43 protein-coding genes and 1 pseudogene (1 of these 44 only partly in view) are annotated in these 57,510 nt (G+C 75.8%); 13 read left to right on the top strand and 31 right to left on the bottom strand.

From position 1 onward, the window contains the following. Positions 1-2,014, top strand: partial view of a hypothetical protein gene (locus tag QC029_RS00220; RefSeq protein WP_279553182.1) — the 3' portion only. 593 nt of this gene lie to the left of the window's left edge; the window shows 2,014 of its 2,607 coding nt (coding positions 594-2,607); the start codon falls outside the window, past its left edge; the stop codon is at positions 2,012-2,014. 58 nt (positions 2,015-2,072) lie between these two features. Here QC029_RS00220 and QC029_RS00215 read toward each other — a convergent pair whose 3' ends face one another. Beyond that, the gene (locus QC029_RS00215) at positions 2,073-2,735 is read right to left on the bottom strand and encodes a response regulator transcription factor (RefSeq protein WP_279553181.1); all 663 of its coding nucleotides are present in this window, start codon (positions 2,733-2,735) and stop codon (positions 2,073-2,075) included. A gap of 223 nt (positions 2,736-2,958) precedes the next feature. Here QC029_RS00215 and QC029_RS00210 point away from each other — a divergent pair, with 223 nt between their 5' ends. Then, positions 2,959-5,859, top strand: a complete 2,901-nt coding sequence (locus tag QC029_RS00210; RefSeq protein ID WP_279553180.1) for a LuxR family transcriptional regulator — start codon at positions 2,959-2,961, stop codon at positions 5,857-5,859. Between the two features lie 593 nt (positions 5,860-6,452). Continuing rightward, positions 6,453-6,839, top strand: coding sequence for a hypothetical protein (locus QC029_RS00205; RefSeq protein WP_279553179.1), 387 nt, complete (start codon positions 6,453-6,455; stop codon positions 6,837-6,839). A gap of 43 nt (positions 6,840-6,882) precedes the next feature. On the opposite strand, the gene QC029_RS00200 is transcribed toward QC029_RS00205, so the two are convergent. Next, positions 6,883-7,353 (bottom strand): DUF6098 family protein, encoded by a 471-nt coding sequence (locus QC029_RS00200; protein ID WP_279553178.1) that lies wholly within the window; start codon positions 7,351-7,353, stop codon positions 6,883-6,885. 360 nt (positions 7,354-7,713) lie between these two features. Between QC029_RS00200 and QC029_RS00195 the strand changes: the two genes are divergently transcribed. Continuing rightward, positions 7,714-7,908, top strand: coding sequence for an antitoxin (locus QC029_RS00195; protein ID WP_279553177.1), 195 nt, complete (start codon positions 7,714-7,716; stop codon positions 7,906-7,908). A 165-nt stretch (positions 7,909-8,073) separates the two neighbouring features. Then, positions 8,074-8,895, top strand: coding sequence for an SDR family NAD(P)-dependent oxidoreductase (locus QC029_RS00190; RefSeq protein ID WP_279553176.1), 822 nt, complete (start codon positions 8,074-8,076; stop codon positions 8,893-8,895). Positions 8,896-8,972: 77 nt separating this feature from the next. Here QC029_RS00190 and QC029_RS00185 read toward each other — a convergent pair whose 3' ends face one another. The 7 genes and pseudogenes from QC029_RS00185 to QC029_RS00155 all read right to left on the bottom strand — a co-directional run bounded on the left by QC029_RS00185 (position 8,973) and on the right by QC029_RS00155 (position 17,332). Beyond that, positions 8,973-10,610 carry a hypothetical protein gene (locus QC029_RS00185; RefSeq protein ID WP_279553175.1) on the bottom strand — a complete coding sequence of 546 codons (1,638 nt, stop codon included), beginning with the start codon at positions 10,608-10,610 and terminating at the stop codon, positions 8,973-8,975. Between the two features lie 12 nt (positions 10,611-10,622). Then, complete coding sequence (locus QC029_RS00180) at positions 10,623-11,630, bottom strand: ABC transporter ATP-binding protein (protein WP_279553174.1); 1,008 nt, start codon at positions 11,628-11,630, stop codon at positions 10,623-10,625. A 35-nt stretch (positions 11,631-11,665) separates the two neighbouring features. Beyond that, a complete protein-coding gene (locus QC029_RS00175; protein ID WP_279553173.1) occupies positions 11,666-12,310 on the bottom strand; it encodes a hypothetical protein in 645 nt (214 codons plus the stop codon). Positions 12,311-12,411: 101 nt separating this feature from the next. Then, complete coding sequence (thrS, locus tag QC029_RS00170; RefSeq protein ID WP_279553172.1) at positions 12,412-13,647, bottom strand: threonine--tRNA ligase; 1,236 nt, start codon at positions 13,645-13,647, stop codon at positions 12,412-12,414. A gap of 250 nt (positions 13,648-13,897) precedes the next feature. Next, complete coding sequence (locus QC029_RS00165) at positions 13,898-14,881, bottom strand: aldo/keto reductase (RefSeq protein WP_279553171.1); 984 nt, start codon at positions 14,879-14,881, stop codon at positions 13,898-13,900. 173 nt (positions 14,882-15,054) lie between these two features. After that, positions 15,055-16,647, bottom strand: a pseudogene (locus QC029_RS00160) (MFS transporter). A gap of 211 nt (positions 16,648-16,858) precedes the next feature. Further along, complete coding sequence (locus QC029_RS00155; protein WP_279553170.1) at positions 16,859-17,332, bottom strand: MarR family winged helix-turn-helix transcriptional regulator; 474 nt, start codon at positions 17,330-17,332, stop codon at positions 16,859-16,861. 129 nt (positions 17,333-17,461) lie between these two features. Between QC029_RS00155 and QC029_RS00150 the strand changes: the two genes are divergently transcribed. After that, positions 17,462-18,448: a pyridoxal-phosphate dependent enzyme gene (locus QC029_RS00150; RefSeq protein WP_279553169.1), complete on the top strand. Its 987-nt coding sequence runs from the start codon at positions 17,462-17,464 to the stop codon at positions 18,446-18,448. A gap of 107 nt (positions 18,449-18,555) precedes the next feature. Next, a complete protein-coding gene (locus QC029_RS00145) occupies positions 18,556-19,377 on the top strand; it encodes an SAM-dependent methyltransferase (protein WP_279553168.1) in 822 nt (273 codons plus the stop codon). Between the two features lie 100 nt (positions 19,378-19,477). Here QC029_RS00145 and QC029_RS00140 read toward each other — a convergent pair whose 3' ends face one another. Then, positions 19,478-20,110 carry a TetR/AcrR family transcriptional regulator gene (locus QC029_RS00140; RefSeq protein ID WP_279553167.1) on the bottom strand — a complete coding sequence of 211 codons (633 nt, stop codon included), beginning with the start codon at positions 20,108-20,110 and terminating at the stop codon, positions 19,478-19,480. A 145-nt stretch (positions 20,111-20,255) separates the two neighbouring features. Between QC029_RS00140 and abc-f the strand changes: the two genes are divergently transcribed. Both abc-f and QC029_RS00130 read left to right on the top strand, forming a co-directional pair. Next, positions 20,256-21,890 (top strand): ribosomal protection-like ABC-F family protein, encoded by a 1,635-nt coding sequence (abc-f, locus tag QC029_RS00135; protein WP_279553166.1) that lies wholly within the window; start codon positions 20,256-20,258, stop codon positions 21,888-21,890. Between the two features lie 82 nt (positions 21,891-21,972). Further along, positions 21,973-22,872, top strand: a complete 900-nt coding sequence (locus QC029_RS00130) for a virginiamycin B lyase (RefSeq protein WP_279553165.1) — start codon at positions 21,973-21,975, stop codon at positions 22,870-22,872. Positions 22,873-22,990: 118 nt separating this feature from the next. Here the strand turns inward: QC029_RS00130 and QC029_RS00125 are convergent, their stop codons facing one another. From QC029_RS00125 to QC029_RS00075, 11 genes are all read right to left on the bottom strand, one after another. After that, on the bottom strand, positions 22,991-23,872 hold the full coding sequence (locus QC029_RS00125; RefSeq protein ID WP_279553164.1) for a peptidoglycan-binding protein: 882 nt from the start codon (positions 23,870-23,872) through the stop codon (positions 22,991-22,993). Between the two features lie 64 nt (positions 23,873-23,936). After that, the gene (locus QC029_RS00120) at positions 23,937-25,517 is read right to left on the bottom strand and encodes a DUF6519 domain-containing protein (protein ID WP_279553163.1); all 1,581 of its coding nucleotides are present in this window, start codon (positions 25,515-25,517) and stop codon (positions 23,937-23,939) included. Positions 25,518-25,591: 74 nt separating this feature from the next. Continuing rightward, positions 25,592-27,781 carry a hypothetical protein gene (locus QC029_RS00115; protein WP_279553162.1) on the bottom strand — a complete coding sequence of 730 codons (2,190 nt, stop codon included), beginning with the start codon at positions 27,779-27,781 and terminating at the stop codon, positions 25,592-25,594. Between the two features lie 55 nt (positions 27,782-27,836). After that, positions 27,837-31,637: a putative baseplate assembly protein gene (locus QC029_RS00110; RefSeq protein WP_279553161.1), complete on the bottom strand. Its 3,801-nt coding sequence runs from the start codon at positions 31,635-31,637 to the stop codon at positions 27,837-27,839. Then, entirely contained in the window at positions 31,634-34,906 is a 3,273-nt protein-coding gene (locus QC029_RS00105) for a putative baseplate assembly protein (protein ID WP_279553160.1), read from the bottom strand. Before QC029_RS00105 ends, QC029_RS00110 begins: the two co-directional genes overlap by 4 nt. Continuing rightward, complete coding sequence (locus tag QC029_RS00100) at positions 34,903-35,286, bottom strand: GPW/gp25 family protein (protein WP_279553343.1); 384 nt, start codon at positions 35,284-35,286, stop codon at positions 34,903-34,905. Before QC029_RS00100 ends, QC029_RS00105 begins: the two co-directional genes overlap by 4 nt. Then, on the bottom strand, positions 35,283-35,606 hold the full coding sequence (locus QC029_RS00095) for a hypothetical protein (RefSeq protein ID WP_279553159.1): 324 nt from the start codon (positions 35,604-35,606) through the stop codon (positions 35,283-35,285). The genes QC029_RS00100 and QC029_RS00095 overlap by 4 nt, the downstream gene beginning before the upstream one ends. A gap of 33 nt (positions 35,607-35,639) precedes the next feature. Then, the gene (locus tag QC029_RS00090; RefSeq protein ID WP_279553158.1) at positions 35,640-36,182 is read right to left on the bottom strand and encodes a phage baseplate assembly protein V; all 543 of its coding nucleotides are present in this window, start codon (positions 36,180-36,182) and stop codon (positions 35,640-35,642) included. Between the two features lie 40 nt (positions 36,183-36,222). Beyond that, positions 36,223-37,362, bottom strand: coding sequence for a hypothetical protein (locus tag QC029_RS00085; RefSeq protein WP_279553157.1), 1,140 nt, complete (start codon positions 37,360-37,362; stop codon positions 36,223-36,225). Then, positions 37,352-37,723, bottom strand: coding sequence for a LysM peptidoglycan-binding domain-containing protein (locus tag QC029_RS00080; protein ID WP_279553156.1), 372 nt, complete (start codon positions 37,721-37,723; stop codon positions 37,352-37,354). The genes QC029_RS00085 and QC029_RS00080 overlap by 11 nt, the downstream gene beginning before the upstream one ends. Further along, complete coding sequence (locus QC029_RS00075) at positions 37,720-38,415, bottom strand: hypothetical protein (RefSeq protein ID WP_279553155.1); 696 nt, start codon at positions 38,413-38,415, stop codon at positions 37,720-37,722. Before QC029_RS00075 ends, QC029_RS00080 begins: the two co-directional genes overlap by 4 nt. A 56-nt stretch (positions 38,416-38,471) precedes the next feature. Between QC029_RS00075 and QC029_RS00070 the strand changes: the two genes are divergently transcribed. Next, on the top strand, positions 38,472-39,065 hold the full coding sequence (locus QC029_RS00070) for an alpha-ketoglutarate-dependent dioxygenase AlkB (RefSeq protein WP_279553154.1): 594 nt from the start codon (positions 38,472-38,474) through the stop codon (positions 39,063-39,065). 1 nt (position 39,066) lies between these two features. On the opposite strand, the gene QC029_RS00065 is transcribed toward QC029_RS00070, so the two are convergent. The 9 genes from QC029_RS00065 to QC029_RS00025 form a co-directional block, all read right to left on the bottom strand. Continuing rightward, a complete protein-coding gene (locus QC029_RS00065; RefSeq protein WP_279553153.1) occupies positions 39,067-39,576 on the bottom strand; it encodes a hypothetical protein in 510 nt (169 codons plus the stop codon). Between the two features lie 26 nt (positions 39,577-39,602). Then, positions 39,603-45,881 (bottom strand): Rossmann-like fold-containing protein, encoded by a 6,279-nt coding sequence (locus QC029_RS00060; RefSeq protein ID WP_279553152.1) that lies wholly within the window; start codon positions 45,879-45,881, stop codon positions 39,603-39,605. 83 nt (positions 45,882-45,964) lie between these two features. Continuing rightward, positions 45,965-46,303: a hypothetical protein gene (locus tag QC029_RS00055; RefSeq protein WP_279553151.1), complete on the bottom strand. Its 339-nt coding sequence runs from the start codon at positions 46,301-46,303 to the stop codon at positions 45,965-45,967. Next, positions 46,300-48,264 (bottom strand): ATP-binding protein, encoded by a 1,965-nt coding sequence (locus QC029_RS00050; RefSeq protein WP_279553342.1) that lies wholly within the window; start codon positions 48,262-48,264, stop codon positions 46,300-46,302. The genes QC029_RS00055 and QC029_RS00050 overlap by 4 nt, the downstream gene beginning before the upstream one ends. 33 nt (positions 48,265-48,297) lie before the next feature. Further along, on the bottom strand, positions 48,298-49,284 hold the full coding sequence (locus QC029_RS00045; RefSeq protein WP_279553150.1) for a DUF4255 domain-containing protein: 987 nt from the start codon (positions 49,282-49,284) through the stop codon (positions 48,298-48,300). Positions 49,285-49,288: 4 nt separating this feature from the next. Beyond that, positions 49,289-49,438, bottom strand: coding sequence for a hypothetical protein (locus QC029_RS00040; protein ID WP_279553149.1), 150 nt, complete (start codon positions 49,436-49,438; stop codon positions 49,289-49,291). A 604-nt stretch (positions 49,439-50,042) separates the two neighbouring features. After that, on the bottom strand, positions 50,043-50,846 hold the full coding sequence (locus QC029_RS00035; protein WP_279553148.1) for a hypothetical protein: 804 nt from the start codon (positions 50,844-50,846) through the stop codon (positions 50,043-50,045). Between the two features lie 16 nt (positions 50,847-50,862). Then, positions 50,863-51,387: a phage tail protein gene (locus QC029_RS00030; protein ID WP_279553147.1), complete on the bottom strand. Its 525-nt coding sequence runs from the start codon at positions 51,385-51,387 to the stop codon at positions 50,863-50,865. A 7-nt stretch (positions 51,388-51,394) separates the two neighbouring features. Continuing rightward, a complete protein-coding gene (locus QC029_RS00025; RefSeq protein WP_279553146.1) occupies positions 51,395-53,242 on the bottom strand; it encodes a phage tail sheath C-terminal domain-containing protein in 1,848 nt (615 codons plus the stop codon). Between the two features lie 728 nt (positions 53,243-53,970). On the opposite strand from QC029_RS00025, the gene QC029_RS00020 reads away from it, so the two are divergent. Next, positions 53,971-54,582 (top strand): hypothetical protein, encoded by a 612-nt coding sequence (locus QC029_RS00020; protein WP_279553145.1) that lies wholly within the window; start codon positions 53,971-53,973, stop codon positions 54,580-54,582. Positions 54,583-55,130: 548 nt separating this feature from the next. On the opposite strand, the gene QC029_RS00015 is transcribed toward QC029_RS00020, so the two are convergent. Further along, complete coding sequence (locus QC029_RS00015) at positions 55,131-55,718, bottom strand: helix-turn-helix domain-containing protein (RefSeq protein ID WP_279553144.1); 588 nt, start codon at positions 55,716-55,718, stop codon at positions 55,131-55,133. 82 nt (positions 55,719-55,800) lie between these two features. On the opposite strand from QC029_RS00015, the gene QC029_RS00010 reads away from it, so the two are divergent. Both QC029_RS00010 and QC029_RS00005 read left to right on the top strand, forming a co-directional pair. Further along, a complete protein-coding gene (locus QC029_RS00010; RefSeq protein WP_279553143.1) occupies positions 55,801-56,820 on the top strand; it encodes an NAD(P)/FAD-dependent oxidoreductase in 1,020 nt (339 codons plus the stop codon). Beyond that, positions 56,817-57,467, top strand: a complete 651-nt coding sequence (locus QC029_RS00005; protein ID WP_279553142.1) for a bifunctional 2-polyprenyl-6-hydroxyphenol methylase/3-demethylubiquinol 3-O-methyltransferase UbiG — start codon at positions 56,817-56,819, stop codon at positions 57,465-57,467. The genes QC029_RS00010 and QC029_RS00005 overlap by 4 nt, the downstream gene beginning before the upstream one ends. Positions 57,468-57,510: the final 43 nt, after the last annotated feature.

Genomic DNA, 57,510 nt, shown 5'->3' with positions numbered 1-57,510 from the left:
GCGCACCTACGGCGCGGCGCTGCGCCTGTTCGACCAGGCGCGGCGGGCCGGCGGCGACGCGTGGGACGGGCTGCTCCTGGCCGCCCTGATGACCGACCTGTACGGGCAGGCCCGCCAGGGGCTGCTGCACCCGGGCCGGCGCCGCAGGCGCCCGCGCCACGCCCTGCTGCTCGACGGCAGCCGGAGCGGGCCGGACGCCGTCGCCGGTTTCGCCGCGCTGTACGGCGAGAGGCAGAGGACCGGCCCCAACCCGGTGGCCGTGGTGGTCGCCGCGCTGCCGAGGGAGCCGGGCGCCGTGCCCGCTCCGCGCGGTCTGGGCGACGCGGCGGAGCGGCTGGATCCGGCCAGGGGCGAGATCCCGGCGCCCTTCGAGGTCACGCTCCCGGCGCCGGAACCCGGGGCCCCGGCCCGGCAGGTCCCCCCGGTGTGGACGCCCTGGCTGCGCGTGCGTCCCCGCCCGGAGCTGGCGTTCGAGGCCACGGCCCTCGTCCTCGCCCTGTGGCTCACCGGGCTGCTCGCCCCCCTGCCGTGGATCGGCGAGGGACCGTTCCGCAGCGAGTACACCGCCTGCCTCAACGGCTCCGGGTACGTCCGGCAGGGCCGGCCCGACGACGGCGACCCCCGCAGGCAGCACCGGGAGGCGCTGGAGGCGATCGAGGAGCAGAACAGGGTCGCGGAGTCCGAGGGCGACCCCGAGCGGACCGTGACCATCGCGCTCATCCACTCCTCCCCGCCGGCCAACCGGGACGAACTGCGCTCCGGCGGGTCGATCCCCGAACTGCGCGGCCTGGTGCTGGCCCAGCGGGCGCTGCACCGGCTGGCGCCCGCGGACAACCACGCCGTCTGGGTCCGGATCAGGCCCTACGACGCCGGGGTGCAGTACGCGGACGCCGAACGGAGGGCCCGGGAGGTGGTCCGGGAGGCGGGGAGGAACTCCCGGCTCGTCGGCGTCACGGGGTTCACCGAGAGCCGCAGGGAGACGGTCGCCGCGGTGCGGCTGCTCAACGAGGCGAAGATCCCGATCGTGAGCTCCACCGCCACGGCGAAGAGGATGGGGGTCGGGCTCTACTACCACGGCGCCGCGCCGGGCAACCGGAGGGAGGCCCAGGTGGTCGGGGCGTTCCTCGCGCACGCGAACACGGTCCGGACCGGCGACGGCTCCTGCGTACCGGCCGGGAGCGTCGCGGTGGTGACCGATCCGGCGGACGTCTACAGCGACGACCTGGGCAAGGAAGTGGTCCGCGAGTTCGGGCGGACGGGGCAGACGGGGGCGCGGATCGGCTACACGCCCGGGGCGGAGAGCGGGCAGACCGTTCCGGACGAGACGGACCTGGACATGAAGTTCAGCATGTCCGAGGTGGCGGAGGCGGTCTGCAACCGGCTCCTGGACAACCCGCGGACCCTGGTCTACTGGGCCGCCCGGGTCCGGGAGTTCGAGACCTTCCTGAACACCTTCCAGGACGTCAGCAACTGCGCCAACAGGGACCTCACCGTGGTGGGCGGCAACGAACTCACCAACGCCGCGCTCGGCGGCGGCTTCAAGGACAAGGCGTGGCTGCACCTGTACCACACGGCCCACATGCTGCCCGCCGGGCACGCGGACCGCAGCGCGACGGCCCGGGCCTTCAACGACGCCTACGCCGAGGTGTTCGGCGAGGACGACCTGTGGCTGAACGACGGGCACGCGGCGCTCGCCCACGACTCGGTCCGGGTGCTCGCCGAGGCCGCGAGGAAGGCCATCGCCGCGGACGTGGGCCTGACGCGCCCGGACGTCCACCAGTTCATCCGCAACGGCACCTTCGACCTGGAGGGGGCCAGCGGACGCCTGCGGTTCGCCGCCGGTTCGCTGCAGCGGCCGCTCAACAAGCTGCTGACCGTGCTGCACCACGAGAGGGAGGGCTCCACCCTGGTGCTGGTGTGCGGGGACCCCGGGAAGAACATCGACGCGGGGAAGGAGTGGCGGCAGGGCGGCACCGCGTACGCCTGCCCCGACGACCGCTGGCCCGGCACCTGACCGGCGCGTCCGCGGGCAGGCCGCCTGCCCGCGAGGCCCCGTGCGCCTGCCCGGGCCGTCAGATGTAGCCTTCCCTGAGTGCGTACGCCACGGCATGTGCCCGGTTGCGAAGGCGGAGCCGGGTGGTGATCCCGTGGATCACGTTCTTGACGGTGCGTTCGGAGTACGACAGTTCGCCGGCGATCTCACCGGTGTCCATGCCCTCGGCGACCAGCCGCAGGACGTCCACCTCCCGGGTCGTCAGGCCGGACGGCCGTGCGCCGAGGCGGCCGGGGCCGCTGCGGTGCAGGCTTCCCACCTGCTTGATCAGACGCCCGACCAGGTCGGACGGCAGGTCGCCGTCCCCGCGGGAGGCCGCCACCACGGCCCGCAGCAGCCGGTGCCCGGTGGCCTCGTGGCGCCACACGACGGCCCCCACGCCGCTCTCGATGACGTCGAACAGCTCCGTCTCGCGGATCACGCTGGTGACCAGCACGGCACGCGCGCCGTCGCCGCGCACCAGCCGGCGCAGCCGCAGGAGCGTGGCCTCCTCCAGCTTCTCGGCGAGCAGCACGGACACCGTCCCGGGCCGGACGCCCGTCCCGTCCACGATCTCGACCACCGGATACTCCCGCAACTGGCTGACGGCTCCGGCCCGGGTGACCGGATCCGGCGCGTGGACCGCCACGGGTATCCGGTCACCGGGCCCCCTCGCCCCCGCCGCCCGGAAGGAACTGCGCAAGACCCCTCCCCGCTTTCCGCCCCCGTGGCCTCCCACGGTGCCCCCGGAGCCCCCCGGCGTGTTCGCCGGACGGGCAACGGACCAACCGTCCTCCGAACCGTTCGGCGCCCGCAATCGTGGCCGGCCACGAGACGCACCACGAGACCGGCACCACGAGGTCGGCACCACGAGACCGGCGCCACGAAACCGACACCACGAGACCCCACGAGAGGAAACGCCCGCGATGCCGACCGGACCGCTCCGCGAACGCCGTGAAGCGCTGGAACTGGTGGCCGCCGAGGCCGGACGCGCCCGGTCCGGGGCGGGCCGGCTGGTGCTGTTCAGAGGCGCCACCGGCACGGGCCGCACCACGCTGCTGGAAGCCGCCGTCGAGCAGGAGGCACGCCACCGGATGCGGGTGCTGCGGGTGCGCTGCTCGGCGGAGGAGCCGCCCGTCCCCCTGTCCGCCGTGCTGCACCTGCTCGATCCCGCCGCCGACGGGGACGTGCCCGGCGGCCCCGCGGACGCGGTGGACGCCGCCGGACTCCGGGAGCGGTCGGCGCGCTTATGGCGCTCGTTCCGTTCCCGCGCGGCCGAGGGGCCGCTGCTGGCCGCCGTGGACGACGTCCACCTGGCCGACCCCCACTCGCGGCGCTGGCTCACCGACGCGGCCCGCCGGCTGGACGGCCTGCCCGTCCTGCTGCTGGTGACCGAGCGCAACCAGTACGACGTCGACCCGCCCTCCCCCGGGGTCGCCCACTCCCTGCCCCCCGCCCTGGTGCGGGTCCACACCCTGAGGCCGCTGAGCCGTACGGCCGCCGAGGCCCTGGTGCGCGCCCACGGGGGCGCCGGCGCCCCGCGGGCCTGGGTGGAGGGCTGTCTGCGGGCCGGTGCGGGCAACCCGCTGCTGCTGCGGGCCCTCCTGGACGACCTGCGGGCGATGGGCGGCGACGGCGCTCCGGCGGAACTGCCCGGGAGCTGCGCCGAGCTGTATCCGGGCGGGTACGCGGCCGCGGTCGGCTGGTGGCTGGAGAACTGCGGACCGGAGACCGCGGCCGTGGCCCGCACCCTCGCCGTGCTGGAGGACTTCGACGGGGACGACGGCGGAGACGGCGGCGGGCCCGGCGGGGACGGCCGCGGGGACGGAGAGGGGTTCACCGAACTGCTGGCCGAGGCGGCCGGTGCCGACCCGGCCCGGGTGCGCGGCTGGACCACGGCGGCGGTCCGGCTGGGCCTGCTGGACCGTGACCCGGTACGCGGCCGGCCCCGCTTCGCCCATCCCCTGCTGCGGGAGGCCGTGGCGGGCGGCTGGTCCCGAACGCGCCGCCAGGAGGTCCACCGCACGGCGGCCGAGCTGCTGCACCGCCGGGGCGAACGCGCGGAGCGGGTGGCCCGCCACCTGCTGCGGTCACGGGCGTTCGGCACGGCCTGGGCCGCGGACGTCCTGCTGGACGCGGCGTCGGTCGCGGTCCGCGGCGACCGCCGCGGTGACGCGGTGCGCTATCTGCGCCGCGCGCTGGAGGAACCGATGCCGCGCGCCCGCCGGACCGCGGTGCTCACCGAACTCGGCTCCCTGGAGTTCGCCACCGCGCGGTCGTCGGCCGGGATACCCCGGCTGGCGGAGGCCCTGCGCAGGCCGGGCACGCCGCAGGACAAGGTGCGGGCCGCGGTGGCGCTGGGCACCGCGCTGGCCCGGCGGGGCGAGGCGCACACCGCGCTCGCGGTGCTGCGCGACCTCGACGTGCGCCCGTCGGACCACCCCGCCCTGGCCCGCGCGGTGCGCACCGCCTCCGCCCTGCTGTCCGACCACGACCGGCAGGTCCGGCAGGAGTTCTACGCCCGGCTGCGCGAGACCGCCGGGCGGTCGCCCGCACTGGTCGGCCCCGCCGAGTGCGCCCTGCTGGTCAGGTACGAGGCGACCGCGGGCCTGCTCTCGGCGGAGGAGGCCATGGAGCGGATCCGGGCGCTGCTGGAGGAGCCGGAGGAGCCGGAGGTGGAGCCGTACCTGCTGGGCACCGCGGCCACCGTCGCCCAGTGGGCCGACGAACTGGACGAGGCCGACCGGCTCGTCCGGCGCGGCCTGGCCGTGCAGCACCCGTCGCTGCTGCACCCCATGCGCCCGGCCCTGCTCAACGTACGGGCGGACGTCGCCGCCGCGCGCGGCCGGTACGGGGCCCTGCTGGCCGACCCCGCCGTACGGGCCGCTCCGGAGGACGGCGGCGTGCGCCCGGACCCGGGCAACGCGGAGGCCCACGCGGTCATCGCCCTGGTCGAGACGGGCCGGTTCGGCGAGGCCCGCCGGCTCGCCGGGAGCTTCAGCGTCCGCGACTCGCACGACTCCTGGGAGCTGAACCGCTTCCTGTACGCCCGGGGCGTGCTGCGCGCCGCCTGCGGCGATCCGGCGGGCGCGCTGGAGGACTTCCTGGAGTGCGGGCGGCGGCAGACGTCCCGCGACGTGGTCAGCCCGGTCGTCACGCCGTGGCGTTCGGCCGCCGCCGAGTGCCACCTGGCGCTGGGCAGGCCGCGCGAGGCCCTGCGGACGGCCGAGGAGGAGCACCGGCTCGCGACCGTGTGGGGCACGCCGCGCCTGACGGGCCGCGCCCTGCGGGTGATGGGCGCGGCGACAGGCGGCCGGCGCGGCCTGGAACTGGCCGAGCGGGCCGTGCGCGTCCTGCGGGACGCGACGGCGGAGGTGGACACCGAGCTGGTCCCGGCGCTGGTCTCGCAGGGCCGGTGCCTGGCCGCCGCCGGGCAGCGGGGGCGGGCCCGGGAGACGCTGCGGGAGGCGGCCTCGCTGGCGGAGCGGCTGGGCGCGGTGCGCATGCGGGCGCTCGCCGAGGACGCGCTGCGCGGGACCGGCGCCCGCCGCGCGCACGTCCGGCTGACCGGTTCCGCGGCGCTCACCGACGGGGAGCGCCGGGTGGCCCGGCTCGCCGCCGGGGGCCATACGAACGCCGAGATAGCGCGGCTGCTGCATCTGGCCCGGCGCACCGTGGAGACCCACCTGACCAGCGCCTACCGCAAGCTCGGCATCCGCCGCAGGGCGGAGCTGGCGACCGCGCTGGACGAGCGGGAACCCGGCGGCGGCACCGCCACCGGCCGGGCGTCCGGCCGGCCCGGAGGCGATGACGAGTGGCCGCTGTGAGCGCGCCGCGCCGAGGCCGCTCCCCCTCCTCCCGGCGCCCGGACCGGCCGGATCCGCACCCTGCCGCAGGACCGCGGGAGCGGGGGCGGGGGCGGCCCGGGAGGGGACCGGGCGGCGTCCCTGATCGCCGGGACGCCGAAGGGGGACCGGGCGGCGCCGTTGGACTCCCGGGTCGACGCACTCCGGGTCGATGCACTCCGGGTCGACGGCGACCGGCCGGGTGGTGCCCAGGACGGTGAGGTCTGGGGCCGCCGGTGATCCGGCGGCCGTCGCGGTCCTCCGAGCCGGTGTCGGCGCTCGCCGTCCTGGTGCCGAGCGAGGCGGTGGACTCCGGCGGGCCGGAGCCGCCGGAGCGCGGGGCGCCCTCGAGGCCGGTGACGGCGGCGTGGCGCGCGGTGAAGCCGAGGGGGGAGCGAGGGCTCGGCGGTGTACCGGGCGCGGTTCCGCGCCCGGCTCCCTTCACTCCGTTTTCAATCCGTCCTCACTCTGTCTTCACTCTGCCCTCACTCTGTCTTCACTCCGTCCGCGCCGGGGAGGAGACTGACGGCGCAGGCCGCCCCGCCCCACGGGCGGCTCCGGTACGGAACGCGGGGGTGACCATGCGCCTGCTGTACGACACCGCGTCCGGCCTGGACGACCTCGGCCGGCGGCACCGCGCCCGCCTGGCCGGGGCCGCCGTCTGGCCGGAGATCGGATCGCGGGGGAACCTGCTGCACTCCTCCACCGGCGGAGGACCGGCGGAGGACCTGGAGCAGATCTGGGTGGGCCGGGACGGCGACGAGGGGGGCTGGATGGTCCTGGAGTCCACCGAGGACCGCGAGCGCGCCTGCGCGACCGGCTCCGCCGAAGAGGCCGAGGCCGTCTACGAGCGGTGGGTGCGCGAGTACGTGGCGCGCACCGGCGTGCTGTTCGAGTCCAGCGAGGTGCCGGGCTGCGGGCGCGACCAGCAGTACGGCACGGGGCGCCGGCCGGCCGGCTGACCCGCTGCGGGAGGCTGCCCCAGCTCCCAGCCCCCGGGCGCGGTCAGCGGGAGGGGCCCGCGCCGTTGCCGGCGGTCCGGTCCAGCGGACCCCAGCTCCCCCGCTGCCGGGCCACCTCCTCCTCGGCCTCGGAGATCACCCGGCCGTCGACCCAGGCGATCGGTTCCACCTCCCTGACCAGCGGCTCGTTGTCGGGTCCGCGGCCGACCTCGCGTCCGCGCAGCACCCAGGGCCTCACCCCCGGGCCCTTGGAGCGGCGCAGGTGGCAGTAGTCGTACAGGCGCCGGGCGACCCACAGCCGGACCGGCCGGCTGGACCACCACGGCTCGACGTCCAGGGCGTTGACGGACAGGCCCGGCAGCGGGATGCCGGTCAGGTCGTCCGTGCTGGCCGTGTCCCCCAGGTCGGTCCGGGGACCGCGGGACCAGCGGACGTACAGGTGACCGCCGCTCTCGACCAGACGGGCCAGCTCGTCGAGGGAGGTGATGTGGGACAACTCGGACGGGACGGTCATACAGCGCTCGCTCCTTGGGTGTCGCCTGCCGTCCGGTCTCGGGCACGCCCACCGGGCCGGGACCCCCGAGCCCGGGACGCTCCCGAGAGGAGAGCCGCTGGGACGGCACACGACCGCATGCCCCTCCGGGGAGGAGGGAAACCCCTGGTCGGCCCCGGCAGCCCGCGCCACGGTCCCGGCCGCGCCGGCACCCCACCGGCGTCCCGGCGGACGTCTCCGGCGCCGCGCGAGGCCGCCGGAGCCGGCGGGCCCGGCTGCCCTCTCCGGGAAGGAGGTCCGGGAATCGAGATGTTTCACCCGTTTACCACCGGTTAGGCGATCTGGAGCAAGACGGTACGACACCACTGCGAGGAGACCGTTATGGGCAAGCTGGGTGACATGGCGAACAAGGCCAAGAAGATGGCCAAGGGCCACCCCGACCAGGCGGACAAGGGCGTCGACCGCGCCGAGCAGACGATCGACGAACGCACCGGCGACAAGTACGACACCCAGACGGACAAGGCCGCCGAGTCCGTTCGCCGTTCCTACGGCAACGACGAGGACCACCTGCGGTAGGCGACGGCCTTCCGCACGGAACGGTGGGGGCCGCCGGCGCACGGAGCGTCGGCGGCCCCCACGCCTGCCGCGGCGCCACCCGCGGGTCCGCCCGGACCGGCGCGGCCGTCCGGTCCCGCGGGCGACGGCGGGTGACGAACACCGGCGGCGGGATACCCGGACGGCATGAGCGAACACCACACCACCGAAACCCGGCCGCTGGCCCTGGTCACCGGAGCCTCCAGCGGCATCGGCCTCGAACTCGCCCGGCAGTTCGCCGAGCACGGCTTCGACCTGCTGGTCAACGCCGAGGACGACCGCCTGACGGCCGCCGCCGGGGAGCTGCGCGCCGCCGGCACCGAGGTCCGGGCCGTCCGGGCGGACCTGCGCCGCCGCGACGAGGTCGAGCGGCTCTGGGCGGCCGTCGCCGCGACGGGGCGGCCGGTCGACGCCGCCGCCCTCAACGCCGGCATCGGCCGGGGCGGCGCCTTCACCGAGACCGACCTCGCCGACGAACTCGCCCTCATCGACCTCAACGTCACCTCCACCGTGCACCTGGCCAAGCTCCTGCTGAGGGACATGGCCGCCCGCGACGAGGGCCGGGTGCTGATCACCTCCTCCCTCGCGTCCACCATGCCCGGGCCCTTCCAGGCGGTGTACAACGCCTCGAAGTCCTTCCTGCAGTCCTTCGCCGAGGCCCTCGCCGAGGAGCTGAGGGACACCGGGGTGACGGTCACCTCGCTGATGCCGGGCCCCACCGACACCGACTTCTTCCGCCGCGGCGACCTGGAGGACACCAAGCTCGCGGAGCAGGCCACCGACGATCCCGCGCTCGTCGCCCGGCAGGGCTTCGAGGCCCTCATGCGGGGCGAGGACAAGAAGCTCGCCGGCTCGGTGAAGTCGCGGGCCCAGGGCCGGGCCAACGCCGTGGTCCCCGACCGCCTCAAGGCGGCCGCCCACCGCAGGATGGCCGAGCCCGGATCCGCCGATCCCGGGAAGTCCTCCTGACCGGCGGGACGGCGGCGGTACGGCGGCGGGACCGGCCCGCGGGTCCGGCCCGCGGGTCCGGCCCCGCTCGCCCCTCCTCAGTCCCCGACGACGTCGCGGCGCTCGAAGGCGGCGACGCCCGCCGAGGCCGCCAGCACCCCCAGGCCGGCCATGACCGCCGCGGGAACGGGCGCGAACGGCTCGACGGGGACGGCGGCCAGATGGTGGAACGGTGACAGGTCCAGCACCCCGGCCGGCCAGTCCAGCGCCGTCCCGATGGTCTCCACGAGGTAGGCGGCGACCGCGACGCCCGCCGACAGGCCGACGGTGAGCCCGGGGCGGAGGCCGTAGACCAGGACGGCCAGACCGGTGAGGAGCACCACCACGGGCAGGGTGTTCAGCACCGATCCGAACGCGTCGGCCGCCTCCACGTCGGCCCCGCCGGCCACCGCGCCGGCCCACAGCGCCGACGCCGCGACGACGGCGAGCAGCAGGGAGGCGGCCAGGGCGAGCAGGAGGTGGCCGCCGAGCCAGCGGCGCCGGGAGACCGGCCGGGTGAGGGTGGACTCCAGCCGTCCCGCGGCCTCCTCGGCGCGCGCGGCGCCGATCCGCCAGCAGACGTGGAGGGAGAGCAGCAGGCCGAACAGCAGGCCCATGGTGCCGAGATACCCCTCGGTGACCCGCTGCAGATCCCACCCGAGCCTCTGGAGCATCTCGCGGTAGGAGGGCCGCTCGGCGACGAAGTCGGTGACCGCCCTGGCCAACGAGCCGGTCACCAGGGCGTAGGAGGCGATGCCCGTCAGCCAGCCGATCAGCATGCCCCGCGCCCCGCGCCAGGCGAACGCCACGGGGCCGCCGAGCAGCCCGAGCCGGGCGCGGCGGCTGTCGGAGTCGGCGATCAGGGCGCCGCCGGTGTCGCGCATGCCGCGGAGCCCGACGGCGACGGCGCCCAGGAGCACCGGCGCGGCCAGCAGCAGGAGCAGCGCGGCCCACCGGGGGTCGCGGTAGGCGTGGAGTTCGTCCAGCCAGCCGAACGGGGTCAGCCAGCGCAGCCGGCCGCGGGATTCGCTGCTGTTGGCGGCCATCCTGACCAGGAAGGACGCGCCGAGCACCGCGGTCGCGACGCCGGTCGCGCGGCGGCGCACCCCGAAGACCTGCGCGGTGACGGCGCAGACCCCGGCGAACGTGGCCGCGAAGCCCGCGACGCCCAGTCCGAAGAGCGCCGAGCCCCCCGCCGCGGCGCCCGAGAGGGCCAGCGCCGCCGCGATCGCGGCGCCGGTCACGGCGGTGGCGGCGCCGAGGACCAGCAGGTGCAGCAGCAGGACGCGGCCCGCCCGCACCGGGGCCGCCAGCACCGACTCGGCCCGTCCCGTCTCCTCCTCGCCGCGCAGCAGCCGCCCGGTGGTCAGCACCGCCCAGATCCCGGTGATCGCGGCCAGGACCCAGCCGGCGTCCCAGGCCGCGAAGCCGCCGGGGGTCTCGACGGCGTGCGGGACGCCCTGGAGCATCCGTACGGCCGGGCTGTCCTGGAGGGTGCCGATGGAGCGGCGCGAGGCGGCGTCGGGGTAGGCGGCGAGGTAGGCGAGGACCTCGACGGCCGCGTAGGCCGCGGTGGACAGGGCCAGTACGAGGGTGCCGCGGCGGATCAGCCGGGCCGCCAGCCGGGCGGTCGCCGCCTCCGTGCGGTGCCGCCGCGCCCGGTGGACGGCGGGAGGTGCGGGCGCTGCCTTGGCCATCGGTCCCGCCCCCTACCGCGTGTCCCGCGCGTCCGGCGTGCCCCGCCCGCGCCCGTCCCGCGCTCCCGGCCCGGCCCCGTCCGGCCCGCCCCCGTGCGCGGCGACGGCCCCGCGCTGCCCGGCGGCGGCCTCGCGGGACTCGTGGGGGGTGTAGTAGGTCAGGAAGATCTCCTCCAGGCTCGGCTCCCGGCTGCGGAGCCGGACCAGCCCGGCCGAGGCGAGCCGGGCCAGCACGGCCGACGGCGGCCCGGTGACGGACACCCGCAGGCCCCGGCCGGTGCGCTCCACGGCGGTCACGCCCGGCACCCCGTCGAGCCGGGGCGCGGGGCCGTCGAGGACCGCCTCGAACACCGTGGTGTTCAGCTTGCGCAGGTCCTCCAGCGCCGCGACCTCCACCAGCCGTCCCGCGCGCAGGATCGCCACGCGGTGGCAGAGGTCCTCCACCTGGTCCAGCAGGTGCGAGGAGAGGAACACCGTCTGGCCGCGGGCGGCGGCCTCCCGGGCCAGCGCCTGGAACTCCGCCTCCATCAGGGGGTCGAGTCCGCTCGTCGGCTCGTCCAGCAGCAGGACGTCGGGCCGGGTCATGAAGGCGGCGGTCAGCGCGATCTTCTGCCGGTTCCCCTTGGAGTAGGAGCGCGCCCGGACGCTCGGGTCGACCCTCAGCCGCTCGACGAGCTCGTCCCGGAAGGCGGTGTCGACGTCACCGGACAGGTTGCCCAGATGGGTGAGGATCTCCATGCCGGTCAGCTGCGGCCACAGGGAGACGTCGCCCGAGACGTAGGAGACGTGCCGGTGGGCGCGCTCGACGTCCTCCACCGGTACGCCCGCGATCCACGCCGCTCCGGCGGTGGGGCGCGCGAGGTGGAGCAGCAGGCGGATCGTGGTGGTCTTCCCCGCCCCGTTGGGGCCCAGGAAGCCGAAGATCTCACCCTGCTCCACCCGGAGGTCCAGGCCCTCCAGGGCGATCACCGGGCCGAAGTGCTTCGTCAGCCCCTCGGTGCGTACGGCCGGAACGTGCATGCTGCACCTCCGAGGTTCGGAAGACGTCTCCCACGCTACCGACCGGGCCGGCCGGCGGCGGAGGCCGAAGGCCCCCGCGGCGTCCCCACCGTGGTGACCACCCGCACCAGGGCGGGTGTGCGGGGGGCGGAGCCGAACCCGAACCGCACCGGAGGCTCGACCGGTGCGAGCGCGCCCAGGTCCCGGCCCTCGAAGGAGGCCTCGACCGCGGTGACCGGCAGCAGGTCCCGCGCCCCGTACCACTCCCGGTACCCGCCGCCCGCGCTGCCCCGGGTCCGCACCCCGGACAGCAGGCGGGCGGGGAGGTCGGTGAGCGCGGCCCGGGCGGGCCGGGCGGCGAGCGGGGCGGGCACGCACCGCGGCAGCCGTCCGAGCCCGCCCCACCGGCCGGTGGTGAAGCGCATCCGGAGCGGTCCGGCCGCGACGCGCCAGGCCGGTCCCGCCGCGTCCACCGCCACCGGGACGGTCAGCGTCCGGTCGAAGCGGTAGAGCGCGGCGACGAAGTCCGCGATCCGCCCCGCCGGGGCCAGCAGCAGCCGCTGCCCGTCGGGCCGCTCCAGCATCACGTCGGCGAACGGGCCGAACGGCGACCGGGACCAGTGCCCCAGGACGATCCGTGTGCCGGAGGAGGTCCCCACACCGGCGATCCACCCCTGGAACCGCAGGGCGTTCCTCACCACGCGCGCCCTTCCGACGAAGCCGGGCGTTCCGGCCGGACCGCCCCGTGGTTCCAGGATGCCCGGCCGCAGGCCCCTGCGCCCGTTCGGCTACGTCCGTGCGGTTACGCCCGTGCGGTGTCCCACAGCCCGGTGCCGCGGGCGGCGACGAGCGCGCCGACGCGGGCGAGGACCTCGTCCGCGGGCAGCGGGCCGATGCGGCGCCCGTCGCGCAGGCGCAGGGCGACGTGCCCGGCGGCGGCCTCCCGGGCGCCGATGACGGCCTGGTACGGCACCAGCCTGGCCGCCCGCACCCGGGCCCCCAGGCTGCCGCGCTCCGGTCCGGAGACCTCGGCCCGCAGCCCGAGGCCGGCGCACCGCCGTACGAGCGCCTCGGCGTCCGGCCGTTCGTTCCCGGAGACCGGGAGGGCGACCAGCTGGGTGGGGGCCAGCCAGGCCGGGAAGGCGCCGCCGTGCCGCTCCACGAGGTGGGCGACGGCCCGCTCCACGCTGCCGATGACGCTGCGGTGGACCATGACCGGCCGGTGCCTCGCGCCGTCCGCGCCGACGTAGCGCAGGCCGAACCGCTCGGGCTGGTGGAAGTCGACCTGGACGGTGGAGAGGGTGGACTCCCGGCCGGCGGCGTCGGCAACCTGGACGTCGATCTTGGGACCGTAGAACGCCGCCTCCCCCTCGGCGGTCTCGTAGGGCAGGCCCGAGCGGTCGAGCACCTCGGTCAGCAGGGCGGCGGACCGCCGCCACATCTCCGGGTCGGCGACGTACTTGCCGCCCGCCCCGGGGAGGGAGAGCCGGTGGCGGGCCGGGGTGACGCCGAGCGCCCGGTACGCCCGGCGGATCGTCTCCAGCGCCGCGCCCGCCTCGGCGGCGACCTGATCGGGGGTGCAGAAGACGTGCGCGTCGTTGAGGTGGATGGCCCGCACCCGGGTCAGTCCGCCGAGCACGCCCGACGGCTCCGAGCGGTACATGCCGCCCAGCTCGGCGATGCGCAGCGGCAGTTCGCGGTGGCTGCGGGGGCGGGAGCGGTAGATCAGCGCGTGGTGGGGGCACAGGCTCGGGCGCAGGACGACCTGCTCCCCGCCGAGGTCCATCGGGGGGAACATGTCGTCGCCGTAGTGGGACCAGTGCCCGGAGATCTCGTACAGCTCCCGCTTGCCCAGCACGGGCGAGTACACGTGCCGGTAGCCGGCCCGGCGCTCCTCGGCGCGGACGTACTCCTCCAGGGCGTGGCGTACGGCCGCGCCGTCGGGCAGCCAGTACGGCAGGCCCGCGCCGATGAGCGGGTCGGTGTCGAACAGGTCCAGCTCGCGGCCGGTCCTGCGGTGGTCGTGTGCTGCGGTCATCGCGGTCTCCTCGCGTCCGGCGGGGCGGCCTGTCCTCCCCGGCCGCCCCGCCGGACGCGGCAGGACCGCGATGACGAAGCCCCGGGGCGAGCGCCCCGGGGCTGTCGGTCGGTCGTCTGTCAGCGCGCCGGGACACTCTCCGGCGTCGTCGTCATGCGGGCGCGCTCCATGTCCTCGACGCTAGCGGCCCGCCGGTCCGTGCGCGAGCCGTTTTCGGCGGGCGCCGGGGCCGCGCCGGGCGCGCGGCCCCTCAGCCGGACACCGGTGCGCGTTCGTCGAGGAGGCCCTGGTCGCGCAGGTCGGCCCAGAGGCCGTCGGGGACGTCCGCCTCGAACGCCTCGATGTCGCGGCGCACCTCCTCGGCCGAGCGCATGCCGAGCACGACGCCCGCGACGGCGGGGTGGCGCAGCGGGAACGCCACCGCCGCCTGCGGGAGCGTCACGCCGTGCGCCTCGCAGACGTCGGCGATGCGCTGCGCCCGCCGCAGCACCTCCGGCGGGGCCGGCGCGTACTCGTACCGCGCCCCCTCGGCCGGGCGCGGTACGGCGAGGATCCCGGAGTTGAACACCGAGGCGGCGATCACCGAGACGCCGCGCTCGGCGCACACGGGCAGGAGGTCGTCCAGGGCGCTATGGTCCAGCGGCGTGTAGCGGCCGGCCAGCATCACCACGTCGACGTCGGTCTCCCTCACGAGCCTGGTCAGCAGGCCGGTGTCGTGCATCCCCGCGCCGATGGCGCCCACCGCGCCCTGCGAGCGCAGTCCGTCGAGCGCCGGGTAGCCGTGGCGCAGGGCGTCCTCGAAGCCCTCCTCCGCGTCGTGGAGGAAGAGCACGTCGACGCGGTCGGCGCCCATGCGGGCGAGCGAGTCCTCGACGCTGCGCAGCACCCCGTCGCGGGAGAAGTCCCGCACCCGGCGGTGCGTGGCGGGCACCCGGAAGCTCTCGTCCGTGCGGCCCCGCGGATCCTGCGGGACCAGGATCCTGCCGACCTTGGTCGACAGCGTGAACTCCTCCCGCGGCCTGTGCCGCAGGAAGTCGCCGATGCGGCGCTCGGAGTGCCCGACGCCGTAGTGCGGGGCGGTGTCGAAGTAGCGGATCCCGCCGTCCCAGGCCGCCGCCAGCGCCCCGGCGGCGGTGTCGTCGTCCAGCGGCTCGAAGAGCCCGCCGAGCGGCCCGCCGCCGAAGCCCAGTTCCGTGATCTCCACCGTGCTGCGCCCGAGCCGGTTCGTCCTCATCCGCCGAGTCCTCCTCGTGTGCCGCACCGCCGGCCGCTGCCGCCGGCTTCCGTACGGGGGGAACAAGTCCCCGCGGACCGCGGCGGTCAATCGCGTGCGGACGGGCCCCCGGGGCGCGCGGACGGCCGGGTACGGCGGGGGACGGGGCGGGGCACCCCGTCCCCCGCCGGCCGTCAGTGGCCGGCGCCCCCGGGACCGCGCCGCAGGCCGACCGCGGCCAGGAGGGCGCCCGCGGCGCACAGCACGGCGGTGACGAGCACAGCCGCGTGCACACCGTTCATGAACGCGCTGCCGCTGCCCTCGACGACGGCGGCCCTCAGCTGGGCGGTCATGCCGTCCGAGACCGGCGCGACGCCCATGGCGACGGCGTCCGCGGCCTCCCCGAGGCCGCGGGCCGCGGCGGCCGGCACCCCGGCGCCGGTCAGCTCACCGGTGAGCGTGGCGCCCACCCGGGCGCTGATCAGGGAGACCAGCACGGAGGTGCCGAGCGCTCCGCCGATCTGCAGCGCCGTGGCCTGGAGACCGCCGGCCACGCCGCCGTCCCTCTTCGGCGCGTTGCCGACGATCGCGTCGGAGGAGGCGGACATCACCATGCCGACGCCCAGGCCGAGGGCGAGGAACGGCGGCCACATGGCGGCGTACGGGGAGTGCGCGTCCCACGTCAGCATCCAGACGGACGCGACGGCCTGGAGCAGCATGCCGACCGGCATGGACAGGCGCGGGCCGAACCGCTCGGTCAGCGCCGCGCCCATCGGGGAGGCGACCACGGTGGCCAGGCTCAGCGGCAGGGTGCGCACGCCCGCCTCGACGGGGGTGAGGCCGCGCACGTTCTGCAGGTACAGCATCAGGAAGAAGATCACCCCGAGCAGTACGAAGAAGTTGACCGCGGTGACGATCGTGCCGATGGTCAGCGCCGGGCTGCGGAACAGCCGCATCGGCAGCAGCGGGTGCGCGACGCGGGTCTCGTACCGGCAGAAGACCGCCAGGAGGGCGGCGCCCGCGGCCAGGGAGCCCAGCGTCCCCGCGGAGGTCTAGCCCCAGGTCTCGCCCTTGACCACGCCGAAGACCAGGGTCACCAGACCGAGCGCGAGCAGGACCACGCCGGGGACGTCGAAGCGGTGGTGGCCGGTGGAGTCCCTGCTCCGCGGCAGCACGAGCGCGCTGAAGGCGAGGGCGACGATGCCGATGGGGAGGTTGATGTAGAAGACCGACTCCCAGCCGACGTGCGCGACCAGCAGACCGCCGACGATCGGGCCGAGCGCGGTGGAGCAGGAGGCGACCATGGCCCAGACGCCCACCGCCGTGCCGAACCTCCCCGGCGGGAAGACCGCGCGGAGCAGGCCGAGCGTGTTGGGGATCAGCAGCGCGGCGAAGAGGCCCTGGGCCGCGCGGAAGGCGATGACGCCCTCGATCGACCCCGACAGGCCGATGGCGACCGAGGCGGCGGTGAATCCCGCGGTGCCGATCATGTAGTAGGTGTGCCGTCCGAAGCGGTCGCCGAGCTTGCCGCCCAGGATCAGGAGGGCGGCCATCGCGATGAGGTAGGCGTTGGTGACCCACTGCAGGCCGGCGGTGGAGACGTCGAGGTCCCGGCCGATCTCGGGGTTGGCGATCGCGACCACGGACGCGTCGAGATTGACCATGAAGAGACCGATCGCGACGGCGATCAGCGTCAGCCAGGGGTTGGAGCGCCGGCCCCGCGGTGCGTCCGGCGGGAGGCCCGCGGGCCGGGCGGGGTGTTCGGGGGCGGCAGAGGACACGGACATGCCTTGTCTGTGAAGGGGGCTTCGAAGCGGGGAGGACGGCCGGGTCCCGCGACGCGGCCGCGGGTGCGCGGCGGCGTACGGTCACGGCCGCGGGAACCGCCGCGGACCGGCGGACCGGTCCCCGCACACCCCTGCGGACGTGCGCGGACCGGGCCGCCGGCCGGACACCGGACGCCGGGTCGGTCGGCGGTGGGGTCAGTCGGCGGTGGGGTCAGTCGGCGGTGGGGCGGAGGTGCCGGATCAGTGAGGCCAGCGCGCCCAGGGCCGAACCGAGGGCGTCCAGTTCCCCGTCGGTGAGGGCGCGCAGGGCGCGCGCCACGTGGGCTTCCTTGAGCCGCCGTGCCTCGGCGAGCCGCTGCCGGGCGACGGCCGTCGGGTGCAGATGGGCGACCCGCTTGTCGGCGGCGTCCTGCCTGCGCTCCAGCAGCCCCAGCCCGGTGAGCTGCGAGACGAGGGCGCTGACGTTGTTCGGCTTCATCAGCAGCGCGTCGGCGGCCTCGCGGACCGTGATCCCCTCGCGCTCCTCGGTGAGCCACAGCAGCGCGAGCTGGCCCTCCGGAAGGCGGGGGTGCGGGAACTCCCGGTCCATCTGCCGCTCGAGAGCCCTGTTGAGCAGGGGCAGGCCGGCCACGAGCGCGGCGGCCGTGCGGTCGACGCCCTGCTCGGACGGGCTGGGGGCGGGCATGACGACAAGGTAGGTATCAAGGGATAGCTATGTCAAGATACCCATACCTGCCCGGCCCGCCCCGGCCGTGTGCCACCATGGCCCCACCGGAGCTCCGCGCACGGACGACAGGTCGGGGTGATCAGAAGGATGACGACACCGGACGGCGATCGGCGGCGGGCGGTCCTCGGCACCTGGCCGACGCCGCTCGAACCCGCGCCGCGCCTGGCCCGCGCGCTCGGGCTCGGGGCGGACGACCTGTGGATCAAGCGGGACGACCTCACCGGCCTGGGCGGCGGCGGCAACAAGGTGCGCAAACTCGAATGGCTCTGCGGGGCGGCCCTGGCCGACGGCGCCACGGTCCTGGTCACCACCGGCGCGCCGCAGAGCAACCACGCACGTCTGACGGCGGCCGCCGGGGCCCGGCTCGGCCTCGGCGTCGTCCTGGTGCTGGCCGGCCGCCCGGGGGCGTCCTCGTCCGGGAACCTCGCGCTCGACGGCCTCCTCGGCGCACGGGTCGTGTGGGCCGGTGACGCCGACGCGGCGGCGCTCGCCTCCGCCGCGCACGAGGTCGTCGAGCGGCTGAGCCGGCAGGGCGCCGTTCCGGCGCTGATCCCCTTCGGGGGTTCCAGCGCGCTCGGCGCCCGCGGCTACGCCGCGTGCGGGCGCGAACTCCTCGCCCAGGCACCGGACCTGGACACCGTCGTCACCGCCCTCGGCTCCGGGGGGACCATGGCGGGGCTCGTCGACTCGCTGGGGGCGCGGCGGGTCCTGGGCGTCCACGTCGGCGCCGTCGCCGATCCGGCCGCCGTCGTGTCCGGTCTGGTCTCCGAACTCTCCGGCTCGCCCTGCCCGCCGCAGACGCTGCGGCTGCGGCTGGACCAGGTGGGGGCCGGTTACGCCGCCCTGTCCGAGCCGGCCGCCTCCGCGCTCGTCCTGGCCGCGCGCACCGAGGGCCTCGTCCTCGATCCGGTCTACACCGGCCGAGCCCTGGCCGGTCTGGCGGCGGCCGTCGCGGACGGCGACGTCGTCCCCGGGCGGCGCACCGTCCTGCTGCACTCCGGCGGCCTGCCCGGCCTCTTCGGGCACGCGGCGGCGGTGGCCTCGGCGGAGGCCGGGCTGACCGCCGAGGACTGACCCGCCGGCGCGGAGCCCCGCCCGTCCCGGCGAACCCGCTGCCGGCGGGGGTCGGAGCGCGTAACTTGGCGGGAGCAAGCGCGCGCAGCACCGCAGGAGGGGCTCTCATGGCAAATGGAACGTCCACGTCCGACCGGGTGTCGTCCCGGATCGACACCACCGTCCCGCACTCGGCCCGGATGTGGGACTACTGGCTGGGCGGCAAGAACTACTACGAGGTGGACAGAGCCGCCGGTGACCAGGTGCGCAGGATCCACCCCGGCATCCTGGACTACGCCAGGGCCGACCGGGCGTTCCTGGGCCGCGCGGTGACCCACCTGGCCGGCGAGGCGGGTGTCCGTCAGTTCCTGGACATCGGCACCGGCCTGCCGACCAGTGAGAACACCCATGAGGTCGCCCAGCGCGTCGCGCCGGAGTCCCGGATCGTCTACACCGACAACGACCCCATCGTGCTGGCGCACGCCAGGGCCCTGCTCACCTCCACGCCCGAGGGCGTCACCGACTACCTCGACGCCGACCTGCACGACCCCGACGCCATCCTGCGGGAGGCGGCCAGGACGCTGGACTTCACCGAGCCGATCGCGGTCATGCTGCTGGGCATCGTGATGTTCGTCGAGGACACCGACCGGGCCCGCGCGATAGTGAGCCGACTCATGGACGCGGTCCCCTCCGGCAGCCACCTGGTGCTGTCGCACACCATCACCGCGCCGGGCCTGGACGACGTGGACGCGGCGGTCGAGTACTGGAACAGCGTCGGCACGCCGAAGCTCCACCAGCGCACACCCGAGGAGGTCGCACGGTTCTTCGACGGCCTGGAACTGCTGGAACCGGGTGTGGTGTCGTGCTCGCGGTGGCGGCCGGAGCCCTCTCCCACGGGCGAGCCGCCGCAGGAGGTGGCCTTCTGGTGCGGCGTGGGCCGCAAGCCCTGACCCTCGTCCGCCGCCGGGCGGCACCGGACGCCATGGGACGCCGCAGGACGTCATCAGGCACCGCGGGACGCCATGAGGCGCCATGGGACGCCGCAGGACGTCATCGGGCGCCGTCGGGCGGCGGCTCCGTGAAGGCTCCGGCCGAGGCGGCGAGCGCGGCGGCGCGGGCCGCCCGGCCGGGCAGCCGGGGGTCGGGCGGTGTGCGCAGCAGCACCAGCTGGTGGTAGAGCGGCGCGGTGGCGGCGACGAGCAAGGCGCGGGCGTCGGTGCCGGCCGGGATCTCCCCGCGCCGCACCGCGCGCTCGACGACCACCTCGCAGCGCGCGTACCGGTCCTCCCAGAAGCGCCGCAGGGCGTCGGCCGCCTCCGCCGAGCGGAACGAGGCGGCGATCAGGGCGGCGGTGACGGGCGGCCGCGCGGCCAGGGCCTCGTGGACCTCCTGGTTCAGCGCCGTCAGGTCGCCCGCCAGGTCGCCGGTGTCCCGCGGCCGCCAGGCGTCGTCGCCCGCCGCGTCGAGGACGTCGGCGAGCAGGCCGCCGACGTCCCGCCAGCGCCGGTAGACCGTCGTGCGGTGCACGCCCGCGCGGGCGGCCACGGCGTCGACGGCGAGCTCGTCGTAGCCGTGCTCCACGAGTTGGGCGCGGACGGCGTCGAGGACCTGCGCCCGTACGCGGGCGCTGCGGCCTCCCGGGCGGCGCGGCGGGTGCGCGGCGGCGGGATTCATCTCGGGCATCGGGTTGCCTCCGGGGACAGTGCCATGGCACCATGTTAACGCAACTGCTGTCGCATTAAGGAGTGGCCGATGCTCTTCCGAAGCGTTCACCCGGTCCCGCGGCCCCCGGTGGCCGCACCGCCCGCGAATGCTTCGGAGTGCCCGCATGCCCACACAGATCACCGCCCTCGCCGTCACCAAGTCGTACGACGGCCGGCTCGTCCTCGACTCGGTCACGTGCTCGCTCGCCGCGGGTGAGCGCACCGGGATCGTCGGCGAGAACGGCTCCGGCAAGACCACCCTGTTGCGCCTGCTGGCCGGCCGGGAGCGACCCGACCGGGGGGAGGTCGTCCTCCATGCCGAGGGCGGCGTCGGCTACCTCGCGCAGGACGAGCGGCTGCCGCCGGACCTGACCGTCCAGGGGGTCCTCGACCGCGCCCTGGGCGAACTGCGCTCGATCGAGGAGCGGCTGCGCCGTCTGGAGGCCGCGATGGCCGGCGGCGACGAGTCGCGGCTGGCCGAGTACGGGGAGCTGCTGACCGTCTTCGAACTCCGCGGCGGCTACGACGCCGACGCCCGGGTGGAGCGCGCCCTGCACGGCCTCGGCCTGGCGCGGCTGCGCCGCGACCGCCCGGTGGGCGGCCTCTCCGGTGGCGAACAGGTCCGGTTGCGCCTGGCGGCCGTCCTCGCGGCCGCGCCGGAGGTGCTGCTGCTGGACGAGCCGACCAACCACCTCGACGACGACGCGCTGACCTGGCTGGAGGAGCATCTGCGCACCCGGCGCGGCACGACCGTGGCGGTCTCTCACGACCGGGTCTTCCTGGAGCGCGTCACCACCGGCCTGCTGGAGGTGGACGCCGACCGCCGCACTGTGGCGCGGTACGGCGGCGGCTACGCGGGCCACCTCGCCGAGAAGGCGGCGGCCCGGCGGCGCTGGGCCCAGGAGCACGCGCGGTGGCGGGCGGAGGCGGACCGCCTGCGCGAGGCCGCCGCCACCACCGCCCGCCGGGTGGCGCCCGGCCGGGCGATGCGGGACGGCAACAAGATGGCGTACGACCGGGCGGCGGGCCGCGTGCAGCAGTCCCTCGCCGGCCGGGTGCGCAACGCGGAGGAGCGGCTGCGCCGCCTCCTGGCGGACCCGGTGCCGCCCCCGCCCGAGCCCCTGCGGTTCACCGCCGCCCCGCGCACCGGCCGGCCCGACGGGGAGCGTCCCCGGGGCGCCGTGCTCGACGCCGACGGCGTCACCGTGGCCGGCCGGCTCGGCCGCACGAGCCTGACCGTCGCGCCGGGCGAGCGACTGCTGGTCACCGGTCCCAACGGGGCGGGCAAGTCCACCCTGCTGCGCGTCCTGGCCGGTGAACTGCCGCCCGACGGCGGGCGGGTGACGCGCCGCGGCCGGATCGGTCACCTCCCCCAGGAGCCGGAGCCGGGGCGCCCCGGCGACACGCTGCTGGAGGCCTTCGCCCGCGGCCGGGCGGGCACGGCCGACGAGCACGCCGAACTGCTGCTCTCCCTGGGCCTGTTCGCGCCCGACCGGCTCTCCGTCCCGGTGGCGGGCCTGTCCACGGGGCAGCGGCAGCGCCTCGCCCTGGCGCGGCTGGTCACCGAGCCGGCCGACGTACTGCTGCTGGACGAGCCGACCAACCACCTCTCCCCCGCCCTCGTCGAGGAGGTGGAGGCCGCGCTGACCGGCTTCGACGGCGCGCTCGTCGTGGTCAGCCACGACCGCCTGCTGCGGCGGCGGTGGCGGGGCGAGCGCCTCGATCTGCGGGCGGCCCATTCGTCCGCCGCCGCGGGCTGACCCCGCCGCACCGGCCCGGAGCCCCTCCCACCCCCCGGGGCCGCACGGCCCCGCGTTCCCGTCGGAAAGGAACCGATCCGCCATGCCACGCCGTACCGCCTCCGTCGAACGCATACCCGTCTGCGGCCCCGGACCGGGCCCCTACGCCATCACCGCGGGGCCCGACGGCGCGCTGTGGTTCACGATGGTCCACTCCGGGGAGATCGCCCGTCTCGATCCCGGCGGCCGGCTCGACCGCCACCGGCTCGACTCCGCGTCCTGCGGGCCGTCGGTGATCACCCCGGGTCCCGACGGGGCCCTGTGGTTCACCCGCTACCGGGACCACCGGATCGGGCGGATCACCGTCTCCGGGGAGACGGCCTCGTACCCCGCCCCGACCCCCGGCAGCGGCCCGTTCGGGATCGCGTGCGGCTCCGACGGCGCGCTGTGGTTCACCCAGACGCGTACCGACCGGATCGGCCGCGTCACCGCCGACGGACGGATGACGGAGTTCCCGCTGCCGGTCGCCGGCGCCTTCCCCTCGGCCATCGCCGAGGGGCCGGACGGCGCGCTGTGGTTCACCCTCAACCAGGCGGACGCGGTCGGCCGGATCGGTACGGACGGGGAGGTGACGGTCCATCCCCTGCCCACCCCGCAGGCCGCGCCGGTGGGCATCGCGTGCGGCTCCGACGGCGCGCTGTGGTTCACCGAGATCGGTGCCGGGCGGATCGGGCGGATCACCGTGGACGGCCGTGTCGACGAGTTCCCCCTGCCGGACCCCGCATGCCGCCCCCACGCGATCACCGCCGGGGCGGACGGCCTGTGCTGGTTCACCGAATGGGGTGCGGGCCGCGTCGGTTCCGTCACCGCGGACGGCCGCGTCGAGGAGTACGACCTGCCGGTGGCCCCCTCCGAGCCGCACGGCCTCGCCGTCGGCCCCGACGGCGCCCTCTACGTGGCGCTGGAGGTCGGGGAGATCGCGCGGCTGGAGCTGGAGGTGTAGCGGTCCGCGGCCCGGCGGCGCCCCTCCGCGCCCTGCCCGTCCCCGCCCGCCGGCCCCGGACGGCGCCTCCGCGGACGCGCCGTCCGGGGCCGCGGCCCGTGCCGCACCGCGCCGCGCCTCAGACCTTGGGGACGCGCAGCCTCTTCCAGCTGGCGGGACCGGGGACGCCGTCCGCGCCCTTGCCGGAGAAGCCCAGTTTGCGCTGCCAGGCGGCGTAGGACCTCCGGTCGGCCTCGGTCCACTCGGGACCGGGGCCGACCTCGTAGCGCCCGCAGTCCTCGGCCACGAGCCGCTTCCCCATCGCCGTGACGATCCCGCTCCGGCGGCCGGGCCGGAAGAAGCCCGCTCCGGGGAACGGCTCGTACCGGGCGGGGGGCCTGGGCGCCGGCTCGGTGGGGCCGTCCGGCTTCCTGCCCAGGCGGCCGGCGATCCGGCCGCGCAGGGTGTCCATCGAGAAGCCGCGCGGGTCGACCTTGCCGGGCTGCCACTCCCGGTGGCCGATCACGGACTTCTCGTTCCAGCCGTGCGCCCGGCAGACGGCGGCCGACGCCTTCTCGATCGCCAGCTTCTGCGCCTCGGGCCACGGGTCCCTCCCGTCGCCGAGGTTGACGCACTCGAAGCCGTAGAAGTGGCGGTTGCCGTCGGTGTCGGCCTCGTTGTCGTCGGGCAGCGACCGCTCGGCGACGACGGCTCTGAGGACGTCGCCGTCGCCCATGCCGGCGTGGTTGGCGCGGCCGTTGCCGACCATGTGCACCACGCCCTCCTTGTCGATGACGCCGTGGCACAGCGGGCCCGGCAGCGTCGAGTGCCCCTCGTAGCACAGCTCGACGGTGTGGCCGGTGCCCCGGGTGACGGTGTGGTGGATCATGACGCCGTTCACCGGGCCCCAGGGCCCCTTGTGGTTGCGGTTGTGCGTGCGCCAGCTGCGGTACTCGCGGACCTCCAATCCCTCGTCCCGCAGCGCCTTGACCAGTCGGGAGGCGCTCAGGGGTGTGGCCATGCGTCACTCGCTCCTCTCGGGTGTGCTCGGTGCCGTGTCCGTGCCGGGTGTGCTCCCGTGCGCGTCATGCCCGCGGCTCGGCCGGGTCCGTCCCGCTCCCGGACTCCTCCCGCGCGGCCGGTTCCCGCGCCTCGGCCTCCGCCCGCGCCTCGGCCGCCCGTTCCTCCTCGGTCGCCGAGGGCACGGGCACGGCCAGCGGCCCGAAGGACATCCGCAGGTCGGAGACGCCGTGCTCGCCCATCACCCAGGCCAGCGGCGCGTGGTGCACCCGGATGCCGGCGGGCGCCCGCAGCAGCGGCCTGCGGGCCGCGTTCACCGGCCACTCCACCGCCCCGGTGGCGGTACGGGCCGGGATCAGCCAGTGGTCGCCGGGCCGGTACGTGCCGCCCGGCTCGAAGTACACCTCGACGCCGTCCTCCAGCGGCAGCCACCGGCCCTCCTCGATCCGGACCGCCCCGCCCCTCAGCCGCTCCCGCGCGCCGTGCCCGTCGCGCCGCGGCGCCTCGTGGTGGTCCCAGCGGCGCAGGTACGGATGCAGTTCGGGACGCCGGCCGACACCGCTCCCCGGCTCGCCCGACAGCCTCACGCGCCTCCCCGGCAGGTCCACCTCCTCCACCCGCAGCAGCGGCAGCGGCTCGCCGCGGCCGACGTAGGCGGTGTCGGCGAACTCCACCCGGTCGCCGACGTTCAGGTCCAGCCTGCCGTCGCCGCCGAGCGCGGCCAGTTCCGCCCAGGTGCCGTCGAGGCCGTCGACGGGGAAGACCACCGAGCCGTTCTCCCTCGACCACTTCAGGGTCGCCTCACCCGCCGCGCCGCCCTCGTGGACCTCCACCCGGTAGAGCTGGTTCTCCGGGCCGCGGTAGCGGGCGTCGGGCCGGACCGTGCACGGGTCCTCGTCGGCGCGGTCGGGACGCCGGCTGCGCGCCGCCATGCGGGACTTCGGCACGGACCGCTCGTCGGCCCACTCGTGGAAGGCGGCGCGCAGGATGTCCTTGCGAGTCTCGCCCTCCTCCACCGCCAGCTCGGAGCCGGGCAGCGCCAGCACCTGCCAGACCACCTTCACGCGGGCGGCGGTGTCCGCGGCCGGGCCGAGCGCCACCTCGCGCAGCGCCGGGTCCTCCGCCGCGGTCACCGAGCGCTCCCAGACCTTCAGGTAGGCCAGGTAGGGGAAGGCGGTGGGCAGCCGGTCCTCCGGCCGCTCGGGGTCGCGGTGGGCGTCGGGCTGGTCCCAGTACGTCCAGTGGGCGGGCGTCCCGTCCGCGCCGCCGGCCCTGTCCCCACCGCCGGCCCCGCCGCCATGGTCGCCGTGGTCGTCACTGCGGTCGCCGCCGTCGTCGCCGACGGCCTCGCCCGGAGCGGGCCGGTACGCGTCGCACAGGATGCCGTCGACGTAGTAGCGGCCGCCGCCGATCGTCAGGTCGTCCGGTTCGTGGCCGCGGGTCTCGAGCCCGACGGCGAAACCGGTGGCGCCGGCGGGCCCGCCGTGGCGGCCGATCAGGTCGGCGGCGATGGTGCGGGCCTGGTACAGCTGGATCGCCGTCTGCTCGTTGGCGTCCGCGTCGAGCTGGACGCGGCCCTGCTGGGCGAGCACCGCCGAGTAGTGCCGCTCCGGCCGGAAGGTGGTGCGGGAGAGGTCAGCGTGCATGGAAGGGGTCCCCCTCGGAAGGTTTTCCGTACGTCTGCGAGGTCTGCGGGTGCGGACTCCGGGCCGCCCGGTCGTCAGGTCACGAAGAGGACCCCCGCGTCGGTGCCGGCGGGCGTGTACTCGGCGAGGCGGGCGCGCAGGCTGTCCTCGCGCTGCGGCAGGTACAGGTCGTGGAAGGCGCCCATCGACGCGCCGTCCTCCGCGCCCCGGGCGATCTCCTCGGCGCAGCCGTCGGCCAGTTGCGCGTAGGCGGGCGTGCCGTAGCGCTCGCTCGCGAACAGCGGACGCACCCGCCCGGCCTCCTCCGGCCCCGCCTGGTCGGGCGGGCAGTGGTACCGGCGCGGCGTCCGCGAGCCCGGCGGCACGTACGAGAAGCGCAGGCAGCCGGTGCCGCGCCGGGCCACGTGCATCCGCCCGGTGAACACGCTGTTCTCGCCGATGGCGACGGCGTGGGCATACACCTCGCCGATGACCGTGGTGCGGTGCGCGTGCAGGACGGCGTGCGCGTGGCGGCAGTCGGGCGCGGACAGCGCCTCACGGTCGTGGCCGGTGGCGTCCAGGACGCTGTCGCGGATGTGGACGTCCAGCGGTTCGGTGCCCGCCTCGTCGCCGATGACCTGGACGGTGCCCAGGATGCTCCGCTCGATCCGCACGCACGCGGTGGTGCGTTCCAGGACCAGACTCGGCTCCTCCGGCGACCGCGGCTCGCACCGCGGCTCCAGCGACCAGCCCGGCACCAGGGTGCAGTGCCGGACGGCGACCGAGCCGACCGGCCCGGTGACGTTCAGGCCGCGTCCGCAGACCAGCAGTCCGTCCAGCGTGATGTGCGGCGCCGGCCGGCCGGGCGCGCAGTCCTCCCCGGCGCGGATGGTGAGCGCGTCCGGCCGGTTGCCGTACCAGTCCAGCAGGCGGATCACCGGACGCGTCCCCTCGGCGGCGCGCAGCTGGAGCCGGTCGCCGGGGCCGAGTTCGAAGTCCAGCTGCTCCTGGTAGGCGCCGCTGTGGGTGATCTCGATGACGCCCTCGGGGCCGCAGCGCCCGGCCCGCCGGTCCTCGCGCCACCGCGCGTACGCGTCCGTGATCCGCTGGTGGGCGCACCCGGGGCCGACCCGGTAGACCGTGGCGGCGTCGGGGGTGACGCGGTCCTCGCGCGCGTACTCGCCGCCGCCGGTGTCGTCGGGGAAGGCGTGGTGGTAGTCGACCCAGACGCCCCGGCGCGGAGCGGAGCGGGAGCCGAAGGCGATCCGGCCGAGCACCGGGTCGACCGCGACCTGGCCGCGCCGCGGACGGTAGCGCCAGTCGGTGAGGTCCGCGACGACGATGTCCGACGGCGGCACCGGCTCCCGGTCGCCGTCCCGCCGGATCACGAAGGACCTGCCCGGCCCGTAGTAGTCCGCGAGCCGGTCGCTCGCCTGCCGGCGGCGGATGTACGCGGGGACGTTGTCGATCGCGGCGACGTGAGTGGCCGACGGCTCCGGCTCGGGGCGGGTCACCAGCGGGGTGTCGTTGCCGAGGATGGAGAAGGTGTAGAGGCTGCGGGCCCGGTCGACGCAGTAGGCGGGCGCGTTCGTCACCGGGTACGGCTTGAGCCGCCACACGAACAGGCCGACCCCGGCCGGGGTGTGGCCGCCGGGTGTACGGCGCGAGCCCGCACGCCGTACGTCGGCCGAGCGCGCCGTCGTGGCGAAGGGTCCGCCCGCCAGGTCCAGCGTCGCCCCGTCGCGCAGATCGGCCAGCCGGCCGCGCGCGAGCCGCCGCTCGTCCACCGCCCCGGTGCCCGACCCGTGGAGCCTCACCGGCTGGTGGTGGGCCACCAGCCGGGAGAACTCCACCACCCGCGCGGGCAGGCCCGCCACCGACTCCGCCAGCTCCTCCAGCAGGTGGGGGGTGCCCTTGCGGCGCCGGTTGGCGACCGTGGCCGCCACGTCCCGGCGCGGCGCGAGCGCCCGTGCCAGCCGCCGCCGGGAGACGTCGGCCGGGCTGCCGTCCCGCAGGCCGGCGGTCGGCACCCGCTCGTAACCGGGCAGCGGCCGGTAGCCCACCAGGTCCCCGAGGTAGGGCAGCACCCAGTCGGCGGCGGTCTCCACGAACCAGTCGTCGTACTGCCGCTCGACCCCGGTGCGCACGAGGTCGACCTGCTCGGCGATCACGGCGAGCAGCGCGCGCAGGGGCTCGTCCTCCGCGCCCCGCTTGCCGCGCCCGCCGTCCCGCAGCCTGTGCCACCGCGGCAGCAGTTCCGCGAGTCCGTCCGGCTCCCTGCTCATGGCCGTGTCCTTCCGTCGCTCGTCGGGCCCGTCGGGTCCGTCCGGTTCAGCGGGCTCACCGGGGGGCCTCCGTGAGGATCAGCGTGTCCGCCGCCCCGGGCGAGAACAGCGCGAGCTGCGCCGGCCGGATGCCGCGGAAGACGTACACCGAGCGGCCCCTGGGGAGCGGCCGGGTGTCGGTGACGTCGGGGTTGAGCCGCAGCAGTTCGGCGAGCGTGACGCCGTGGCGGCCGGCGATGTCGCCGAGCGTCTCGCCGCCCTCGGCGGTGACGGTGTGGACGCGCTCGTCGTACCGGGCGAGCCGGGCCGGCACGACCGCCCGCGGCCCGTCCCCCGGGGGCACCGGTCCGTACGGGACGGCGGACGCGGGCACGCCCGTGAAGACGTCCACGTCCACGTGGTCGACGCCGGGCACCGAGTGGGCCGTCGCCAGGACCTCCGACAGCCGCGCGGGCTGCCCCAGCTCCCGCCCCGCGAAGCCCATCTCGCGCAGCAGCGCCTGCCGCAGCCGGGGCTCGACGACGGCCCAGGAGTGGTCGGGCGCCACCGTCACCCGGGCCGCCAGGAGCAGCAGGACCGGCTCGCGCACGTCCACGAGCACCGGCAGCCGGGGGTCGCCGTGGGCGGCGAGGGAGGCTCGCAGGGCGCGGAGGACGTCGGCGTCCGCGCCGATCGGCGCGTCGTCCGCCCCGGCGACCGTCACGTGCAGCACCTGCCGCCGCCCGTCGGACACCTCGCGCGCGGAGGCCCGGCCGATGCCCGCCCGGCAGCGGGTGAAGTCCTCGTAGTCCCGGACGGAGACCAGCCGGTCCAGCGCGGAGACGGCGAGCGGGACGGTGCGGCGGGTCAGCTCCGGCCCGTCGGCCCGCGCGCCGCCGGTCGCGGGCAGCGGGTTGGTGACGGCGGTGACGCCCAGCGGCCGGGAGACGGCCTGGGTGATGCGGCCCGCCGCGACGTTGGCGGCGCCGCCGGTGCCGAAGCGGTAGCGGGCGCGCACGTTCTCGTGCCCGGTGGGCAGCCGCGCGCCGTGCACGCCGTCGCCGAAGGTGACGGTGGTGCGGCCGTCGGCGTCGGTGCCGACGACGTACACCCGCTCCAGGGGCCCGCGCCCGGCGAGGCTGTCGACGGGGTGCCACAGCAGCCCGTCGACGCGTACCTCCAGGGCGGGCCGGGCTCCCGGGGCGCTGTCCGCGGGCAGCCAGGTCAGCGGCGCGTTCCAGAGCGCGAACGTCTGGCCGGCCCGGCCGGCGTCCCCGCTGCCGATCGCCTCGTCGCGGGTCTCGCCGTGCGTCGCGGGCACCACGTTGCCGTGGATCACCAGCGTCTCGCGCCGGTAGCGGTGCGCCAGGTCGGCGGTGAGGGTGAGCACGGTGTGGACGTGGTCGCCGGGCAGTTCCGGGTCGACCCGCTGCTCGACGGCGGCGACCCGCGCGAGTTCAGTGCCGCGCACCCCGGAGACCCCCGGGACGTCGGTGCGCTCCCCGGAGAGGACCAGCGTCCGGCCGGGCGGCAGCCCGTCGTGGAGCTCGGCCAGTTCGATCTCGTTGCCGCCCACGTCGTCGCCCAGCGGCTCGTCGGCGGGGCGCAGGGGCTCGCCCGCCGCGTGCACGGTGGTGTCCCGGATGTGGGACAGCAGCACGTCGTGCTCGTCCAGCCAGGGGTCGGCGAGGGTCAGCTCGGTGCCCCGGCCGGTGATCCCGTAGCGGGTGTGGGAGCCGGTGCGCACGCCGGTGACACGGGTGGTGACGAGCGAGAGCGCCGGGTCCCCGGGGACGCCGCCCGGGGCGCCCTTGCGGGGCCGTTCGATCACGACCCAGCTGCCGGGGGTGATCCTCTCGTGCACGGTGTCCAGGGCGAGGACGTCGCGGTGGACGGCCCCGGGGACGGTGGCGACGCCGATCTCGACGTTGGCCGGCTCGCCGCCGGTCCGGTAGGCGACGGTCAGCTCGTACCTCCCGTACGCGGCCCGCTCCCGCCTGCCCGGGGCCAGGTGCCACTGCAGCGGCGGTTCGCCGTTCCTTGTGGCGACCTGCACCCGCGCGTCCGCTCCGGGCCGGGAGACGAACAGCGTCAGCTCCGGCAGCCCGCCGGTCAGTTCGGCCGTGACGCCCGGTTCCCGGGAGTCGATCGGCCGCCTCCGCAGCCGGCTCGGGTCGCTGTCCTGACCGGTGCGGGTGGACAGCCCGACCTCGCCGGGGCCGAACGCGAACCGGACGTCGACGGGGAGGTTCTCGGTGCGCTGCACCGACCCGGTCGCCTCGGCGTGCACGAACTCCGCCCTCACCGGCACCTTCCCGGCCGTGTCGAACACGACCCGCACGGTGGTCAGCGCGTTGCCCGTGAGCGGCCAGTCGGACTGCCGGACCACCCGGCCGCGCTCGTCCTGCACCGGCTTGAGCGGCGCCGTCGAGCCGAAGGGCGCGGCCGTCACCCGCATCGCCAGCAGGTCGGTGAGGACCGGGGAGGCCGGGGGGACGGCCGGTACGGCGCGGCGCCAGGCCGTGTGGAGCTCGCCGGACAGCGCCGGGTCGAGCGCCGCCGCCAGCCGTGCGCCGAGGCCGGAGTCCGGGCCGAACAGCCGTGCCGGGTCGGGCGGTACGGCACCGGCCGCGGGCGGGCGGCGCGCTCCCCCGGCTCCCCCCGCCCGCAGCGCGGGCAGCAGCGCGCCGAGCGTACGGGCCGCCGCGCCGCCCGGCTCCGCGTCCCCGCCGCGGACGGCCGCCGGGGCCCGGGCGCCGTCCGGCCGCAGCGGATCCAGCTCCGCCGCCCTCTCCCGCAGGTCGACGAGGACGGCGGCCAGCCGCTCGAACCAGGCGGCGGCCCCCTCGTACGGCTCGGCCAGCGCCCGCGCCTCCTCCAGCCGCTCGAGGGGCTCCTCCAGCCGCCGCGCGAACCGCGCGGGTGTGTCCAGCAGATCGAGGTCCGCCCGCAGCCGGGCGAGCACCTGCTCGTCGAACTCCTCGACCAGGCGGCTGCCCGCCGGCCTCGGATGGGGGCCCCCGGCCGCCGGTGTGATCCACCGCTGGAGTTCCCCGACCAGCTCGGCCAGGGTCGGGGGCGGTGAGACGGGCAGGCCGAGGGCGGTGCTGTCGTCGTCCCGGTCGATGCGCACGCGCGTCACCGGCAGCAGCAGCCGCTGCCCGGGGCCGTCGGGGCCGTCGGGGCCGAAGACGAACAGCAGGCGGTCGCCGGCCGAGAGGGCGTTCGCGGTGCCGGCGACGTGGATCTCCGAGCGCTCGCTCAGGTCCCCGGGCGTCAGCGGGGCCGGGCGGCGGCGCCGCACCTTCAGCTCGTTCCACGACCAGCGGGCCGTCAGGTCCTCGGACGTCTCGAACGTCTGCGCCTCCTCCCGGGAGGAGGCGGGCACGCTGTGGCTGCGCGAGCCGCGCGGGATCAGCACGGGGACGTCCTCACGGCTGCGCGGGTCCCGGTCCACCGTGTAGGCCAGGTGGGTGCCGGCGGCGATCCCGGGGCGCGGCCGGTGCCCGACCAGCCGGCCCAGCCGTACCAGCGAGCGGTGGTCGTCGGCGGTGCGCAGGTAGCCCTCGTCGGCGATCCGCTCGGAGTGGAAGGTCAGCAGGTCGCCGAGGACCGCCCAGGCGTCCAGCAGCGCGATCGCCGGATCGTCGGGGGTGCGGACCGTCAGCCGGCGCAGGGCGGGATGGGCGGGCGAGGCCAGCCGGTCGAGCATGGCCGCCAGGAAGGAGCCGTACTCGCCCACCCGGTAGTCCAGCGCGGTGCGGCCCGGCGGGTTGTGGAGGGCCCGCGGCGCGCGGCGCTCGTCGTGGGCGCCACCGCAGCCGCCACCGCAGCCGCGTCCGCGGGAGCAGCCGCCGTCGCGGCGCTCGCCGGTCATCGCGCGCCTCCCGGCCTCAGCGTGAGCCGACCGTTCTCGGGCCGCTCCGGGTCGTTGTCGCATCGGGCGATCTCCAGCGGGGCGAGCCGCAGCACACCGTCCTCCAGTGCCGAGTCGTCGATCGGGTCCGGGTCGTTGGTGGAGGCGTCCGCGAACAGCCGTCGCAGCCTGGTGACGCGTACGCCCTCCACGCCCGGCACGGCCGCGGCGGCGGCCACCAGGCGGCTGAGCCGCACCGGTTCGCCGAAGCCGAGCGCGTCCGGGTGGAAGAAGCCGAGCCGGCCGCCGGGCAGCCGGCGGTTGCCGAGCACCCGGCGCAGTTCGGCCAGGACCCGGCCCCTCGGATGGCCGGGCGCCGCGCACACCTCCACCTCCACGTCCAGGGGCACCGGCCGCGCGGGCCGCACCACCAGGTCGTGGCCGATGAGCCGGTAGGCCTCCAGCGCCTGCGCCACCGCGTCGAGCAGTTCGGCGGGGACCCGTCCGGTCCCGTCGGCGTCGACCGCGACGTGTACCTCCCGGACGCTTCCCGTCCAGCGGATCTCGGCCGCCGCGCGCCGTACGCCGGGCAGGGCGGAGGCCAGTTCCGCGTAGTCCCCGGCGGTGACGGCGCGCAGCCGCGTCCGCCCGGGGGCCGACGGCGCGAGGCGGCGCACCTGCTCGACGGGCTCCGGCCCGGTGCCGCCGGCGGCCGGAAGCGGGTTGCGCACCCCGGCCACGGGCATCGGCTCGCCCGCCTCGGCGTCGTACTCCTCCCGGCACAGCACCAGGTGGTTGACGGCCTCGGCGCCGACGTTGCCGGCCGTACCGCCGCCCAGCCGGTAGTGGACGGCCAGGACGGAGCCGGGTTCGGGCCGGGCGCCGTGCAGGCCGTCGCCGAAGCGCAGCGCGAGCCGTCCGTCGTCCTCCAGTTCGCCGGTGAAGTGGCGGTCGCGGGGGCCGCTGTCGAGGAGGTCGCGGCGCGGCTCCCACACGGCCTCCCCGTCCTCCCCGTCCTCCCTGTCCTCCCCGCCGCCTCCGTCCCTCGTGCCGCCGGTCAGCCGTACGGCCGGGAGCGCCGCGCGCGGGTCGGGGACGAGCGCGGCGGCGGGCCCGGACAGCTCGGGTTCGTCCGGGTGCAGCCCGGCCGCGTACGGCGGACCCCAGGTGTGCGCGATCTCCCAGGCGGTCCGCCCGTCCAGGACGCGCCCGGCGCGGGCCCGCGCCGTCAGCACCTCCAGCCGGCGGAGCTTCGCCGCCAGCAGTCGGTCGCCGCGGTGCAGCAGTTCGCGCAGGGCGGGCACCGGGCGGCGCCGCAGCTCCAGCCGTTCCAGCGTCTCCAGCCCGAACAGCACGGCCAGTTCGGCGATCTCCCGGTCGTCCAGCCCGTCGCGGTCGCGGGCGCTGCGCCACAGCTCCACCAGCCGCTGCCGCACCCGTCCGGGGACGGCGGCCAGCCGCTCGGCCTGCCCTGCCGAGACATGGCGCGGCTCGGGGAACGGCACGGTCTGGGCGACGGGGAAGCGGTGCAGCCGCGGGCGGAAGCGCGGGGCGATGCCGGGGTAGACGGACTGGGCGAGCAGCGTCTCCAGGGCGGCGGCCTGCTCGTGGGCCGTGCCGGGCACCGCCCTCTCCTGCTTCCTGCCGACCGTCTCGAGGCCGATCCCGGCGCGCCGTACCGCCTCCTCGCCGACGACCTCGAACAGCCCGCGCACCTGCGCCGGTGTCAGCAGCAGCCCGTGGCGCGCCTGTTCGAGCCGGTCCAGGATCAGCCTGCCGGGCCGGTTGCCCGTGTCCGCGGGGGTCCCGCAGCCGGACGCGGGCGGGTCGCAGGACGGGACGACGGCGGGCGCCGGCGGCACGGTCAGGCGCTCGGGGACGCGTCCGCGGAAGGTGAGGGAGCGGCCGTGGTCGGCGAGGGCCACGTTGCCGCGCGCCACGGTGACGTCCTCGACCGGCTCGCAGTCCCGGCCGGCGGGCGCGGTCAGGCACAGCGGGAAGGCGAGCGCGTCCCCGCGGGCCCAGGTGACCTCCAGCACCGGCTGGTCGTACAGCCGGTCGACGGCCGGGGTGACGGAGGTCAGGCGTACGGCCTGCCGGCGGGCGGGGTCGGCGTCGCCGGGCGTGCCCGAGCGGGAGCCCCTGACCTCCTCCAGCACCAGCAGGTCGCCGGGCCGCAGGTCCAGCCGCCGCTCCTCGCACCCCTCGTCGGCCCACTCGTCGCGCAGGGTGGCGGACGTGGCCCCCCGGGGCAGCGCGCACTGCTCCCCGCCCCAGGTCCAGAAGCGGATGGCGTTGTGCTCGGGCCGCAGCCGCAGCGGCGCGTCGGTGACCGGTTCGAAGACCTCCACCGAGCCGCGCTCCTCCAGCACCGCCAGGTCGCCGTCGTCGATGACCGTGCCGGTGCGCGGCCGGTCGCGCGGGCCGAGGGCGCGCACGTCGACGGCGGCGAAGCGGTACGTCCCGGCGAGCAGCGTCAGCGGCCGGGCCACCTCGACGGCGACCAGCACGCGGGCGCTGCAGCCGTCGTGCATGGGGTAGTCGACGAGCCGTGCGTGGCGGCGCACCGAGACGCGGCGGCGTGCGGTGTCGAGGTACGCCTCGGTGGCGACCGCGTCCTGCTGGTGGCTGATCCGGTCGGCGGTGTACGCCAGCAGCTCGACCAGGGTGGTGCCCAGGTCGGCCGGGTTGCGTTCGATCCAGTCGGGCGCCGTCAGGGCCAGCCGGTCCATGACGAGCCGGCGCAGGGTGTCGTGGTCGCGGGCGGTGTAGTCGATGACGGGGGCGGGCCGGAAGGCTCCGGGCGGCTCCGCTTCCCCGCCGTCCGCGCCGTCTCCGCCGTCTCCGCCGTCCGTGTCCAGGCAGTCGAAGGGCGAGGGGCGGTCGGACGGGAACGAGAACCCGGCCGAGTGGTAGCGCTGGTCGAAGCCGGGGAACGGCTCGGTGCCGGGGCGGCCGTACGGGTCGGCGCCGACGACCGCCAGCCGGTAGCGGCCGGTGCCGCCGGTCCGGTCCAGGGTGACGTACAGCCTGTCGTCGAGTTCCGGGTCCTCCTCGCGCTCGACCTCCACGGCGACGGCCTCGATCCGGGGACCGGGGGAACGGCGGCCGCCGTCGATGCGGATGTTCTCCGGGCACAGGCCGTGCGGGGCCTTGCCGAGGAAGGTGACGGTGAGGGTGAGCCCGTCGTCGCCCACCTCGACCGCGTCCACGCCGTTCAGCCGTGCCGCCCGCACCCTGCCGCGCCTGCCGGCCCGGCGCGGGGCCGTCGTGTCCGTACCGCCGCTCATGCCGCGCCCCTCCCCTCGAAGACCTCGTCGCGCCTGCTGCCGGTGGCGCGCACCGCGTAGCGCAGCCGGACGCGGACGACGTTCTCCTCGCTCGCCACGTCCAGGTCCTCCACGGCGATCAGTTCGCCCAGCCACCGCTGGAGCGACGCCTGCACCGACAGCTCCAGCGCGGAGGCCAGCTCCGGACTGTCGGGGGCGAACACCAGGTCCAGCAGCCCGCAGCCGAAGTCGGGGCGCATCACGCGCTCGCCGGGGCCGGTGAACAGCAGCTGCTCGATCAGGTCGCGGACGTGCTCGTCGTACGCCGCGTGCGCCGTCCGGCCGCTCCGGCCGACGCGGAACGGGAAGGCGATGTCCCTGCGTACCGCCCGTGCCCTCATCCGCACACCACCCCCTCCTCCGTCGTGGAGGCGACGACCGGCGCCCCCTGCGGTACGAGCCGTGCGGTGAGGCACGTCCCCGGCGCGTTCTCCGGCAGCAGCGGCGAGCCGTCGACGAGCACCCCGCCGGACGCGGGCGTCCAGCGGACGGTGGCGCACGGCGCCGGGACCCCGTCGACGGTGTGGCGGCAGCCGGTGACGGCGTGGACGAGCGCGCCGGTGGCGACCGGCCGGCCGTCGACCAGCACCCCCCGCGCGTCGGCGCCCGCGGCGCCCGCCAGGCCGCCGTGCGGGCAGCCGACCACGGTGCCGGTGTGCATGACTTTTCCGGACAAGACTCTCCCCCGTCCCGTTCAGCGTTTGATGGGCACGATCAGCCGGCCCCGGTTGACGTCGACCCGGTCCCCGGCCACCGAGACCGAGGCCCCCTGCCCGTTGTCGATGTGGATGCCGTCCCGGGTGACGCGGATGGAGGGACCCGGCCCGCCGTCGGATCCCGGGGCCTGGAGCAGGATCCCGGTCGCCGGGTCGTCGGAGATCACGATCTTGTGCTTCCCCCGGGTCTGGATGACGACCGGCTCGGCGCCCGTCCGCGCCGCGGCCTCAGCGTCCTCCGGCAGTTCGCCCGCCTCGCCGTACCAGCAGCCCGTCCAGATCGGGAAACTGGGGTCGCCCTGCTCGAACTCGATCCAGACGCCCGCGCCCACGCCCGGGACGACGTACTGGCCGGCCCGCTCGCCGGTGAAGGGGAGGCAGGGCATGGCCCAGGTCGAGGCCTCGTTGCCGAGCACGTCCGGGACGTGGGCGGTGACCCGGCCGATCCCCAGCGGGTCGTCGTTGTCCGCCACCCGGCCCCTGAACTTGCCGAGGAAGCGGTTGTGCGGTGCTGGCGCCATGCGGACTGCTCCTGATCGGTCTCTGTGGTCTCGGCGACCCCTAGGGGCGGACGGTGTCGCTGCGCGCGATCAGGCCCTCGCGCGCGAGCGTGAAGTTCTGCCGGTACGAGCCGGGCGTGAGGTCGTGCGTGACGGAGGTGACGTAGTACTCGCCGTCGTACGTCACGCCCGCGCCGCGCACTCCGACGAGCTCGCGCGGGCGCAGTACGTAGCCGTGGCGGTTGACGTCGAGCCGCCCGGAGCCGGAGATCGCGTCGGCGGACGTCGCGGCCCGCGCCAGCGCCTCGGCCCGGGCCTGGGCGAGGTCCTTCTTGGCGGTACCGGTCAGCCGCCGGCGTTTGAGCGCCGGGCTCGCGCGCCTCCCCAGCGGCGGGCGCAGCGGGCTGATGTCGGGCTGCGGCAGCAGGGGGGCCTCGCGGGTGCGCGGGTCCTGCCAGTGGGCCTGCGGCTCCTCGCGGGCGGCGCCGTCGTAGGCGAAGGTGAGCTGGTCGACGGTGGAGTGGACGTCCATGTTGACGTTGAGCGCGTGCTGCGGGAGGCCGACGCGGCGCTGCGGGCCCCAGTAGGCGGTGGAGTGGCCCGGCCGCGGGCCGGGTTCCAGGTAGAAGACGTAGCCGTTGGCGCGGGCCAGCTCGTTGACGTAGGCGAGGTCCGTGCCGGTCTGGTAGTCCACGCGGTGCTCGGCGCGGGGCTGCTGGAGGATCTGCTCGGGGTGGACGTCCGGGTGGACGCCGTAGTCGGCGTACCTGGCGAGGACGCGCCTGACGCGCTCGCTCGGCGGGAGGTTGGGGTAGCGGTCCGTCCGCTCCTCCAGGTCCATGAGGAGGGTCAGGTCCTCGCCGGTGACGGTCAGCGTCGACCGGCCGGGCTGGTTGCTCGCGCCGACCTCCTGCCGCACGATCATCCCGTCGAGGAGGACGGTCGGGGTTCCCCTGACCGTCGTCGTGACGATGACGCGGGTGCGCGGGTCGAAGAACCCCTCCGGCAGCAGGTTCCCGGCGATCGCGCCCCTCTTGGTGAGGTCGAACGCCAGCTGGAAGCCGGAGCGTTCGCCCGCGGTACTGGTGATCTGCGCGGACAGCAGCGCCTCGCTCACCGCCGCGGGCACGGGGCGGACGAGGTGGGGTCCCATGCTCAGGGTGAGGTGGATCGGCCCGCCTCCGACGCGCTCACCGGCCATGCGCGCCCCCCTGCGGGAAGCCGCCGGGCAGCGGGACGTCGATCTCCCGGCCCGGCTCGGCGGTCAGCTCGTGCGGGTCGAGGACGGGGTTGGCGTCGGCGATCCGCCACCACTGGGAGGGGTCGCCGAAGTAGCGCTGGGCGAGCTGGTCGGGACGCTCGCCGCTGCCGACGGTGTGGACGGCGGTGTCCTCGCTCCGGTCCTCCGGGAGCGGGGGCAGCAACCGCCGCCTGGCGTAACGGACCTCGGTGCCGTCGGGCGCGCGGTACACCCCGATCTCGGCGTCGTGGTAACGGCTCGTCCGTGGATACGGATGCGAACCCGGGATCCCGTCCGGCGGATTCTCGTACGGCTCGGTCATGACGGCGGCCACACCCTCCTCATCCCGATGTCGGCTCCGGTCAGGCCGAGCGCCCCGAGGGTCCCCGCCCGCGCGGTGCCGGCCAGCCGCTCCTTCTGCGCCAGGTGCGCCAGGTACAGCTCGGCGCCGCGGTGCCCGGCGGGCAGATCGCTCACCGTCAGCACCTTCATCCCGATGCCGAGGGAGGCCCGTATCGGGTTCAGGTTCACGTCGAAGGCGGACTCGTTGACCGACAGCTCCGTCAGCCGCACGGGCATGACGCGCTTGCTGCCCCAGGTGAACAGGGTCAGCGGCATCTCGATCGGGGCGATCTCGATGGTGCCCTTCCCGGCCAGCCTGGTGGCCTCCCTCAACTGCGCCGTCGTCGGCTGGACGAGCATCTCCAGCGTGGCGAGCTCCGGGTGGATCCCGTCGGGCGCCGCCACCTCCAGCTGGTCGGTGGAGTCGATCTCGGCGGTGAACTTCCACGTCTCCTGCGCCGGCCCCTTCAGCCGCAGCGCCTCGTTCCGGTCTCCCCCGCTCCCCCCGCCCCCGGCGTCACCGCTCCCCCCGGCGGCCTGGGGGCTGACGCTGCGCTCCAGGGTGTCGGGGTTGAACTGCAGCACGATGATGCGCTGCGGCGTCCCCCGCTCGGGATCGACGACGACGATGCCGGAGCGGATGGGCCTGGGAATGTCGGCGTACCGGGTCATGAAAGGAACCCCCGATCGGCCGGACGCCCCGTCCGGCGGGTGAATATACTGGGTGAATGCTTTTCGCTCTCCCCGGCGCCGAACCGGTCCCCGGTCTTCGGCATCTCCACTCCCATATCGATCCCGGAAAGCAGGAGGACCTGCTCCACAGCATCGATGGACTGCCCTGGCGAATGGACCTCAAGCGCCGGGTCCAGCACTACGGGTACCGATACGACTACCGCCGCCGAACCGTCGATTCCGACTCCCGCACCACCCCTCTCCCCGACTGGGCCCGCGAGTTGGCGGCCCGGTTCCGCCACGAGGGTCTGGCACCCGCGGTGTTCAACCAACTGATTGTCAACGAGTATCTCCCCGGGCAGGGGATTTCCCCTCACGTGGACTGTCGTCCTTGTTTTGACGCCACCATTCTCTCGGTCAGCCTCGGATCGCCGTGCATGTTCGTCATGCGCCACACGGACACCGCCGAGACACGGGAAATCCTTTTGGAACCGGGTGACGTACTGGTCATGACGGGGGAAGCGCGTTACGACTGGCAGCACGGCATCCCACCTCGCAAAACGGACCGGATCGCCGGTCGGCGGATCAGCCGCGGACGGCGCGTTTCGCTCACTTTCCGCCGAGTGGCGGGTGGGCTTCCGGACGGATGACTCACGGGACTTCGGGCCTTCCAAGACGTCCGTTCACTTCGATGATCCGCAGAAGCCACTGGTGGAAGTTCTCGGCGTAGAGTTCGAAGCCCTGCCCGTGCGTGCGCAGTGTCGAGCCGGAGCAGTAGACACCTCGCGGCTTCTCCTCACGGGCGCTGAACGCGAAGTCGTACTCGTACGAGTCGACCAGCGCTCCATCCGACACGTCGCTGTACAGGCACTGCGCAAAGATCAGGAAGCCCTCGTCGTCCACTACCGGGCCCTCCATCTCCAGAATGTCCGTGGAAGGCCCTCCGAACCCGAAGACGTCGATGATCTGATTCCCGTCCTCGCTCTCCGCATAAGCCCCGGCGTACCTCGCGAGGAAGGAGACGTACACGTCGTCCGAACGGAGGAACGGATACGCGTCGATAAAATCCTCCACCGCCGGGCGGAGTCCGTGGTCGGGCCGCACCGGGTGGTCCGGCCCCCGGCCGGTGACAGCACCGGTGGATTCTTCCAGCTTCTTCATCAGGGCATCGACGTGCATCACAGTCCTCAGGGTTTTGCGAAGATGAATGTTATGCCGCTGGAAACATCGGCAGGTCTGGCTCCCGACGCCGTCCTCTCGTGAGAGTAACCCGGATATTCACCCTGGCTGAACGGCCTCTCCTCAACCAGCCGCAACCCGACTCCTTTGCCGATGCTGCCCGGCTTCCATCTCTTCACATACCAATCGCTCTTGAGGGTCACGGATATTCTTCCTCCGGGGGCCAGCACCTTCTGGGCACTCGACAGGAAATTCCTCAGCAGTTCCTGGCCCCTGCTCGTGACGTGGGCCCGGCTGCCGCCGGGGTGCGGGAACATCCAGACGATGTTGTCGTACAGGATCCGGGGCCGACGGGCATCGAGTTTCGTCGCGTCCACGTTGTACTCGACATTCACCCCCTTGTTCCGCAACTCCTGCGCTCGCCGCAGGGTGGCGGCTTCCTTGACGTCCTCCTCCTTTTCGTAGACGGTCGCGGTCAGGTTCGAGGGCAGGTTGCGGTTGAGCGTGAGGTTCGCCTCGGTGAAGGTCAGGTTCCCTTCACCGACCAGCAGGACCTTTCCCGACATCGGGACGAGTCCTTCGTCTCGGTCCTCCGCGGGACGCGGTTCGGCGAGACGGACGTCTCCAGGGGCACCGCGCAACGCGCGTGCGGCGGCTTCCGTCTCCCCGGCCTCCCGCTCGGACCTCCGCCTCTCCCGCTCCCCGGCATCGGTTCCTTCCCCGTCCCCGGCCTCCCGCGCCCTCCTCTGTCTCTCCGGCTCCTGCGTCGGGTCCGTCTCGACGTACTCGTTGGTCCGCTCCTCGGGATTGAGCCCGGCCCAGATCCCCCCGCTGCCACGCCCCCGACGTTCGAGGGAGGTGAGCCTGTGCCACGCCCGCAGGACCGAGAGGACGCCGAGCAGGACACGGGGCGGAACACCCCTGCGCAGCAGGGGCCTCAGCGTCCTTCGGATGCGCGGCACGACCCTCCGAAGGCGGTCTTCCTTGAACTGCCTGGAGTTCTCGTTCCTCCGGCGCCGGTCGCGGAGTCGGCGCCTCTGTTCCCGGCGGCGCCTGCGCTGGTCGCGCAGGAGGTCGCGGCGGCGCTCGTACGCGTCGCGCACGCGGCGGGCGGTGTCGTCCAGGGAACGGCCGAGGCGGCCGTCGCGGTCCTTGCGGGCCAGGGCCTGCCTGGCCCTGCGGATGCGGTTCCGGGCGGCCTTGACCGTCTGCTGCGCGCGGTTCGCGGCGCGGCTCTCCGGGGAAGTACGGCGCCGGCGCGGGGTGGTGGGCTTCGTGCCTTCCGTCTCGCGGCGCGGACGGGTCCGGTCGCGGCCCTGACCGCGGTCCCGGCCGGTGTCCCGGGTGCGGCGGTCGGGCCTGTCCGTACGGGAGCGGTCGTCCGGGCGGCGGGTGCCGGGCCGCCGGGTCGGACGGGTCTGCGGACGGGGGCGCGCCGGCCGGGGCGGCGTACGCTTCTTCGCCAGGTCGGCGTTCGCCCGGCGCGCGCGCTCCTGCGCCCTCCCCGCCTCCTCCTTCGGGTCGGGCCGGTTCCCCGGGGCGTCCTTCGGCCTGTCCGTCGCCCGGGGCTCGTCGGGGTCCTCCGGCTTGCTCCCGCCCTTGGAGCCGGGCTTCCCGAGAGCCTCCGCGACGCCCTTCAGCCGGTCGCCGACCTTGCCCACGTACTTGCCGATGCCGCTGAGCAGGGCCTGGTAGGCCAGTTCCAGCAGGGCCACCACACCCGAGGCCACGGCCTTGGCGAACAGCACGCCGGCGTTGCCGCCCCTGACGGCCTTGAGGTAGTCCATGAAGGCGCCGAAGGCCTGCAGGATCTCGCTCAGCGCGCCCCAGGCGGCCTTGAGCGCGTCGATGATCGCCATCACCCAGCCGGCGCCGGGGATCAGCTTGGCGACGACCTTGGTGATGATGATCTCGCCGATGATGAGCGGGAGTTGGGGCAGGGCCGCGTCCCACGCCTCCTCGGCCATCCGCTCCCGGCTGACGCCCCCGCCGATCAGCTTGTCGAAGACGGCCCCGGGAAGCCCCAGGATCTCCTGGATCTTCTCGTTGAACCAGTTCCTGATCGCCGAGGTGACTTCCCGGAACAGGTGGTTCCTGGCGCCGTCCTCCGCCGAGGCCTTGGCGCCGCTGAGCCAGCCGCCCGGGTCGGAGAGGATGTCGGCGGCGATCACCGCCCACTCGCCCAGGGCGTTGAGCAGGCCCGTGGCGAAGTCCATGATGCCCTTGAGCGCGCCCTTGACGGCCTCGACCGCCGTCCGGAGGCCTTCCCGCAGGGCGTCGAGGAGGTCGCCGAGGATCTTGCCGATGTCGTCGAGGAGGTCGGTGACGATCCGCTTCAGCTCGTCCGCGATCCGGTTGACCAGGGCGATCGCCGCGTCCCGGATGCGGATGACGAGGGCGCGCAGCCGGTTCGCGATCCCGACGATCGCGTCGAGGAGGTCCTTGCCCAACCGGACCAGGGCCTCGGTGAACTCCTCGAACTTGTCGACGATGAACTGCCGGGCCGCCTCGATCCAGCCGGTGACGGTCCCCTTGAAGTCCTTGATGAGGCTGGTGACCGCCTCGCGGGCGGCTCGGAAGAAGCCGACGATCGCGTTCTTCAGCTCGATGAGCTTGTCGCGGATCCAGTCGAACGCCTTGGTGAGCCAGTTGCCGGAGTCGCTCCTGGCCGTGTCCCGCTTGTTCCTGGCGTCCTTCTCGGCCTTCTCCTTCTCCTTGCCGATGTCCTCCTGCTTCTTCTTCCGGTGCTCCTCGGCGTCCTTGTCGGTCTGCTCCTCCTTGTCCTTGACGTCCTTGCGGATTCTCTCGATCCTCTCGGTCTTCCCGGTGCCGAGTGAGTCGAGTGCGTCGTCCTGCTCCCTGCGCCACTGCGCGCGGGAAGCGTCCACCTCGGCCCTGGTCTTCCGGCGCTCGGCGGCCTGCGTACGGGTGTTGCCCTCGACCTCGCCGCGAACCCGCTGCCTGTGGCGCTCCTGGGACTCCCGGAATCCCCTGTCCTTGGCCTGCCGCTCGTCGGACATCTGCTTCTGCCCGTCGGCGAACGCGGCCCGGAGCTGGGGCCCGCGCTCGTGCTCCGCCACGGCGGACACGGCCTCCGGGGGGATGCGGCCGCCCACGGACGGCCCGCCGCCCCCGCCGGCCCCGCCGCCCTGTCCCTTCCCGCCCGGGACCTTCGCCTCCAGCGTCTCCCGGGGCACGTCGGGGTAGATCCGGTCCTCACCCAGAGGGCGTCCGGCGTCGTCGCGGCCGGAGGCGTGGAGTTCGCGGCCCTTGCCGTCGAGTTCCCCGCCCTGCTCGTCGGCGCGCCCGTCGGTCTCCCCCCGCAGGCCCACCCCGGGCGCCGTGCCGACGTCCGCCCGGGTCAGCATCTCGTCCTCGGTGGGCAGGTCGAGGATCCACCGGACCACGGCGTCGGAGTCGATGACGTCCTCGTCGGCGCCGAAGAAGTCGGCGACGCCGTTGATCGCGCCCACGACGAGCTGGGCCCCGCCCGCCAGCAGGCCCTGGAGGGTGCCGGGCTCCTCGATGTCCTCCCCCGGGACGCCACCCTCCGGGGTCCTGTCCCCCGTGACCTCGGCCTTCCTCTTCTCGGGGGCGTCGACCCGGGCGGCCGGGTCGCCGGAGTACCGGCCCGGGGCCGAGGTCTCCGGCGCGCCGTGCAGGGTCTGCGGGGCGCCCGCGGGCCGTTCCGTCGTCGGCGGTGCGTCCTGGAGGGCCCGGTGCTCGTCGCCGACCGTCTTGTCGACCGCCCCGTTCACGCCGCCCAGTGCTTCGAGGGCGCGGTGCGGTGTGAGCTTCGCCGCGGTGGAGAGCCCGGCCTCCGGTGTCACCTGCGACAGGCTGGGGGCCGCGGGCTCCTTCTTCGGCCGGGGCGAGGCGGCGGGCCGTGCGCCGCCTCCTCCGCCCCCACCTCCACCCGAGGCGCTCCGGGTGCCACCGCCGCCCCTGACCGACCGCGAGGGCCTGGAGCCGGACGGCGGCGCGGACGCAGGCTCGGGCCGGGGCGCCGGAGCCGGAGCCGGAACCGGAGCCGCGGGCTCCTGCCGCTGCCGGGAGTCCGCCCCGCCCTCCGGCGTGGTGCCGGTGGCGGAGCCGTCACCGCCGTCCGCACCCGAGACGTGGGTGTCCCGGGCCGGGGACGCCTCGGCCGGAGTGTCCGTCGCCGGCCCTGGAGCCGTCGCACCGGCGCCGCCCCCCGAAGGCGCCCCCGGGGGGTACGCGCTCGGCGCCGGCGCGGGGGACGCGGTGGCCGTGCCGGAGGAGGCGTCGGCACCGGTGGTGCCGGAAGTCCCGGACTCCGTCGCCTCGTCCTTCGCGCCGCCCGCGTCGGCCGCCTCCGGTTCCGGGTCCCCCGCCGGTTCGGGCTGCTCCTCCTCCTGCCGCGCGCCCCCGGGAGCCACGGGGCCGGGCTTCGGTTCGGGGGCTTCGGCGCGGTCGCCGGCGGTGCCGGAGGCCGAGGGGCGCGGGTCGGCCCCCCGCTCGGCCGGCGTCCCGGTGCGGAGACCGCGCGACGTACGGTTCCCTGCTTCGGCACCGGTCGCCGGGGAGGTGGACGCGTCGCCGGGCGCCGGTCCGGCGAGTCCGGCGCCTTCCGTGTCCTCTTCGGCGGCCTCCTCGGCATCCTCTTCGGCGTCCTCCTCGTCCCGCCGCGCCTGCACCTGTTCGGCCGTGGTGGCGGGCGGTTCGGGGAAGCTCGGCATCCGCCGGCCGGCGTCCGAGCCGGGCGCGATCTCGTCGGCGGTCGGTACTCCGGAGACGTCGGGATCGGTGGCGGGGAGGAAGTCCTCGGGTTTGAGCTCGATGGTCCAGGCGCTGTCTCGGTCGGCGGCCCGCTCGTCCCCGAGTCCTTCGAGCGCCCCGGACCCACCGCCCGGGCCGGGGTCCAGGCCGATCGGCTCGTCCTCCGCGAGCGCCGCTTCGTCCTGGGGGCGCTTCCCTTCGAGCGTGCTGCGGCCGCCGGGGTCGGCCGTCCTCAGCAGGGGGCCGGGCTCCACGCCGGCCCGCTCGCCGTCGCGCACGTCCCGTCCGTCCGCCCGGTCCGGCTGCCGACCCGCGACCAGGGACTCCACGGCTCCGGGGCGGTTCCTGGCGGCGGACTCCTCCTCGCTCGCCGCCGGAGCGCCGCCGGCTCCGGAGTTCCCGGACCGGCCGCCCGTACCGCTCCGGTCCTGCGGCCGGGACCGGGCGGATCCGCCTCCCGCGGCCGTGCCACGGCTGCCGCCCGCCCCTGACGGCCCCGTGCCTCCGGTGGGCCGCCCCGATCCCTCGGGGCGCCCGGTGGACCGCCGCGCCGCCGGACGCTCCGCGCCTGCGTCGCCGCGACCGCTCCGCCGCCGGTCCGGCGGCTCCGGAGCGGTCCTCCCGTGCTCGTCCCGCCCGGTGGGCCGTTCGCGGTCCCGCCGCTCCTCGTCCGGGCGCGCTCCGCCGCTCCGCTCGACGTCCTGTCCGTCCCGGATGTCACCGCGCTGTCCGTCGCGCGGCCACTCGTCCTCCGCCCGCCGCCGACCGGCGGATTCGGCGGCCTCCCGTTCCTCCTCCAGCTGTCCGGTGGCGTCCGGGACGGCCTCGGGCGCGCCGAGCGCCTCCGGCTCGGGCGGGCCGCCGTCCTCGGTCTCCTCGACCAGCTCGATCAGCCGGTCGATCTCCGAGGAGAGCAGCCGCGTCTCCAGCCGGTCGAGAACGGCCTCCCGCATCTCCGGCGAGAACCGGGCGAGTTGCGTGCGTACGCGTTTGGAGCGGTCCTGCGGATCGCCGCGCAGCGAGCGCAGGACGCCGTTCGTCAACCGGTCGAGCAGCGTCGCCGGGTCGATCTGCTCCAGCCGCCGCCGGTCGGCGTCCACCGTGGCGTAGCGCAGCCAGCCCGGCGTCGCCCGGCCCTCCTCGACGCGCTCCGCCGCCGCGTACGGTCCGCCGTCGCGCACGGACTCCTGTGCCGCCGCCTCGGCCTCGCGCTCCACCGTCTGCTGCGGCAGGCTCACCGCGCCCAGGTCGCGGCCGGCGCGGAGGGCGCCCAGGCCGTCGGGGTTCTGGACGGTGTGGAGCAGTTCGTGGGCGAGCAGGCGCATGCCCTCGGCGGTGCCGGGGCGGTACGCGCCCTCGCGGAAGAGGACGTCCTGACCGACGGCGACGGCGTCCGCGCCGAGGAGGTCGGTGAGGGCGGCGGCGTCCCGGTCGGTGTGCAGGCGTACGCGGCCCAGGTCGTGGCCGAGCCGCTCCTCCAGCTCGCGGCGCACGCTCACGTCCAGCGGCCGGCCGGCGCCGCCGACGATCTCCTTCGGCTCGGGCACGGGGGTCCCGGCCTGACGCCCCCCGCGCCTGCGCCGCCTGGCCTCCCGGGCGGAACGGGGATCCCGTGACGTGGTGTGCGAACTCATCGGCGCCCCCTCCGCTGCGCGGGCCCCGCCTCGCCGCGCCCCGACAGTCCCGCGTGCACCGCACGGGCCAGCGCTTCGCCGAGGCGGGCCGGTGAGGTGGTGGCGGGCAGCGGCGGCAGGCCCGACAGCGCCTCCAGCGCGCGTCCCTCGCCGTCCGCCGCCAGCGGCACGCCGCGCTCCCGGACCAGCCGGGTCAGCTCCGCCTCGAACGCCGCCGCGACCCGCACGGGGTCCACCCGTGGGCCGAAGCCGTCGAGCACCAGCTCGCCGATGTCCACCCGGACCACCGTGTCCCGCGCTGTGTCCCGCGCCGCGTCGCGCGGTGTCTCGTTCACACCCATCCGCGGACCTCCGAGGGCGTCAGGGAGCGCTCCAGCTTCAGGTACTCGGTGCGCGCCGCCGCGAGCATGTGCCGCATCCGCAGCGCGTCGCCCTCCTCGGCGGCCAGGAAGGCGGCGGACAGGGCGATGTTGCGGATCGAGCCGCCCGCGACCGTCAGCCGCGCCAGCAGCTCCGGGTCGACGCCCTCGGCCGGGGCGCGCTCGGGCAGTACCCGGCGCCAGATCTCGGCGCGTTCGGCCTCGCCGGGGAAGGGGAAGTCGACGACGAAGCGGATGCGGCGCATGAAGGCCGTGTCGAGCGCCTTCTTCATGTTGGTGGTGAGGATCGCCAGGCCCCGGTAGGCCTCCATCCGCATCAGCAGGTAGGAGACCTCCAGGTTGGCGTAGCGGTCGTGGCTGTCCTTGACCTCGCTGCGCTTGCCGAAGAGGGCGTCGGCCTCGTCGAACAGCAGCAGCGCGCCGCCACGCTCGGCGGCGTCGAAGACCCGGCGCAGGTTCTTCTCGGTCTCGCCGATGTACTTGGAGACGACCTGGGAGAGGTCGACGACGAACAGGTCCAGCCCCAGTTCGCGGGCCATCACCTCGGCGGCCAGGGTCTTCCCGGTGCCCGAGCCGCCCGCGAACAGGGCCGTGACCCCCAGCCCCCGGCGCAGGGTGCGGGCGAAGCCCCACTCCTGGTGGACGGTGCCGCGCTGCCGTACGTGCGCGACGATCTCGCGCAGGACGCGCACCTGGTGCGCGGGGAGGACCAGGTCGTCCCAGCCGGCCTCCGGCTCGACGCGGCGGCCCGGTCCGTCCAGGCCGACACGGGCCTCGGCGAGCCCGGCCCGCCAGGCCAGCGCGGAGGGGTCGGCGTCCTCCCCGGCCTCCCCCGCCTCCCGGCGCACGGTCGCGGCGGCGGAGCGGATCACGTGCGGCGGGAGCACGAACTGGGCCACCAGCCCGCGCAGCCGCCGCTCCTCGATCCCCGGCACGCCGGCGAGGGCGTCGGCCCACAGGCCGAGCTGCTCCTCGTCGCCCAGCGCCGGCACGGTGACCCGCTCGGCCCGTGTCCTGTCGCTGTTCCGGGGGTCGGGGCCGGAGACCACCAGCGGTACGGCGGCGGAGGCGACGAACGCGTCCGCCGCGGCGCTCTGTTCGCGGTCCGGCTCGCCGGTCTCCAGCAGGAGGGCGGCGGGCAGCAGGATCGCCTCGCGCTGCCACAGCCGGGCGAGGCGGTCGCGTTCGGTGTGGTCGGTGGGCAGGTCCTCGGCGTCCAGGGCGTAGAGGCCGAGGCCGGAGCGGTGGGCGGCGGCCGCGGCGATGTCGTGGCGGCTGCGCCGGTCGCCGCCGGTGAGCTCCGCCCTCGGCGGCGCACCGGGCCCGGCGGCGCCCCAGACCCCGGCGACGCGGTCCGCGGCGCGCTCGTACGACGGCGGCAGCGCGTCGGGGGCGGGGACGCGGGAGAGCATGCCGTGCAGTCGCGCGTCCAGGTACGGGGAGCCGACGAGGAAGTGCAGGACGCGCTCGTCCAGGCGGATGCGGGTGGTGGTCAGCCGGGTCTCGTCGTCGAGTTCGGCCAGGCGCCAGCGGCGCAGCGGTGCGACGGGGGTGAGGGCGCTCCAGTGGGGCTCGCCGAGGGCGGCGAGCGCGAGGGAGAAGGTGGGGTGCGCGCGCTGGGGGTCGCCGCTCGCGGCGGCGCACCGGCTGCCGGTGGTGGGCTCCAGTTCGGCGGCGGCCAGCAGCAGGACGATCTCGCGTTCGAAGGGGGTCAGCCCGAAGCACCGGACGAGCGCGCCGAGCGCGGCGGGTTCGGGGGCGTCCGCGGCGCGCGGCGGGGCGGCGGGCTCGTCCGCCGCCCCGGTGTCCGGGCGGACGCGGGTGGCGTGGGCGTCGAGGCGGGCCAGGACGGAGCGCATGGCGGCGGCCAGCGCCGCGCCCTCGGCCGCGTCCGCCCCGCCGGAAGTGCCGTCCATGTGCTCGCCCGCCCCCGTCGCCGTCACCGCTTCTCAGCCCTCCCGGCCGCGCTCGTCGCCCCTGTCGCCCCCGGCGCGCCCGCCGCCCGGCGCACTCCCGCCGCCGCGCGCGGAGCCGGTGCCGGGTGACTTGCGCGCACGGGACCGCGAGGCGGTGGCCTTGGCCGTGGTGCGCCGCCTGCCGGCAGCGGCCTTCTTGGCGGGGGCCGCCGCGTCGGTCCCCTTCCGGTCGGTCCCGCCGTCCGCTTCCTCCGGGGGCGCGGGCGCGGCGGTCCTGGCGGCCAGGCCGCTCGTCCGGCTCGCCCGGGCGGCCACCTGCCGGGCGGCGGTTCCGGACGCGCGTCCCGCGGCGGCTCCGGCGGGCACCGCCGCGTCGGCGCCGGACGGTCCCGGGGGTTCCGGTGCGCCCGGGGCGCCGAAGGGCAGCGCGCGCACCGTGTGCCGCTGGACCGGCCTGGGTACGACGGGCTGCTCGCGGCCCTCGATCAGCACCAGGGAGGCCTGGTAGGCGACCGACAGCGAGTACGGCGTCTGGTGGAGCATCCCCCACAGCTTCGAGGCCTCCTCGAGGTCCATCCGGACCGGTGTGAGGCGCACCCGCTGGACCGCCTGCGCGAGGTCGCTGCCCGCCAGGTAGGGCCGCTGCGCGGCCTCCTCGATCAGCGCCTTCGGCAGGACCGGGAACTCGTGCAGGGTGCGCACCACGGAGCCGATGAGCCGCTGTCCGACCAGTTCCCTCTCACTGCCGTAGGCACTGATCAGGTAGTGCAGGTCCAGGGCCGCGACCGGGCGCTTGAGCAGCGTGCCGTCCGGGGCGCGGGTGGGCAGGTCGTCGTTGCGCCGGGAGGTGTTGGGGACGACCTGGTGGAGGAAGACGGTGATGACCGGGTCGCCGGTGACCTCCGCCGGGGGCCGTTCGGTCTTCACCGCGACCTGCAGGTCGATGTCGGGGCGCAGGTTGTGCTCGATCAGCAGGGCGAGCGCCTGGGTGACCGTGGCGATCGCCAGTGCGTTGCTCATCTCCTCATCCCCTCCGCTCGCTGTCGGCCAGGTAGTCCGCCAGGCTCAGCGCGGGCGCGGGCCGCCCCGGCTGCCGCGGGCGGCCGGTGTCGGTGCGTCCGGCGCCGGGCGGGGGCGCGGCGCTGACCTCCAGCCGGCCGATCCGCACGTGCACGGTCCGTTCCGCCGGCCGGGACCGGCGCCGGCCGCCGGCCGCGCGTGCGGCCTCGCGCGCCGCCGGGGCGCCGGCGGGCCCGGGCAGCAGGGACGGGGGGCCGGTGGGCGGAAGGACGGCGTCCGTGCCCCGGGGGGCGGGCGCGGACGCCGCGATCACGAGGGGCGCGTCCGGCGCCGTACGTGCCGGGGTCGTACGCCCGTCACGCCGGGCTCCGGGCTCGGTCGCGGGACGCGGCGCGGGTGCCGTGCGCCCGGCGGGCCGCGGCAGCGGCCGGGCGGTCCGTGCCGTGGCCGGCGGTCGCGGCTCCCCGTCGCGCGGCGCCGGCCCGGTCCGCACCACGGTGCGGTGCTCGGTGCGGATCTCGCGCCCGTGCCGGGTCTCCCCCCGGTCTTCCCCGCGGTCCGCGGCCGGCCGGGGCGCGGGCGGGGGGAACGGGTCGGGCTCCTCCCGCCGCGGCGGCCCCTCGCGCGGTGCCCCGACACGCTCGTACGGGCCGGGCAGCCGCGGCCGCGCCCGCGCGGGGGTCCCCGGCCATCCCTCCGCGGCGGCCCGGGCGGACCCGGCCGCCGGGACGTGCCGGGTCAGCAGCCGGTCGAAGTGGTCAGACATCCGCACACAGCTCCAGGTAGTAGCGGCGCCGCAGCGGGCTGAGCGCCAGGATCTCCGGCTCGGTCCAGCCGTAGGCGCCGGCGAGCAGATGGACGTCGAGGAGCAGGTCCCGCGCCCAGGAGTCGAGTTCGGCCCACAGGTAGGAGGCGATGTCGAGTTCGGTCCGGGTCGTCCCGCCGCACTCCGGGCAGGAGACCCTCAGCGTCACGTCGGCGGCCGGGTCGGCCTGTTCGGCGGCCTCGGCGACCCGTCGTAGCACCCGCTCGGGCAGCGGGCCGGGCAGCCGGTCGGCGGGGACCGGTTCCCCGGCGCGCACGGCCGAGACGACGCAGCGTGCGATCAGCAGGGACCGGGCGGAGGAGCCGTCCGCGCCCGGGCCGTTCCCCACCGCTTCCGCCACGGCCGCCAGATCGGCGACGGTCGGCAGCCGGAACTCCACCTCCCAGCCGTCCTCCGCCACCCGCAGCGGGCCGTCCCGCCGGGGCCGCCGCGCGGCGAGGTCGTCCGTGCCGAGGTCGAACTCCATGGCCTCGCCGCACGGTTCGCACTCCACCAGCACCTGCATCCGCTCGCCGAACAGCGCCCGGCGCAGCGCGAACAGGTCCGCCTCCCGCTCGCCGACCGGCGCCGACAGCAGCTCGCCGTCGCCGGCCTCCGGGCGGGCGGCGCGGTGCAGCAGGTGGGCGCGGCCGGGGCCGGGCAGTCCCAGCCCCGCCTCCCAGAGGGCCAGCAGTTCCGCGGGCCCCGCCGTCACCGCCGCCGTCACCGCCGTCGCCGTCACCGCTGTCACCGTCATCCGCCGGACCGCCCGCTCAGGCGGGGTTGGTGAACGAGGGCTCGGTGGGCTCGGGCACCTCGTAGTCGCGCTCCCAGCCCTCGCACTCCAGCTTGAGGCTCTGGATGGCCACCGCGTTGGCGTTGGCGTCCAGCTCGCCCAGCACCTGGTACTCGCTCGGCCAGGTCCGGTAGAGCTTGTGCGAGACGGCCACCTGGCCGGCCTCGTTGAGGACCTGGATCACGATGTCCTTGCGGAAGTCGGCCAGCGAGACCTCGGAACCGAGCCCCGCGCCGACCTGCCACACCTTGTTGGCCCAGCGGTCGAACTCGGGATCGTGTGTGACGCCGCGCTCCAGGGTGATGCCCTCGAACTCGGAGCGGCCCGGCGACTTGCGCGGCGAACTCGGGTCGCCGCCGTGCCGGTGCTTGACCACTTCCGTGGTCCGCTTCAACGGGCTGATCTTGCTGACGCCCGCGACCGTGCGCCCGCCCCACAGCACCAGGAACTTGAAGTTCTTGTACGGGTCGAAGCGCTGCGCGTTCACCTGGAATTCAGCCATCGGAATCCTAAATCTCGAACTGTCCGGCCGTCTGCTGGATCCTGACGACCACGAACTCGGCGGGCTTGACCGGCGCGATTCCGACCAGGACGTTCACCACTCCGCGCGCGATGTCCTCGTCCGTGGTGGTCTCCCCGTCGCACTTCACGAAGTACGCCTCGCGCGGGGTGGTGCCCTTGAACGCGCCCTGCCGGAAGAGGGTGTTCAGATAGGCCGAGGCGTCGAGCCGGATCTGCTGCCACAGCTGCTCGCCGTTGGGTTCGAACACGACCCACTGCAGCCCGCGGTACAGGCTCTCCTCGATGTGCAGCGTCAGCCGCCGCACGGGGACGTACTTCCACTCGCCGTCGAAGGCGTCCGCGCCGAGGAGGGTGCGGGCGCCCCAGACCACCGGTCCCACGACCGGCAGGACGCGCAGGCAGTTGACGCCGAGCGGGCTCAGCAGGGCGTTCTCCCGGTCGGTGAGCCGCACGCTCAGTGAGCGGACTCCCGCCAGCCGCGCCTCGGTGCCCGCGGGCGCCTTCCACACGCCGCGCTCGGCGTCGGTACGGGCGTAGACGCCTGCGATCGCGCCCGACGGCGGGAAGGAGCGCAGCCGTCCCGTGAGGGGGTCGGTCATCTGCAACTGCGGGAAGTACAGGCCCGCGTGCCCGTCCCGCACGGGGTCGAAGGCGCTCAGCCCGGCCCGCGCGCTGTCGACGTCGACCCAGGAGCCGGGCGCGTCCACGAGCAGGAAGATCCGCCGCTCCCGGCAGAGCGCCTGCGCGGCGGAGACGACCGTGACCACGTCCTCGACCGACTCGTACGCCGCGAGCTCCGGCAGCGACAGCAGGCCGACGTCGTCGACGTCGCGCAGCGCTTGGAGCCCGGTCCTGCCCGCCTCGTCGCCGACGATGTCGCGCGGGCCGGGCGGGTCGCCGTCCACGCCTCCGGTCAGCGGGAAGACCGGCGGGTTGACGGCGGCCTCCAGGCCCAGGTCGTTGGCGCACTCGCCGACGAAGCGGACGGTGTCGCCGGGGTCGGTGGAACCCGCGACGACCTGGAGGCGGCGGCCGAAGGGGGTGACCTCCGCACCGGCGAAGGCCCGCCTGCCGGGCGCGTCCGGCAGGGCGCGCAGCTTGCGTTCCAGGAGGAGGGCCAGTTCTGTGACGTTCCGCGGGGGTTCGCCGTCCCGGTCGGGGTCGTGGAGCGTGAACTCGCGCTCCACGTCGCCGATCTTCACGGTCAGGTCGACGGCGAGGTCGGGCAGGTCGTCGGCGAACGGCTTGGAGACCGTGCCCGAGGGGTCCGGCCGGCCCTCGCCGATGATGTCGACCCTCACCAGCGCGGAGCCGGCGTTGACCACCGCCTCGGCATGGCGGCCGTGGCCGGGGTCCATGGACAGGCCGGTGAAGGTCTCGCGGGTGCTGCCGTCCGCGTCCAGGACCCGCAGGTTGAAGGTCTCCCCGGGGTCGCGGGTGTCGTGGTCGACGGCCAGGCGCAGCCGGGAGCCCCAGACGCCGGGCTCCTTGGCGTGCACGGTCATGACGGGACAGGCGCTGTGCCCCTCGGTCGACTCCAGGGTGACGCGGGACTCCTCGCCGGTGCCGGCGGCGGCGACGCGGACGACCACCGCGGTGGTGCCGCCGTTGCCGAAGAACTGGTGCACGGCGTAGGCGACCGCGCTCTGCGCGGTGAGCCCGCCGAAGCGGCGCTCGAAGTCGGCGAAGCCGGTGATCCGCACCGGCTGGTTGAGCGGGCCTCGGCGGGTGTGGCCCACGAACGCGGTGACCGAGGTGGTGACCGCCGGGATGGTGCGGACGCTGCTGGGAATTTCCTCGATGTACACGCCGGGATGGCCCGTTCGCACCGGCATTCCCCTCCATTCCCTTCGCGCACCAAGAGATGAGAAGAAAGGGTGAAGAGAATGCGCACGGGAGGCGAGGTGCCTCACGGGCTTTATTCGTTTCCCCCGTCACACATCCCGTGCGCGGTCGGTTTCGCACGGCCGGACCGAAGGGCCCTAACTCCTGATGCATGAGTTCTCCCGGAAGTCTCGAGCCCGGCTGTACGGCGGGTCAAGGAGGAGTTTCGGTCATCCCCCGCCGGACGCCGCCCCGATGTGCCGCACCCTCGAATTCCGCCCATGCGGGGTGGTTTGCGGAGACGCAAGAATATGCCAATACGATCGACGCCACATGATCTCTGGAATCGGGCATCGAGCACCGGACAAATGCGCGAGCCTCACGGCACGCCGATTTTCGGATGCCGGGGCGGGTATCGAATCCGGCCGGCCCCTGGCCGGGCCGGGCCCCGCGGGCGGTCCCCCGGCGGGGCCCGGCCCGGGGACGGTCCCTGACGCCCCGTACGGGTGGATCCACCGCACGGCGGCCCCGTGGAGCGCCACGGCCTCCGGCGTCCTCGCACCGGCGATCGAGGAGCACACGAACGGTGGGCCGGGCAGTGGACCGGGCAGTGGGCGGGGCAGTGGACCGGATGGTGCGCCCGCGTACCGGTGGTGGACGCCACCCGGTGCCTGGCGGGTGCCCGGGCGTCCACGGATCCGCTCCCGGAGCGGCCGCCGGTGCGACGCACCGCCGGGCGATGCGCGCCGACCGGTCGCCGACCGGCGCGGACGCACCGGACCGCGACCGGGTCCTCCCCGTGAGGGAGGCGATCACCCTCGCCTCGGCCGACGGCCTCTCCCCGTACAAGGCCCTGTCGGCGCCGGCCCCCGACGGCACCGGCGACCACGAGCCGGAGCACACCGCCGCCCGCACGTCCGGCCACTCCCGGATCTCCCCGCTGGTGCGCAGCGAGTGGGCGTTCACCTCGCGCGACACCTCGGCCCGGAACCTGCCGCTGATCGACATCGGCCCCGACGTCTCCGGCCTGGACTCCCGCAACGCGGCGGGCACGGCCCCGGTGACCGTCGGCATGACGGCGGGCACCCGCGACTCGGAGGCGGACGAGACGGTCACCGCCCTGGAGTACTCGGCGGACGACGGCGCCACCTGGACGGACTTCTCGTTCACCGCGACGGGCCCCGAGACGTCGGCGAAGCTCGCCGTCCCGGCGACCGCGCCGTTCGTCTCGCTGCGCGTCGCGGCCGTCGACGACGAGGGCGGCCGTGTCCGGCGCACCGTGCTCCGGGCCTTCGGCGGCCCCGCGGCGCAGGGCGACGAGCAGGCCGGGGGATGCGGATCCCGGACGTGACGGTCAACGGCGGCAGGCCCGTCGTCCTCACCACCGAGGCGCGGTTCGCGTACATCGAGCCGCGTTCCGGCACCGGCCTGAACGCCCTGGCCGGCACCTGGCGGGCAGCGGCCCTGGCCCGGTCGGAGGACGGCACGGGCCACGCCCTGGTGCGCGCGGCACGGAACGTGCCGGTCCGGCACGACACCCGGCTCACCTTCGACGCCTCCCCCGAGTTCGACGCCTCCCCCGAGCCGGTCCCAAGGGGGCGTCCTGACGCTCACCGGCAAGCTGGCGTGGGTCCCGGACCGGCAGTCCGGGACCCACGCCTACCGGGGCTACGGCGGCCAGTCGGTGAAGGTCCGGTACCGCCCGCAGAGCCGCACCGCCCACAGCACGGTCGAGACGGTCGCCCTGTCTCCCACCGGCGCCCTGAGGCCCACCGTCACCGCCTCCGCCGACGGCCACCGGCGCCTGCTCCACCCCGGCACGGCGGGCGACGAGGCCGTGGAGTCCGCCGCCGGCCACGTCGACGTGCGGCGGCGCGCCGTCCGCGGCGCCGCCGTCCGCTATCCGCCCGCGGGGCGGGCGCGCACGTGCATCCGCTCGCCCTGCGGCCCGAAGATGCTGATGAACTCGACGGGCCGCTCTGCGGCGTTGCCGAAACCGTGGGGGGTGCGGGTGTCGAACTCCGCCGCCTCCCCGGCCCCCAGGACGAGATCGTGCTCGCCCAGGGCCAGCCGCAGCCTGCCGGACAGGACGTAGAGCCACTCGTAGCCCTCGTGCGTCTGCTGCTCGGGCCGCCCGTCCCCGCCGTACCCGGCGGGCATGATCTGCTTGTAGGCGTGCAGGCCGCCCAGACTGCGGGTCAGCGGCACGAAGGTCTGCCCGTACCGGGTGAAGGGACGCGGGTGGACGCGGGGGTCGCCGGTGGCGGGCGCGCCGACGAGTTCGTCCAGGGGGACGTTGTAGGTCCTGGCCAGGGGGAGCAGCAGTTCCAGGGTCGGCCTGCGCAGCCCCGACTCCAGGCGCGAGAGGGTGCTGAGCGAGATCCCGGTCGTCTCGCTCACCTGGGACAGCGTGGCGCCGCGCGCCTGGCGCAGGGCCCGCAGTCGCGGCCCCACACCGGTCAGGACGTTCTCGAAGTCGTCGGCCATCCTCCCATTTGCCGTTCCGGCAAGGATGTTTGTCAAGGCGGTGGGTGCGGCCGGAGGCTTGCCGTACGACGGAAGGAGAGACATGACCGTACGGAACGAACGCCTCCCGGGCCCCCCTCCCGGGGGCGCCGGGCGGCGCTACGAGGTGGTGGTCGTCGGAGGCGGCGCCGCCGGGCTGAGCGGGGCGCTGACCCTGGCCCGGGCGCGCCGCTCGGTCCTGGTGGTCGACTCCGGGCGGCCGCGCAACGCCCCGGCCGACGGCGTCCACGGCTATCTGGGCCGCGACGGCACACCCCCCTCGGAGCTGACCGCCGCCGGACGCGCGGAGGTGGCGCGCCACGGCGGCGAGATCACGGCCGGCACCGTCACGGCCGCCGAGCGCCTGGACGGCGGGGGCTTCCGCCTCGCCCTGGACGACGGGACGGCCGTCCTGGCGGACCGGCTGCTGGTGGCCACGGGCCTGGCCGACGAACTGCCCGACGTGCCGGGGGTGGCGCGGCGGTGGGGGCGCGACGTCCTGCACTGCCCGTACTGCCACGGCTGGGAGGTGCGCGACCGGGCGATCGGCGTGCTGGCCACCGGGCCCCTGGCCGTCCACCAGGCACTGCTGTGGCGGCAGTGGAGCGCGGACGTGACGCTGTTCCGGCACACCGGGCCCGAACCCGGCGACCGGGAGTACGAACGGCTCGCCGCGCGCGGCGTGGCCGTCGTCGACGGCGAGGTGACCGGTCTGGAGGTGAGCGGCGACCGCCTGACCGGGGTACGGCTGGCGGGCGGGCGGACCGTCCCCTGCCAGGCCCTGGTGGTCGCCCCGCGCTTCACGGCCCGTGCGGGCCTCCTGGCCGGTCTGGGCCTGGAGACGGCCGAGCTGTCGAGGGGCGGGCACGTCGTCGGCGAGCGCGTCGCCGCCGACGCGACCGGCGCCACCGCCGTGCCCGGGGTGTGGGTGGCCGGCGACGTCACCGATCTGGCCGGGCAGGTCGTCGGTGCCGCCGCGGCGGGCGTGCGCGCCGCCGCGGCGATCAACGCCGATCTGGTCGAGGAGGAGACCGACCGGGCCGTCGCCGCCCGCGGCGCCCTCGGACGGGAGGTCCTGCGATGACCGCCACGGGTGCGGACGGCGCCCCGGCCGGGGAGTTCTGGGACGGCTTCTACGGCGCGAGCGAGCGGATCTGGAGCGGTCGGCCCAACGCCGTGCTGGCCCGCGAGGCGGCCGATCTGGTCCCGGGCAGCGCCCTGGACCTGGGGTGCGGCGAGGGGGCCGACGCGATCTGGCTCGCGCGGCGGGGCTGGCACGTCACCGCGGTCGACGTCTCGCGGGTCGCCCTCGACCGCGGGGCCGGGCAGGCACGGCGCGCGGGCGTCGCCGACCGGATCGACTGGCGGCGGCACGACCTGGCCGAATCCTTCCCCGGCGGTGTCTTCGACCTGGTCTCCGCCCACTTCCTGCACGCCCCCTCCCCCGTCGACCTGCCCAGGGAGCGGATCCTGCGCGACGCCGCGGCGGCCGTGTCGCCGGGCGGCGTGCTGCTGGTGGTCGGGCACGCCGGGCCTCCCCCGTGGGCGGACGAGCGCGCCCGCGAGGTGCACCTGCCCACGGCAGGGGAGGTCCTCGGCTCGCTCGGGCTCCCGGAGCGGGAGTGGGAGCCGCTGGTGGCCGGGGAGTACCGGCGCGACGCCACCGGGCCCGACGGGGAGCGGGCCGTCCTCATGGACGCCGTCCTCAAGCTCAGGCGACTGCCCGGCTGAGCCCGCTCCCGGGCCGCGGGGCGACGGAGAGGCCGGCCGGGAC

Source organism: Streptomyces sp. DH37, from assembly GCF_029813835.1.
GTDB lineage: Bacteria > Actinomycetota > Actinomycetes > Streptomycetales > Streptomycetaceae > Streptomyces.
This window is presented reverse-complemented; position numbering and strand designations above follow the sequence as displayed.

Coding starts and splice junctions, on each gene's coding strand:
- QC029_RS00125 (WP_279553164.1), bottom strand. CDS start 23,872: ATGGCCACACCCCTGAGCGCCTCCCGACTGGTCAAGGCGCTGCGGGAC.
- QC029_RS00185 (WP_279553175.1), bottom strand. CDS start 10,610: ATGGCCAAGGCAGCGCCCGCACCTCCCGCCGTCCACCGGGCGCGGCGG.
- QC029_RS00105 (WP_279553160.1), bottom strand. CDS start 34,906: ATGAGCGGCGGTACGGACACGACGGCCCCGCGCCGGGCCGGCAGGCGC.
- QC029_RS00190 (WP_279553176.1), top strand. CDS start 8,074: ATGAGCGAACACCACACCACCGAAACCCGGCCGCTGGCCCTGGTCACC.
- QC029_RS00120 (WP_279553163.1), bottom strand. CDS start 25,517: ATGCACGCTGACCTCTCCCGCACCACCTTCCGGCCGGAGCGGCACTAC.
- QC029_RS00165 (WP_279553171.1), bottom strand. CDS start 14,881: ATGAGGACGAACCGGCTCGGGCGCAGCACGGTGGAGATCACGGAACTG.
- QC029_RS00015 (WP_279553144.1), bottom strand. CDS start 55,718: ATGGCCGACGACTTCGAGAACGTCCTGACCGGTGTGGGGCCGCGACTG.
- QC029_RS00075 (WP_279553155.1), bottom strand. CDS start 38,415: ATGACCCGGTACGCCGACATTCCCAGGCCCATCCGCTCCGGCATCGTC.
- QC029_RS00110 (WP_279553161.1), bottom strand. CDS start 31,637: ATGACCGGCGAGCGCCGCGACGGCGGCTGCTCCCGCGGACGCGGCTGC.
- QC029_RS00150 (WP_279553169.1), top strand. CDS start 17,462: ATGACGACACCGGACGGCGATCGGCGGCGGGCGGTCCTCGGCACCTGG.
- QC029_RS00100 (WP_279553343.1), bottom strand. CDS start 35,286: ATGAGGGCACGGGCGGTACGCAGGGACATCGCCTTCCCGTTCCGCGTC.
- QC029_RS00085 (WP_279553157.1), bottom strand. CDS start 37,362: ATGGCCGGTGAGCGCGTCGGAGGCGGGCCGATCCACCTCACCCTGAGC.
- QC029_RS00210 (WP_279553180.1), top strand. CDS start 2,959: ATGCCGACCGGACCGCTCCGCGAACGCCGTGAAGCGCTGGAACTGGTG.
- QC029_RS00045 (WP_279553150.1), bottom strand. CDS start 49,284: ATGAGCAACGCACTGGCGATCGCCACGGTCACCCAGGCGCTCGCCCTG.
- QC029_RS00095 (WP_279553159.1), bottom strand. CDS start 35,606: ATGCACACCGGCACCGTGGTCGGCTGCCCGCACGGCGGCCTGGCGGGC.
- QC029_RS00025 (WP_279553146.1), bottom strand. CDS start 53,242: ATGCCGGTGCGAACGGGCCATCCCGGCGTGTACATCGAGGAAATTCCC.
- QC029_RS00200 (WP_279553178.1), bottom strand. CDS start 7,353: ATGACCGTCCCGTCCGAGTTGTCCCACATCACCTCCCTCGACGAGCTG.
- QC029_RS00195 (WP_279553177.1), top strand. CDS start 7,714: ATGGGCAAGCTGGGTGACATGGCGAACAAGGCCAAGAAGATGGCCAAG.
- QC029_RS00130 (WP_279553165.1), top strand. CDS start 21,973: ATGCCACGCCGTACCGCCTCCGTCGAACGCATACCCGTCTGCGGCCCC.
- QC029_RS00070 (WP_279553154.1), top strand. CDS start 38,472: ATGCTTTTCGCTCTCCCCGGCGCCGAACCGGTCCCCGGTCTTCGGCAT.
- QC029_RS00050 (WP_279553342.1), bottom strand. CDS start 48,264: ATGGACGGCACTTCCGGCGGGGCGGACGCGGCCGAGGGCGCGGCGCTG.
- QC029_RS00090 (WP_279553158.1), bottom strand. CDS start 36,182: ATGGCGCCAGCACCGCACAACCGCTTCCTCGGCAAGTTCAGGGGCCGG.
- QC029_RS00010 (WP_279553143.1), top strand. CDS start 55,801: ATGACCGTACGGAACGAACGCCTCCCGGGCCCCCCTCCCGGGGGCGCC.
- QC029_RS00020 (WP_279553145.1), top strand. CDS start 53,971: ATGCGCGCCGACCGGTCGCCGACCGGCGCGGACGCACCGGACCGCGAC.
- QC029_RS00155 (WP_279553170.1), bottom strand. CDS start 17,332: ATGCCCGCCCCCAGCCCGTCCGAGCAGGGCGTCGACCGCACGGCCGCC.
- QC029_RS00005 (WP_279553142.1), top strand. CDS start 56,817: ATGACCGCCACGGGTGCGGACGGCGCCCCGGCCGGGGAGTTCTGGGAC.
- thrS (WP_279553172.1), bottom strand. CDS start 13,647: ATGACCGCAGCACACGACCACCGCAGGACCGGCCGCGAGCTGGACCTG.
- QC029_RS00065 (WP_279553153.1), bottom strand. CDS start 39,576: ATGAAGAAGCTGGAAGAATCCACCGGTGCTGTCACCGGCCGGGGGCCG.
- QC029_RS00140 (WP_279553167.1), bottom strand. CDS start 20,110: ATGCCCGAGATGAATCCCGCCGCCGCGCACCCGCCGCGCCGCCCGGGA.
- QC029_RS00145 (WP_279553168.1), top strand. CDS start 18,556: ATGGCAAATGGAACGTCCACGTCCGACCGGGTGTCGTCCCGGATCGAC.
- QC029_RS00030 (WP_279553147.1), bottom strand. CDS start 51,387: ATGGCTGAATTCCAGGTGAACGCGCAGCGCTTCGACCCGTACAAGAAC.
- QC029_RS00035 (WP_279553148.1), bottom strand. CDS start 50,846: ATGACGGTGACAGCGGTGACGGCGACGGCGGTGACGGCGGCGGTGACG.
- abc-f (WP_279553166.1), top strand. CDS start 20,256: ATGCCCACACAGATCACCGCCCTCGCCGTCACCAAGTCGTACGACGGC.
- QC029_RS00115 (WP_279553162.1), bottom strand. CDS start 27,781: ATGAGCAGGGAGCCGGACGGACTCGCGGAACTGCTGCCGCGGTGGCAC.
- QC029_RS00080 (WP_279553156.1), bottom strand. CDS start 37,723: ATGACCGAGCCGTACGAGAATCCGCCGGACGGGATCCCGGGTTCGCAT.
- QC029_RS00180 (WP_279553174.1), bottom strand. CDS start 11,630: ATGCACGTTCCGGCCGTACGCACCGAGGGGCTGACGAAGCACTTCGGC.